The 42655-nt window shown below is 72.5% G+C and carries 46 protein-coding genes; 20 read left to right on the top strand and 26 right to left on the bottom strand.

The window, feature by feature from the left end:
• Both K4G64_RS16110 and K4G64_RS16105 read right to left on the bottom strand, forming a co-directional pair.
• The coding region (locus K4G64_RS16110; RefSeq protein ID WP_374206413.1) for an RNA polymerase sigma factor at positions 1 to 802 on the bottom strand (802 nt) is incomplete at its 3' end.
• A 373-nt stretch (positions 803 to 1175) separates the two neighbouring features.
• Positions 1176 to 2027 carry a helix-turn-helix domain-containing protein gene (locus K4G64_RS16105; RefSeq protein ID WP_308122393.1) on the bottom strand — a complete coding sequence of 284 codons (852 nt, stop codon included), beginning with the start codon at positions 2025 to 2027 and terminating at the stop codon, positions 1176 to 1178.
• Between the two features lie 213 nt (positions 2028 to 2240).
• Here K4G64_RS16105 and K4G64_RS16100 point away from each other — a divergent pair, with 213 nt between their 5' ends.
• Positions 2241 to 3083: a phytanoyl-CoA dioxygenase family protein gene (locus K4G64_RS16100; protein ID WP_221756724.1), complete on the top strand. Its 843-nt coding sequence runs from the start codon at positions 2241 to 2243 to the stop codon at positions 3081 to 3083.
• Between the two features lie 16 nt (positions 3084 to 3099).
• Here the strand turns inward: K4G64_RS16100 and K4G64_RS16095 are convergent, their stop codons facing one another.
• The 3 genes from K4G64_RS16095 to K4G64_RS16085 form a co-directional block, all read right to left on the bottom strand.
• Positions 3100 to 4068, bottom strand: a complete 969-nt coding sequence (locus tag K4G64_RS16095; RefSeq protein ID WP_221756723.1) for an aldo/keto reductase — start codon at positions 4066 to 4068, stop codon at positions 3100 to 3102.
• A 119-nt stretch (positions 4069 to 4187) separates the two neighbouring features.
• Positions 4188 to 4724 carry a flavoprotein gene (locus K4G64_RS16090; RefSeq protein ID WP_221756722.1) on the bottom strand — a complete coding sequence of 179 codons (537 nt, stop codon included), beginning with the start codon at positions 4722 to 4724 and terminating at the stop codon, positions 4188 to 4190.
• 28 nt (positions 4725 to 4752) lie between these two features.
• Complete coding sequence (locus tag K4G64_RS16085) at positions 4753 to 5211, bottom strand: nuclear transport factor 2 family protein (protein WP_221756721.1); 459 nt, start codon at positions 5209 to 5211, stop codon at positions 4753 to 4755.
• 91 nt (positions 5212 to 5302) lie between these two features.
• On the opposite strand from K4G64_RS16085, the gene K4G64_RS16080 reads away from it, so the two are divergent.
• Complete coding sequence (locus K4G64_RS16080) at positions 5303 to 5854, top strand: TetR/AcrR family transcriptional regulator (protein WP_221756720.1); 552 nt, start codon at positions 5303 to 5305, stop codon at positions 5852 to 5854.
• A 9-nt stretch (positions 5855 to 5863) separates the two neighbouring features.
• On the opposite strand, the gene K4G64_RS16075 is transcribed toward K4G64_RS16080, so the two are convergent.
• On the bottom strand, positions 5864 to 6061 hold the full coding sequence (locus tag K4G64_RS16075) for a ferredoxin (protein ID WP_221756719.1): 198 nt from the start codon (positions 6059 to 6061) through the stop codon (positions 5864 to 5866).
• Between the two features lie 13 nt (positions 6062 to 6074).
• A complete protein-coding gene (locus K4G64_RS16070; protein ID WP_221756718.1) occupies positions 6075 to 7271 on the bottom strand; it encodes a cytochrome P450 in 1197 nt (398 codons plus the stop codon).
• A 349-nt stretch (positions 7272 to 7620) separates the two neighbouring features.
• Here K4G64_RS16070 and K4G64_RS16065 point away from each other — a divergent pair, with 349 nt between their 5' ends.
• Together K4G64_RS16065 and K4G64_RS16060 are read left to right on the top strand one after the other, a co-directional pair.
• Positions 7621 to 8247, top strand: a complete 627-nt coding sequence (locus K4G64_RS16065) for a LysE/ArgO family amino acid transporter (protein ID WP_221756717.1) — start codon at positions 7621 to 7623, stop codon at positions 8245 to 8247.
• 105 nt (positions 8248 to 8352) lie between these two features.
• Positions 8353 to 8802 (top strand): nitroreductase family deazaflavin-dependent oxidoreductase, encoded by a 450-nt coding sequence (locus tag K4G64_RS16060; RefSeq protein ID WP_221756716.1) that lies wholly within the window; start codon positions 8353 to 8355, stop codon positions 8800 to 8802.
• An 89-nt stretch (positions 8803 to 8891) separates the two neighbouring features.
• Here the strand turns inward: K4G64_RS16060 and K4G64_RS16055 are convergent, their stop codons facing one another.
• The gene (locus tag K4G64_RS16055) at positions 8892 to 9812 is read right to left on the bottom strand and encodes a cation diffusion facilitator family transporter (protein WP_221756729.1); all 921 of its coding nucleotides are present in this window, start codon (positions 9810 to 9812) and stop codon (positions 8892 to 8894) included.
• A gap of 139 nt (positions 9813 to 9951) precedes the next feature.
• On the opposite strand from K4G64_RS16055, the gene K4G64_RS16050 reads away from it, so the two are divergent.
• Positions 9952 to 10977 carry a glutathione S-transferase family protein gene (locus K4G64_RS16050; RefSeq protein WP_221756715.1) on the top strand — a complete coding sequence of 342 codons (1026 nt, stop codon included), beginning with the start codon at positions 9952 to 9954 and terminating at the stop codon, positions 10975 to 10977.
• 36 nt (positions 10978 to 11013) lie between these two features.
• On the top strand, positions 11014 to 11310 hold the full coding sequence (locus K4G64_RS16045) for a DUF4235 domain-containing protein (protein WP_031108703.1): 297 nt from the start codon (positions 11014 to 11016) through the stop codon (positions 11308 to 11310).
• A 141-nt stretch (positions 11311 to 11451) separates the two neighbouring features.
• Here the strand turns inward: K4G64_RS16045 and K4G64_RS16040 are convergent, their stop codons facing one another.
• Together K4G64_RS16040 and K4G64_RS16035 are read right to left on the bottom strand one after the other, a co-directional pair.
• Entirely contained in the window at positions 11452 to 11844 is a 393-nt protein-coding gene (locus K4G64_RS16040; protein WP_031110999.1) for a VOC family protein, read from the bottom strand.
• A gap of 79 nt (positions 11845 to 11923) precedes the next feature.
• A complete protein-coding gene (locus K4G64_RS16035) occupies positions 11924 to 12388 on the bottom strand; it encodes a pyridoxamine 5'-phosphate oxidase family protein (RefSeq protein ID WP_221756714.1) in 465 nt (154 codons plus the stop codon).
• Positions 12389 to 12697: 309 nt separating this feature from the next.
• On the opposite strand from K4G64_RS16035, the gene K4G64_RS16030 reads away from it, so the two are divergent.
• Positions 12698 to 14428, top strand: a complete 1731-nt coding sequence (locus K4G64_RS16030) for a hypothetical protein (protein ID WP_308122390.1) — start codon at positions 12698 to 12700, stop codon at positions 14426 to 14428.
• Positions 14429 to 14475: 47 nt separating this feature from the next.
• On the opposite strand, the gene K4G64_RS16025 is transcribed toward K4G64_RS16030, so the two are convergent.
• The 6 genes from K4G64_RS16025 to K4G64_RS16000 all read right to left on the bottom strand — a co-directional run bounded on the left by K4G64_RS16025 (position 14476) and on the right by K4G64_RS16000 (position 20074).
• Positions 14476 to 15720 (bottom strand): cytochrome P450, encoded by a 1245-nt coding sequence (locus K4G64_RS16025; protein WP_221756713.1) that lies wholly within the window; start codon positions 15718 to 15720, stop codon positions 14476 to 14478.
• The gene (locus tag K4G64_RS16020; protein WP_175436364.1) at positions 15717 to 16319 is read right to left on the bottom strand and encodes an ATP/GTP-binding protein; all 603 of its coding nucleotides are present in this window, start codon (positions 16317 to 16319) and stop codon (positions 15717 to 15719) included. The genes K4G64_RS16025 and K4G64_RS16020 overlap by 4 nt, the downstream gene beginning before the upstream one ends.
• Positions 16300 to 16671 (bottom strand): DUF742 domain-containing protein, encoded by a 372-nt coding sequence (locus K4G64_RS16015; RefSeq protein ID WP_221756712.1) that lies wholly within the window; start codon positions 16669 to 16671, stop codon positions 16300 to 16302. The genes K4G64_RS16020 and K4G64_RS16015 overlap by 20 nt, the downstream gene beginning before the upstream one ends.
• Positions 16668 to 17078 (bottom strand): roadblock/LC7 domain-containing protein, encoded by a 411-nt coding sequence (locus K4G64_RS16010; protein WP_003994857.1) that lies wholly within the window; start codon positions 17076 to 17078, stop codon positions 16668 to 16670. The genes K4G64_RS16015 and K4G64_RS16010 overlap by 4 nt, the downstream gene beginning before the upstream one ends.
• 4 nt (positions 17079 to 17082) lie before the next feature.
• Positions 17083 to 18843 (bottom strand): ATP-binding protein, encoded by a 1761-nt coding sequence (locus tag K4G64_RS16005; protein ID WP_221756711.1) that lies wholly within the window; start codon positions 18841 to 18843, stop codon positions 17083 to 17085.
• A 286-nt stretch (positions 18844 to 19129) separates the two neighbouring features.
• Positions 19130 to 20074, bottom strand: a complete 945-nt coding sequence (locus tag K4G64_RS16000) for a GlxA family transcriptional regulator (RefSeq protein WP_221756710.1) — start codon at positions 20072 to 20074, stop codon at positions 19130 to 19132.
• Positions 20075 to 20145: 71 nt separating this feature from the next.
• Here K4G64_RS16000 and K4G64_RS15995 point away from each other — a divergent pair, with 71 nt between their 5' ends.
• Complete coding sequence (locus tag K4G64_RS15995; protein ID WP_221756709.1) at positions 20146 to 21096, top strand: NADP-dependent oxidoreductase; 951 nt, start codon at positions 20146 to 20148, stop codon at positions 21094 to 21096.
• A gap of 22 nt (positions 21097 to 21118) precedes the next feature.
• Here the strand turns inward: K4G64_RS15995 and K4G64_RS15990 are convergent, their stop codons facing one another.
• Together K4G64_RS15990 and K4G64_RS15985 are read right to left on the bottom strand one after the other, a co-directional pair.
• Positions 21119 to 22225 carry an NAD(P)-dependent alcohol dehydrogenase gene (locus K4G64_RS15990; protein WP_221756708.1) on the bottom strand — a complete coding sequence of 369 codons (1107 nt, stop codon included), beginning with the start codon at positions 22223 to 22225 and terminating at the stop codon, positions 21119 to 21121.
• Positions 22226 to 22248: 23 nt separating this feature from the next.
• Positions 22249 to 23703, bottom strand: coding sequence for an aldehyde dehydrogenase (locus K4G64_RS15985; RefSeq protein ID WP_221756707.1), 1455 nt, complete (start codon positions 23701 to 23703; stop codon positions 22249 to 22251).
• Between the two features lie 103 nt (positions 23704 to 23806).
• Between K4G64_RS15985 and K4G64_RS15980 the strand changes: the two genes are divergently transcribed.
• From K4G64_RS15980 to K4G64_RS15970, 3 genes are all read left to right on the top strand, one after another.
• Positions 23807 to 24244: a MarR family winged helix-turn-helix transcriptional regulator gene (locus K4G64_RS15980; RefSeq protein ID WP_221756706.1), complete on the top strand. Its 438-nt coding sequence runs from the start codon at positions 23807 to 23809 to the stop codon at positions 24242 to 24244.
• 204 nt (positions 24245 to 24448) lie between these two features.
• Positions 24449 to 24826, top strand: a complete 378-nt coding sequence (locus tag K4G64_RS15975; protein WP_221756705.1) for an anti-sigma factor antagonist — start codon at positions 24449 to 24451, stop codon at positions 24824 to 24826.
• A 106-nt stretch (positions 24827 to 24932) separates the two neighbouring features.
• Positions 24933 to 25595, top strand: a complete 663-nt coding sequence (locus tag K4G64_RS15970; RefSeq protein WP_221756704.1) for a DUF4230 domain-containing protein — start codon at positions 24933 to 24935, stop codon at positions 25593 to 25595.
• Here K4G64_RS15970 and K4G64_RS15965 read toward each other — a convergent pair.
• Complete coding sequence (locus K4G64_RS15965; protein WP_308122388.1) at positions 25564 to 25977, bottom strand: MrpF/PhaF family protein; 414 nt, start codon at positions 25975 to 25977, stop codon at positions 25564 to 25566. The genes K4G64_RS15970 and K4G64_RS15965 overlap by 32 nt on opposite strands.
• The gene (locus K4G64_RS15960) at positions 25974 to 26108 is read right to left on the bottom strand and encodes a hypothetical protein (RefSeq protein ID WP_260460518.1); all 135 of its coding nucleotides are present in this window, start codon (positions 26106 to 26108) and stop codon (positions 25974 to 25976) included. The genes K4G64_RS15965 and K4G64_RS15960 overlap by 4 nt, the downstream gene beginning before the upstream one ends.
• A gap of 297 nt (positions 26109 to 26405) precedes the next feature.
• On the opposite strand from K4G64_RS15960, the gene K4G64_RS15955 reads away from it, so the two are divergent.
• Positions 26406 to 26969 carry a VanZ family protein gene (locus K4G64_RS15955; protein WP_221756703.1) on the top strand — a complete coding sequence of 188 codons (564 nt, stop codon included), beginning with the start codon at positions 26406 to 26408 and terminating at the stop codon, positions 26967 to 26969.
• Positions 26970 to 26981: 12 nt separating this feature from the next.
• Here K4G64_RS15955 and K4G64_RS15950 read toward each other — a convergent pair whose 3' ends face one another.
• Together K4G64_RS15950 and K4G64_RS15945 are read right to left on the bottom strand one after the other, a co-directional pair.
• Positions 26982 to 27218 carry a hypothetical protein gene (locus K4G64_RS15950; RefSeq protein ID WP_221756702.1) on the bottom strand — a complete coding sequence of 79 codons (237 nt, stop codon included), beginning with the start codon at positions 27216 to 27218 and terminating at the stop codon, positions 26982 to 26984.
• A gap of 65 nt (positions 27219 to 27283) precedes the next feature.
• A complete protein-coding gene (locus K4G64_RS15945) occupies positions 27284 to 28093 on the bottom strand; it encodes an SDR family oxidoreductase (protein ID WP_221756701.1) in 810 nt (269 codons plus the stop codon).
• 124 nt (positions 28094 to 28217) lie between these two features.
• On the opposite strand from K4G64_RS15945, the gene K4G64_RS15940 reads away from it, so the two are divergent.
• From K4G64_RS15940 to K4G64_RS15925, 4 genes are all read left to right on the top strand, one after another.
• Positions 28218 to 29258 (top strand): PHP domain-containing protein, encoded by a 1041-nt coding sequence (locus K4G64_RS15940; protein WP_221756700.1) that lies wholly within the window; start codon positions 28218 to 28220, stop codon positions 29256 to 29258.
• A gap of 39 nt (positions 29259 to 29297) precedes the next feature.
• Positions 29298 to 29963 carry an HAD family hydrolase gene (locus K4G64_RS15935; protein ID WP_221756699.1) on the top strand — a complete coding sequence of 222 codons (666 nt, stop codon included), beginning with the start codon at positions 29298 to 29300 and terminating at the stop codon, positions 29961 to 29963.
• 205 nt (positions 29964 to 30168) lie between these two features.
• Positions 30169 to 31311 carry an aromatic acid exporter family protein gene (locus K4G64_RS15930; protein ID WP_221756727.1) on the top strand — a complete coding sequence of 381 codons (1143 nt, stop codon included), beginning with the start codon at positions 30169 to 30171 and terminating at the stop codon, positions 31309 to 31311.
• 209 nt (positions 31312 to 31520) lie between these two features.
• The gene (locus K4G64_RS15925) at positions 31521 to 32549 is read left to right on the top strand and encodes an SDR family oxidoreductase (RefSeq protein WP_221756698.1); all 1029 of its coding nucleotides are present in this window, start codon (positions 31521 to 31523) and stop codon (positions 32547 to 32549) included.
• 128 nt (positions 32550 to 32677) lie between these two features.
• On the opposite strand, the gene K4G64_RS15920 is transcribed toward K4G64_RS15925, so the two are convergent.
• From K4G64_RS15920 to K4G64_RS15905, 4 genes are all read right to left on the bottom strand, one after another.
• Positions 32678 to 32953: a hypothetical protein gene (locus tag K4G64_RS15920; protein WP_221756697.1), complete on the bottom strand. Its 276-nt coding sequence runs from the start codon at positions 32951 to 32953 to the stop codon at positions 32678 to 32680.
• A gap of 61 nt (positions 32954 to 33014) precedes the next feature.
• Entirely contained in the window at positions 33015 to 34304 is a 1290-nt protein-coding gene (locus K4G64_RS15915) for an ROK family transcriptional regulator (protein WP_221756696.1), read from the bottom strand.
• A gap of 118 nt (positions 34305 to 34422) precedes the next feature.
• Entirely contained in the window at positions 34423 to 35385 is a 963-nt protein-coding gene (locus K4G64_RS15910) for a phosphotransferase family protein (RefSeq protein WP_221756695.1), read from the bottom strand.
• A gap of 30 nt (positions 35386 to 35415) precedes the next feature.
• Positions 35416 to 38607, bottom strand: a complete 3192-nt coding sequence (locus tag K4G64_RS15905) for a cytochrome P450 (RefSeq protein WP_221756694.1) — start codon at positions 38605 to 38607, stop codon at positions 35416 to 35418.
• Between the two features lie 152 nt (positions 38608 to 38759).
• Here K4G64_RS15905 and K4G64_RS15900 point away from each other — a divergent pair, with 152 nt between their 5' ends.
• The 4 genes from K4G64_RS15900 (at position 38760) to K4G64_RS15885 (ending at position 42633) form a co-directional block, all read left to right on the top strand.
• Positions 38760 to 39434: a PAS domain S-box protein gene (locus tag K4G64_RS15900; RefSeq protein ID WP_221756726.1), complete on the top strand. Its 675-nt coding sequence runs from the start codon at positions 38760 to 38762 to the stop codon at positions 39432 to 39434.
• 131 nt (positions 39435 to 39565) lie between these two features.
• On the top strand, positions 39566 to 40060 hold the full coding sequence (locus K4G64_RS15895) for an FBP domain-containing protein (protein ID WP_221756693.1): 495 nt from the start codon (positions 39566 to 39568) through the stop codon (positions 40058 to 40060).
• A gap of 109 nt (positions 40061 to 40169) precedes the next feature.
• The gene (locus tag K4G64_RS15890) at positions 40170 to 41423 is read left to right on the top strand and encodes an FUSC family protein (RefSeq protein WP_221756692.1); all 1254 of its coding nucleotides are present in this window, start codon (positions 40170 to 40172) and stop codon (positions 41421 to 41423) included.
• A 46-nt stretch (positions 41424 to 41469) separates the two neighbouring features.
• Entirely contained in the window at positions 41470 to 42633 is a 1164-nt protein-coding gene (locus K4G64_RS15885) for a hypothetical protein (RefSeq protein WP_221756691.1), read from the top strand.
• The last annotated feature ends 22 nt before the right edge of the window (positions 42634 to 42655 follow it).

The following is a 42655-nucleotide window of genomic DNA, read 5'->3' as shown; positions in this document are numbered from 1 at the left end:
GCCCGCCCCAGCCCAGCACCGCCTCCGACAGGGCGACACCGAGGTCGTGGTTGAACTGGTCGAGCTGGTCGGCGGCGGCGCCGCAGTGCCCGCAGCCCTCGATGTGCGCGCGTAGATCCGGGTCGATGTCGAGACCCCCGCGCCGGTACGTCACGTCGAGCAGGCGCAGATAGCGCCGGCACTCCTCGTCGGGGGCGAGTTCGCGGTGCAGCTGGAGGGACTCCTCGCGCAGCCGGTCCCGGGCCCGGCCCAGTTCGACGCGCGCGCCCTCCTCGTCCAGGCCGAGCAACGCGGCCGGGGAGACGAGCGGTTCGGCCTCGACCTCGACGTGCCACAGCAGACAGCGCGCGGACTGGGGCAGCCGCTGGAAGGCCCCGGACAGCAGGCGCCGGCGCGGCGAGGGCAGCAGCCGGGAGGCGGGCCGGTCCCCGTCGCCGGTCCCGGCGAGCAGGTCCGGGTGGAGCGTGTCGCACCGGTGGTCGCCGGCCCACTCGGCCGCGATGCGCCGCACGGTGAGGAGCAGGTGGGGCCGCCACGCGGAGGTCGGGCCGTTCTGCCGGAGCGTTTCGCCGAAGAGGCGGGTGAAAGCCGCAGTCGTGAGCATTCCCGCGGAGCGCGGGCCGTCGGTGCACAGCCGGGCGTAGGCGAAGGCCGCCTCCCAGTGCCGGTCCAGCAGTTCGCCGACGGGGTGAAGTGCAGGCGTCGCCCCGGTCCACTTCCTGAGCTCCGCGCTCAGTTGCTCGTCCGTCGCACCGAACCCGCGGGCCGAGGCCGGGGAATTCGACGGGCCTGCGTCTTTCAAGGCTGCATTCCTCTCAAGGACATACGGAATAAGGTCCGTACCAAGGGGTATGCCGGCCCGGCGGCCTCGCGCATACGAAAGAACGGCGTGTTGTGGACACGCCGACAGGGCACACCTTTGCACAGCTCAGCGACAGGGAACAAGTGATCCTGCGGTTTCAGGCATTGTGCTCCCGGCCAGCGCCTTTTGACAAAATGTCAACCAGGTGAGCGAAAGGCATTTCCATACCGCCCGCCCCCTTTAGCTGCCCGCATTCGACTCCCTGCGGCACCGGCCCGGAACCATTGAGTCACCGCCCGAACAGCAGCTCACGCCGTCGTCCGCCTTCTCCGCGTCGGCCTTTCCCGCCCGGCCGCGGAACCAATGGCGCCACTCAGCCGGACACGCCGCCGTGCGTCGTGCGGTACGCCCCGGGCGGCTCCCCGTAGCGCTGGCGAAAGGCGCGGTTGAAGTGGAACGGGCTGACGAATCCCGAGGCGGCGGCGACGCGCTCCACGGGCAGGTCGGTGCTCTCCAGCAGCCGGGCGGCATGGCGCAGCCGCGCCTCGCGCAGGGCGCGCATGGGCGACTGGCCCAGCTGACGGCTGAACAGATGGGCGAAGCGCGACGGTGACAGCGCGACGCCCTCGGCGAGCGAGCGAACGGTGTGCGGGGCTCCCGGGTCGGCGTCGATCAGCTCCCGGGCACGGCGGATCCGTGCGTCGAGGCCGGGCCGGGGCGCCGTGGGCCGGGCGCCGGCGGTGGTGAGGAGGACGACCTCCTCCAGTGCGCACAGGGCCAGTTCGCGGGCCGCGCTGCCGTGCGCCGCGGCGACCTGCGAGTTCCGTGGTGATGCGTCGGGCGGGGCCTCGGTGCCGGTCCAGCGGGCGTCGGCGTGCATCCGCCGGAACGCCGTCCCGACGCGGCCGTGCACCCCGGCGGGGGCGGAGGTGACCGCGTACATCCCGTCGCCAGTGCCGTACGGCCGCAACCACGTGGCCCAGGACGGGCGGGCCTGGCAGTGCACCCACCAGAACTGCCAGTGCCGGGCGCCGGGCTCGACGGCGTAGCCGTGCGGGACGCCGGGGGCCAGCACGACGAGGTCGCCCGCGCCGGCCGTGGTCCGCGCACCGCCTTGCCACAACCGGCCCCGGCCCGCGGTGGTCCAGGTGAAGAGCCAGCTCGCGGATCCGTGCGGCCGGTTGACGCCGTAGCCGGGCGGCTGGTCGAAGTGACCGAGCACCACCAGCCCGGGGGGCGGGGCGGGATCCCCGCCGTCCCCAGTGTTCCCCGCGCTCCCCGCGTTCCCGGTGTTCCCGGTGTTCCCGGTGTTCTCGCCGCGCCTGCTGTCCGGGTGCGCAGCAGTGTGGGGCAATCCGTCAGCATGCACGGGCATCCTCCTCGACCGTCGGGCGGCCTAGCGTTTCCTACCGAGAACACCTGACCGAGGAGTGCGTTCATGACAGTCACGGGCAACGGCGCCGTCGGCGCTTCCATGCTGGACCCCGCCGGGCTCCGGCGGTACCGGGAGGGGTTCGAGGAGGAAGGTTTCACAGTGGTGCGCGGGCTCTTCGGGTCCGACGAGATCGATCGGCTGTGCGGCGAGTTCACGGCGCTGCGGGCGGCCGGTCCGGTGCCCGGGCACTTCGAGCCGCGCGCCGGGGCCGGGCCGGGCACCGACCCGCTGCACGTCTGGCCGCGGGTGATGCATCCGCACGAGATCAACGGCCTCGCACGCGAGGTCCTGCTGGACCCCCGGCTGCGGACGGTGCTGGAGGCCCTCCTCGTGGAGGAGGTGCTGGCCGCGCAGAGCATGTTCTACTTCAAGCCGCCCGGGGCCCGGGGGCAGGCGCTGCACCAGGACAACTTCTACCTGCGCGTGGAGCCGGGCACGTGTGTGGCCGCGTGGGTGGCCTGCGACCTGATCGACCGGGTGAACGGCGGACTGGAGGTCGTGCCGGGCACGCACCGCATGGACGTGTTCTGCCCGGAGCCGGCCGACTCGGACGTGTCCTTCGCCCGGGAGTACGTTCCGCCGCCGCCGGGCCTTGCGCCGGTGCCGGTGGACATGGCGCCGGGGGACGTCCTGTTCTTCAACGGGAGCCTGGTGCACGGTTCGCAGCCGAACCGGGCGGCCGAGCGGTTCCGCCGGTCGTTCATCGGGCACTACGTGGGGCGGTCGGCGGAGCGGATCGGGCGCTTCTACCGGACGCTGGCGATGAGCGGGGCGCGGGTGGAACTGGCGGAGAGCGAGGGGGCGGGCCCCTGCGGAACGGAGTTCGAACCGCAGGGCCCGCACTGAGCCTCGAGTGATCCGGTCAGTGCCCGGCGATGGGGTGGGGACCGTACGGGCGCTGCAGTTCCTCCAGTTCCTTGTCGCTCAGCTCGATCTCCACGGCGGCCACCGCGTCCTCAAGGTGCCCGGGCCTGGACGCGCCGACGATCGGGGCGGTCACCGTGGGCTGGTGGAGCAGCCAGGCGAGGGCGATCCGCGCGCGGGGGACGCCCCGCTCCCCGGCGATGCGGGTGACCGCCTCGACGATGGTGCGGTCGCCCTCCTGGTACAGGTTGCTGCCGAAGGTGTCGGTGGCGCTGCGCTCGGTGGTGGTGTCCCAGTCGCGGGTGAGCCGGCCGCGGGCGAGCGGGCTCCAGGGCAGGACGCCCACGCCCTGGTCCGCGCACAGGGGCAGCATCTCGCGCTCCTCCTCGCGGTAGATCAGGTTGTAGTGGTTCTGCATGGAGACGAAGCGGGTCCAGCCGTTCAGCCGCGCGGTGTACTGCATCTTGGAGAACTGCCAGGCGTACATCGAACTCGCCCCGATGTAACGGACCTTGCCCGCCTTGACGACGTCGTGCAGGGCCTCCATCGTCTCCTCGACCGGGGTGTGCGGGTCGAAACGGTGGATCTGGTAGAGGTCGACGTAGTCGGTGCCGAGGCGGGTCAGGCTCTGGTCGAGCTCGGTCATGATCGCCTTGCGGGACAGCCCGCCGCCGTTCGGGCCGGGCCGCATCCGGCCGTGCACCTTCGTCGCGAGGACGATCTCGTCGCGGCGCGCGAAGTCGCGCAGGGCCCGGCCGACAATCTCCTCGCTGGTGCCGTCGGAGTAGACGTTCGCCGTGTCGAAGAAGGTGATTCCCGCCTCGACCGCCTGCCGGATCAGCGGGCGCGAGGCCTCCTCGTCGAGGGTCCACTCGTGGGTGCCGCGGTCGGGCAGCCCGTAGGTCATGCATCCCAGACAGATCCGCGAGACGTCCAGGCCCGTCGAACCGAGCTTCACGTACTGCATCGATGCTGCTCCTGCCTTCGGAGGGTTTCCAGGGGGAGCGTACGTGTTCGATCGCACTCGAAGTCGCGGCCGACGGGGGTTCCTGACGGACCGTCACCGTCGTCGACGGCGTCCGGCCGTCAGTCGCTTCCGACCAGGTCCAGGGCCCGTACCCACCCGAACTCCGGCCGGCCGCCGTCCTGCCCCGGCTCTCCCGTGTACGGCTCGCCGAACCGCACGCCCATGCCCCGCAGCCGTTCGACGCTGTCGCGGTAGGCGGGGTGGGCGGCCAGCGCGTCGGCCACGCACGGCAGGACGGCGATCGGCACCCCGAGCCCCGCCACCTCGCACAGGGTGCCGAGGGCCAGGGTGTCGGCGATGCCGGCCGCCCATTTGTTGACGGTGTTGAAGGTGGCGGGGGCGACGATCACGGCGTCCGGTGCCGGGAAGGGACGTGGCTCGCCGGGAGTGCGCCAGGCGGAGCGGATCGGGCGGCCGGTTCGGGTCTCGACGGCGGCGGTGTCGAAGAAGCCGTTCATCGCGACGGGTGTCGCGATGACGCCCACCTCCCAGTTCCGTTCCTGCGCGGCGGTGATCAGCTTGCCGACGTCCGCGGCGACGCCGGCGGCGCAGACGACGACGTAGAGGAAGGGCGTGCGGGCGGCCTGTTCGGTCATCCGGGAAACCCTAGCGACGTGCCCGGACTCACCGGAGGGGGAAGGTGTCCGCGCGTTCCGACTCCGGCCGGGGGCCGTGGATCCGGCGCTCCTTCTCCTCGATGCGCACGTCGTTGATGCTCGCCTCGCGGCGGGCCATCAGGCCGTGCTCGTCGAACTCCCACAGTTCGTTGCCGTAGGAGCGCCACCACTGCCCGTCGGCGTCCCGGGACTCGTACTGGAAGCGGACGGCGATGCGGTTGCCGTCGAAGGCCCACAGGTCCTTGCGCAGCGCGTACTCCCGCTCGCGCTCCCACTTGCGGGTCAGGAACTCGGCGATCTCGGTGCGTCCGGTGACGAAGGTGCCGCGGTTGCGCCAGACGGAGTCGGGCGAGTAGGCGAGGGAGACCTTGTGCGGGTCGCGGGTGTTCCAGGCGTCCTCGGCGGCCTGGACCTTCTGTGCGGCGGTCTCTCGGGTGAAGGGCGGCAGGGGCGGGCGGTCGGTCATGAATTCTCCCTGACAGCAGGGGAGAACGAGCGTTCTCCGCGTGGCTGCTACCGTAGGAGAACGCTCGTTCTCGCGTCAAGGAGGGTCGTACATGGACAGCGCGCTGGCCCGGGAGCGGGCGCTGGACGCCGCCGAGGAGCTGTTCTACGGGCGGGGGGTGCAGTCCGTCGGCATGGACGACGTCCGCGGCACCTCCGGGGTCTCGCTGAAGCGGCTCTACCAGTTGTTCCCGGCGAAGGAGCTGCTGGTGGAGGCATATCTGGAGCGGCGCGACGCACGCTGGCGCGGGCAGCTGGCCGAGTACGCCGAGCGCCGGGTCGGGCCGGAGGAGCGGATCCTGGCCGTGTTCGACTGGCTCGGGACGTGGTTCGCCGAGCCGGGCTTCCGCGGCTGCGCGTGGCTCAACGCCTACGGCGAGCTGGGCGCCACCTCCGAGCGCGTGGCCGGCCAGGTACGCGCGCACAAGCGGGCGTTCCGGGAGTACCTCGGGGCGCTCGTGGCGGCGGCGGGACGGCCCGACGCGCTGGCCGGACAGCTGTTCCTGCTGGCCGAGGGTGCCATGGTCACAGCGGGCGTCACCAGGAGCGCCGAGCCCGCGGCCGAGGCGCGCGAGGCGGCCCGGCGGCTCCTGGAGGCAGGGTGAGGTCCCGGGTCAGCCAACCGTCTCGGACACGCTGATGGCGCCGACCGGGCAGGCGCGGGCCGCTTCCCGCAGCAGCGGGCTGCCGCTGTCCTTCGCGCCGGGCAGCAGGGTGCTGTAGCCGTCGTCGTCCTGGGTGAAGACGTCCGACGCGGTCAGGGCGCACTGGCCGGCGCCGATGCAGACGTCCAGGTCGATGTCGATGTGCATGGGCGGAAGCCTCTTACCAGGTCACGGGGAGTTCCAGCATCCCCTGGATGGTGTCGCCGGGCTTGAAGGGGATCTCCTCGGCCGGGGCGGCCAGGCGCAGGGTGGGCAGCCGGTCGAAGAGGCTGTGCAGGGCGATCTCCAGCTCGGCGCGGGCGAGGTTCTGGCCGAGGCACTGGTGGATGCCGAAGCCGAACGCGACGTGGTGCCGGGCCGGGCGGCTCCAGTCGAGGGTGTCCGGCTCGGGGTAAACCGTCTCGTCGCGGTTGATGACGGAGGTCGCGAAGACCACCCCCTCGCCCTCGCGGATCGTCGTCCCGGCCACCTCGATGTCCTCGACGGCGAGGCGCAGCATGCCGTCGGCGATCGAGAGCATCCGCATCAGCTCCTCGACGGCCCCCGGCAGCAGCCGCGGGTCCGCGCGCAGCTCGGCGAGCCGCTCGGGGTGCTGGAGCAGGGTGAAGGTGCCGAGCGAGATCATGTTGGCGGTCGTCTCGTGGCCTGCGACCAGCAGGATGAGGGCCATGGCGATCAGGCCCTCGCGGTCGAGGTCGCCCTCGCGCAGCTGCCGGTGGACGAGGTCGTCGAGGAGGCCGGTGCCGGGGTCCTGCTGCTTGCGGTCGATCAGCTCGCCGAAGTACGTCTCCAACCGGTCGCGGGCGTCGAGCACATCGGCGGTCTCGGGGCCGCGCAGCAGCCGTCGCGACTGGGCCTCGAAGAAGTCGTGGTCGGAGTACGGGACGCCCAGCAGGGCGCAGATCACCATGGACGGCACGGGCAGCGCGAAGGCGCTCACCAGGTCGGCGACCGGGCCGGCGGCGATCATCGCGTCGAGCCGTTCGTCCACGATCTGCTGGATCCGTGGCCGGAGTTCGACGGCCCGCTTGAGAGTGAAGTCCCCGACGACCATCCGCCGCTGGGCACGGTGCTCGGGGTCGTCGACACCGAGCAGGGCCGTTCTGCGGTTGCGGATCCCCGCGAAGCGTTTGTTGGGGGCGGGGAAGCCGGGCCGGTCGCGATTGGACGACAGGCGCGGGTCGGCCAGCAGCGCGCGAGCGGTGGCGTGCCCGCTCACGAGCCACGCCTCGCGTCCGTCGAAGAGGGTGATGCGGGTCAGGGGGCGTTCGGTGCGCAGCGCGTCGTAGGCGGCGGGCGGGTGGTAGGGGCAGGTCCGGCTCTGAGGGAAGGCGACGGGTGCGGTCGTGTCCGTCATGAAGACCTCGCAGACGAGTAGTGCGTCGTACCGATCGTCATTAGATGCCCAAGGCACCTATAGGGCGACGCGAAGTTCGGCCAGATCGCCGGTGGCGGCAACATGGCCGGGGAACGCCGCCTGCCCGTTCGAACGCCCGGGGCAGGGGCGCGAGTTGCGGGTTCACCATCCTTGCCGGGGCGCGGGTGCGGCGGCGCCGATTCGAAAACCGGTTGTCGACGCGGCCGGGCGGGCCTCAGGATCCGGCCATGCCTACGTTCATCGCTCTCCTGCCGTTGCCCGCCGCCGCCGCTGCCGCGGGCCGACAGCAGCAGTCCGGCCGCCGGGGAGGACCGACGCCACCGCGGTCATGACGGCCGCGCTCGTCGCCGGGCTGCTCGCCGGGTACGGCATCGCCGTCCCCGTGGGTGCCGTCGGGACCTACCTCGTCTCCCTCACCGCCCGCACCACTGTGCGCACCGGTGTCTGCGCCGCGCTCGGCGTCGCCACCGCCGACGGGCTCTACGCCCTCGCGGCCACCCTCGGGGGCACCGCTCTGGCGTCCGTACTGCGACCGGTGCTCGGGCCGCTGCGCTGGGTGTGCGTGCTGGTGCTGCTGGCCCTGGCGGCGCGAGGCGCCGTCACCGCACTGCGGGAGTACCGCGACCACCGGCTCGCGACCCGTACGGCCCCCGCTCCCCCAGGCCCCGCCCGGGCCTATCTGGGTCTGCTGGGCATCACCCTGCTGAACCCCACCACCGTCGTCTACTTCGCGGCCCTCGTGCTCGGTTCCCAGGCCACCGGCCCGGCCGGGCCGGTGGAGCAGGGCGTGTTCGTGCTGGCCGCGTTCGCCGCCTCCGCGAGCTGGCAGGTGCTGCTGGCCGGGAGCGGTGCCCTGCTGGGCCGTGCACTGACCGGCCACCGGGGGCGGCTGGCGACGGCACTGGTCGCGAGCGGCGTGATGACGGCTCTGGCCGTGCGGATGGCGCCGGGGTGAGGGGCGTTTTACGGCCTGATCCGGCCCGGTACGGATGATTCCCGGGGGCACGAGTGTTCATGACGGGTGGCGATCAGCCGCGGACGCGACGATGGGACGGATGCCATGCCTCTCGAAGGCGAGTACGAACCCAGCCCGACACAGTGGGTGCGCAAGCAGGTCGAGCTGTACGAGAGCTCCGGCGGCACGGAGGGGACGACGCTCCAGGGCTCGAAGATGCCGGTCGTCATCCTCACCTCACGCGGGGCGCGGAGCGGGAAGCTGCGCAAGACGCCGGTGATGCGGGTGGAGCACGAGGGGCGCTACGCCGCGGTGGCTTCCCTCGGCGGGTCGCCCAAGCATCCCGTCTGGTACTTCAACCTCCTGGCCGATCCGCACGTGGAACTCCAGGACGGGCCGGTGAAGCAGGACATGACCGCCCGTGAGGTCACGGGCGAGGAGAAGGCGGCCTGGTGGGAGCGGGCCGTCGCGGCCTACCCGGCCTACGCCGACTACCAGAAGAAGACGGACCGGGAGATTCCGGTGTTCGTCCTGGAGCCGACCCAGGCCGGCTGAGTACGGGACCGGCTGCCCGGTGCGGGCAGCCGGCGGAAAGATTCTTGCTCCCCGGGTGTGTGAACCCGCGCCGAGGGGGCACGCGAGGTTCAGGCCCCGCCGCGTTCCCCCGTCGCGGCGGGGCTCTCTGCTGCCTCGCGGGCGAACCGGTCCGTCACGTCGAGGAATATCTGGTCCGCCTCGGGCACGGTCCGCGCGATGGACCGCTTGATCCGGACGGCGACCTCCTCGACGCGCTCACTGTCCAGGCCGGGCACGAGGTCCACGCGGGCGGCCACGAGGGCCGTGTCCAGTCCGGTCTTCATCGTGAACAGCGCCTCGACACTGTCGATCTCCGGCTGGGCCCGCAGCAGCGACTCGATCCGCCCGCTCGACTCCGGGTCCGCGGCCTCGCCGATCAGCTGGTCGCGGGCGTCACGGCCCAGCCGGAAGGCCACGTAGACCAGCAGCGCGCCGATCGCGAGCGAGGCGGACGCCTCCCACACCACCTGGCCGGTGACCATGTGCAGCGCCATGCCGACGATGGCGAGGGTGACGCCGAGCACCGCGGTGCCGTCCTCGGCGACGACCGTGCGCAGGGCCGGGTCGCGCATGCCGGCACCGGCGCCGCCCTGCTTGCGCACCTGGTAGAGCGCCCGCAGCAGCGAACCGCCCTCCGCGAGGAGGGCGATCCCGAGGACGATCAGGCCGGCCACATAGCCGCCGAGTTCCTCCTCCGCACCGCTCGCCAGGGCCTCGAAGCCCTGGAAGAAGGAGAAACAGCCGCCCATGACGAAGATCCCGACGGCCGCGAGGAGCGACCAGAAGAACCGCTCCTTGCCGTAGCCGAAGGGATGACGCCGGTCGGCGGGGCGGCGGCTGCGGCGCAGTGCCGCGAGCAGAAACACCTCGTTCAGGCTGTCGGCCACCGAGTGGGCCGCCTCGGACAGCAAGGCGGGCGACCCCGCCGCCAGGCCGCCGACGGCCTTGGCCACCGCGATCACCAGATTGGCCGCGAGCGCCACCAGCACGGTGACGCGAGTCCTGCGATCACTTCCTTCATCAGTCACCCACGCCGATTGCCCCGGTCGGCGGTGCTCACACCGTGCCGTCGGCGGAAAACGGGGAACGCGTTCACCAGGGTCCACGTACGGCAAGGAGGTCACACCCATGAGCCGCGACGACGGCGACGACGGCAACACCGGCTACGGAAGGAGGAGGTTCAAACGGTCCAAGGCGCATTTCGCGGACCGCATCACCGCGGACGGCCGGGACGGCTGGCCGGTCGAGGCCGGCCGCTACCGTCTGGTCGTCAGCCGCGCCTGCCCGTGGGCGAGCCGGTCGCTGGTCTCACGGCGGCTGCTCGGCCTGGAGGACGCCCTGTCCCTGGCCGTCGCCGACCCGATCCAGGACGACCGCAGCTGGCGCTTCACCCTCGACGAGGACGGCCGGGACCCGGTCCTCGGCATCCGCTATCTCAGCGAGGCCTACGACCGGCGCGAGAGCGACTACCCCGGCGGGGTCAGTGTGCCGGCGATCGTGGACGTGCCCAGCGGCCGGCTGGTGACCAACGACTACCAGCAGCTCACCCTCGACCTCGCGACCGAGTGGACGGCCCTGCACCGGGACGGCGCGCCCGACCTGTACCCGGACAAGCTGCGCGACGAGATCGACGAGGTGATGGCGGGCGTCTACGAGGACGTCAACAACGGCGTCTACAAGGCAGGTTTCGCCACCGGGCAGGAGGAGTACGAGGCCGCCTGTGCCGGGGTGTTCCGCCGGCTGGAACTGCTCGCGGACCGCCTGGAGCGGCAGCGGTACCTCGTCGGCGACACGATCACCGAGGCGGACATCCGGCTGTTCACCACGCTGGTGCGCTTCGACGCGGTCTACCACGGTCACTTCAAGTGCAACCGCTGGAAACTGGCGGAGCACGAGGTGCTGTGGGCGTACGCCCGCGACCTCTACCAGACACCCGGGTTCGGCGACACCGTCGACTTCGACCACATCAAGCGCCACTACTACCAGGTGCACACGGGCATCAACCCGACCCGCGTCGTGCCGCTCGGCCCGGACCTGTCCGGCTGGCTGGCCCCGCACCACCGCGAGGAGCTGGGCGGCCGCCCGTTCGGTGACGGCACACCGCCCGGGCCGGTCCGCGCCGAGGAGCGGATCCCGGCGGCGCACACCCCCTGACCCCCTTCAACCCCCTACAGCTACCAAGGAGTTCCCGTGGCAAAGAAGAAGAAGATGTCCCTCGCGTACCAGCCCCTCGGGTTCGTGCTCGGCTGGTCGGGCGGCTGGCTGGCCGGGCTCGCCTTCCGCAAGACGTGGATGGCGATCCGGCACGAGGAGGACGCGCCCGACGCGCTGGACAAGGACCGCGGCTGGGGCGAAGTGCTGCTGGCCGCGGCGATCCAGGGCGCCATCTTCGCGGTGGTGCGCAGCGCCGTGGACCGTGCGGGCGCCAAGGCGATCGAGCGTTCGACCGGAACCTGGCCGGTCGGTGAGAAGGGCGGCCGGGACTGACACCGGCGCGGCCCCGCCCGGCACCGTACCGGGCGGGGCCGCGCCGTGCGCCCGGCCATTCCTCCGGATCGTCTTCGTGGGGGCGGGACTCGGGACGCAGGGCGACGGCCAGGGCCTGCCGGCGCCGGGCGCTCGCCGGGCTCAGCCCTGCTTGGGTGCCGTCGGGGCGGTGCGGCGCAAGGTGAAGGAGTGGCCTGCCGGGTCGGCGTAGCCGCGCTCCTCCAGGGGGCCCGAGGGTTCCTTGGCCTCCAGGGGGCGGCCGCCCAGGCCGATGACGCGGCGTTCGACCGCGTCGAGGTCGTCGACCACGAACTCCAGGTGGGCCTGGAGGGAGTTCTCGGGGCGCGGCCAGCTGGGCGGGGTCGCGTTGACGTCCCGGCGCAGTGCGATCCGGAAGCCGTCGGCGCTCTTGATCTCCACCCGGTTGGCGGTGGCGTCCGACTCCTCCCCCTCCAGCAGTTCCTTGTAGAACGCGGCGAGCTTCTCGGGCTCGGCGCAGTCGAGCACGAGGACCCCCGCTTTCACCAGTGCCATGTCTCCTCCGCAGGATTCCGGTCGCGGGGCGGTCGTGCCCCGCGGACCCGTACCTTGCGGATATCCCGGAGCGGCGGATTCAGTCGGCCTTCAACCACCGCCCGTCGCGCATGAGTTCACGCCCGTCGAGCTCGTCGGCCTCCCGCCAGGCCTGCACCCGCCGCGGCACGACACGGAAGTAGAGGTACGGCGTGGCGAGCCGGCGGGGATCGAACCCGGTCTTGGCGGCGAAGAGTTCGGCGTCCTCCTCGGCCAGCTCGCCGGGCTGGACCGTCTCGACGGTGCCCTCGACGAGGACGACGTCACGGGTCGGCCCGATGCCCACCCGGGCCCGGCCGGAGGCGGCCAGGTTCCGACCGGTGGTGCTGGAGGCGGGCGTGGCGAACAGCAGATACGAGCCGTTCCAGAGGAACGACAGCGGGACGAGGTACGGCGTCCCCGACGCGCCGTCGGCCGTGGCGACCCAGGCGTCCACGTCGTGTTCCAGGCGGTGCAGGGTGTCCTTCTTGCGCTGGTCGGCGCTGCGTACGGGTGTGGGCGTCATCGTCGGTGTGCCTCCTGAGGAGTCGTGGGACAGACCGAGTCCAGTGTGCCGCCGGGCGGCCGCGGAGGCCCGGCGGACGCGACACGCCGAGTGAGGGACGAGGGAGTATACGCAGCTCAGGAGCCTTGAGCAGTAACGGACGTCACGGTCCGGTCACGCGTAGATCAATTACGTGTTGGGCAGATTGGCTCCGCTTCAACTTTCGTGCCACGAACCCCGGTTCGAGCGGATGTGCGCTCACCCTGACCGCCCACCCGCACAGGCGGGGTGATTCGTGCTGCCGTGACCACAGCTTGAAGGGAGACCCGTGTGAAACCTCGAGTCGTAGGCGGTGGTCCGGAGATTTCCACCGACACCTTCCTCCCGGCCCGTCCGAGCGCCCGGCTCCAGTCCGCGGAGGCCGGGGACGCCCTGGCCCGCCTCTTCGCGCACCACACAAAACGGTGCACGGACGAGTTCCGCGCTTCCCAGAACGCCGCTCGGCAGCGGCTGGACACACTCGGATCCCCTCACTCCGGGACCACGTTGCATGTCGAGGGAGCCCTCCGCCTGGCGCCACGCGCCTTCCTCCCGCCCGATGAGCAGGGCTCCGCCAGGTTGCGGCGGCTCGACGCCGGCCTGCGTGTGATCGAAGCGGCCTTTCCCCAGGTCAGCACCGATATCGAGCTGTGCAGACTGACCTGCGCGATGCTGGAAGGGGCGTGGAGGAGCCGAGCACTCGCCGCGCCGCGCGAGGAGGATCAGACCGCCGAATGCGACTGCTCGCTGTGCGGTCGGCTGCCCACGCCCCCCGACCGCACACCGGCCGACTACGGTTGGCGGCAGAGCGCCGGCCGTCCCCTCACCGTCAAGACCTGGCCCTACCACCGGGAACTCGACAGCGTCCTGACCGGTGGATGGGTCCTGGCCCGGATGCTGAACGACTTCGAACGAGACCTCGGCTACCGCCACCGCTTCGAGGACGACATCCTGCTCTTCCACGAGTACAAGCGCGTGATCGACACCATAGACACCACGCACCTCACCCAGGTCATCGAAACCCGCCTGGCCGAGAATTTCAGCACCAACACCGCACGGGCCCTGGTCTGCGGCCTCTACGCGGCCCACAAACGATCGGCGGACGAGTACTGGCTCCAGCAGCACCACGCGGGCAGCGTCGTACTCCCCCAGACCAACCCGCTCAGCCAGAGCGCCTACTCCGTCCTGCAGATGATGGACTGCCTGTTCTGGCACGTCTCACCCGACACAGAGCTCTGGCAGGAGGAACACCTCGCCTCCCTGCTGTTGTGCCGCGTCGTCGACGACATGGTCGACGTACGAGCCGACGCCCTCACCGGCGAGATCAGCAACTTCTGGCTCGCCGACATGCCCTCCCACGTCAAGGTCCTCTACGCTGCCGCCGCCATCGCCCTCATCAAGTACGGCTGCATGCCCGAGGCGCATTCCCCGATGTGGAACACCTGGCTGATGCCCAGCACCATCGTGTGGCTGGGGCTCACGGGACGCCACGCCCTGTGGTTCGACGGCATCACCCAGGGACTCCCCCCGGCCGAGGGGTGCCCGTTGTGCGACCTTCAGCCCGACGCATGCACCGGTGTCCTCACCCACGGCACGACCCTCACCATCGCCCCGCGGCCCACCGCACCGACTCTGGGCACCCACGCCGCCGAGCTGTCCGCCCGCTGCCGGGCCCGGTACCCCAAGGCATGGCCCCTCTTCGACGCCGAGCTGCGTGCCTTCGAAGCACTGCACGGTCCCTGGCACGGCAGCATCGACAGCACCTGGGAGGTCCTGCGCCGCACGTACATCACCGCTGTGGAGGCGGCCGGCGCCGCACCGTCCACGGCCCGCGCTCGTGAGATCCAACAGGACTCCGGCGCAGTCGGAGCCGAGTACTTCCACACCCTGCAAGACCCTCGGACCGGGAGGGAGGACATCGCCCTGCTCGCCTACATGTTCGGCTGCGCCCACCCGCATTTCCTCTGGAGCGCCACGGGATACCGGCCCTCGGACCTCACAGGCGACTGGCTCGACGGCTGACGCCGCTGCCCGGCCGGCAGTGCCGGCCGGGCAGCGGCGTTCCGGGCCTATACGTCGAACTCGACCGGCAGGGTGTCCAGCAGGGACATCCATGTGGACGCGGTCGAGGTGAGCTCCCCCGACGGCACGGCCAGGCGCAGGCCCGGCAGACGGTGCAGCAGGACGTCCACCGCGATCTCGATGACGGCCATCCCGATGCTCTGCCCCGGGCACTCGTGCGGACCCGCACCGAACGCCAGGTGCGCCTGGTTGCCGTGCACCGAGACACCCAATTCCGGCCGGATCTCGGGGTCGAGGTTGCCCGGGGCGAGACCGATGACGAGCAGGTCGCCCTCCTTGACGTGGTGCCCGCCCAGCTCCACGTCGCCGACGGCGAAGCGCCCCGGCAGGACGGCCAGCGGCGGCGAGTCCCACATGGCCTCCTCCACCACCGCCGAGATGTTCAGCTGACCACTGATCAGGCCGGAGAGCCGGGAGTCGTCGGTCAGGACCAGCGCCAGCACCCGGGCCAGCAGGTTGGTCGTCACATGCGCGGCGATCAGCACCGCGCGCAGGTGGGAGACAACCTCGTCGTGGTCGAGCCCCGCGTGATGCTCCAGCAGGCCGGTGGCGAGGTCGGAGCCGGGTTCCGACCGCCTGCGTTCGGCGAGTTCACCGAGGATCTCCTTGATCACGCCGTCGTGCAGGACGGCGTCCTCGCCGCCCCGCATCACCTGGGCGCAGGACTCGACCAGGCGGCGTCCCTCGGCCTCGGCGAGCCCCAGCACACGCGCCACCACGACCATCGGCAGACAGTCGGCGTAGTCCGCCACCAGATCGGCGCGGCCGGAGTCCGCGAACGTGTCGATCTGCTTGTTGGCGAAGCGCATGGCGTGGCGGCGGACACCGCGGCCGGCGGCGGACTGCAGCGCGTCGTTGACGGCTCGGCGCAGTCGGCGGTGCGCCTCGCCGTCCTGGGACACGCAGTCGGGACGCCAGGCCAGCATCGGAACGAGCGGAGAGTCGTCCGCGATCCGGCCCTCCCGCAGGTCACGCCATGTCCGCGCGTCCCGGGCGAACTGGAGGGGATTCTCGAGCACTCGCCGGCTGTCCCGATAGCCCAGTACCAGCCAGGCGGGGATGTCGCCCTCCAGCAGCACCGGTGCGACCGAGCCGTGTTCCTTGCGCAGCCGCTCGTAGATGCCCCCGGGGTCGGTCGCGGCCTCCGGCCCGTACAGCCGGGTGAGGTCGCCGCCGTGATGGGCCACGGGGCAGCCGCGGCCCTGGAGGGAGTGTTCGGTCGAGTCGTTCATCGGGGCTCCAGGGCCACGGCCGAGCGTTCCTTCAGATGGTGGATCAGGGCGACGAGGACGTCCCGGCTGGAGGCCCGGTCGCGGGCGTCGAAGGCCACGACCGGGGTGTGCTCGGGGATGTCCAGGGCGTCCCTGATCTCCTCCGCGGGGTAGTTCCGGGAGTCGGGGAAGACGTTCAGCGCGACGACGAAGGGGACCTCCTGCCGCTCCATCTCCTCGATCGCCCGGAAACTGGACTCCAGACGGCGGGTGTCCACCAGGACGATCGCGCCGAGCGCACCCTTGAACAGCCCGTTCCACAGGAACCAGAACCGTTCCTGCCCGGGCGTGCCGAACAGGTACAGCACCAGACTCTCGTTGATGCCGATCTTGCCGAAGTCCAGGCTGACGGTGGTCTGCGTCTTGTCGGCGACGCCGATGAGATGGTCGACGTCGGCACTGGCCTGGGTGAGGGTCTCCTCGGTGGTGAGCGGCTTGATGTCGCTGACCGACCGGACCATGGTGGTCTTCCCGGTGCCGAACCCGCCGGCGATCATCACCTTCACCGAGCGGGTGTCCCCGGCCGAGCCTCCGGGTTGGTCAAAGCCTTTCAAGTCCACTGAGTACCTCCTCAAGGAGCGCGAGGTCGGGCCCGCGGCCGGCGTCGTGCGCCGGGATGGGGTTACGGGCTTCGACGCGACCTGCGTCCAGCAGGTCCGACAGCAGCACCGCGAGAATGTTGAAGGGGAGCCCGAGGTGAGCGCCGAGCTCGGCGACCGAGAGCGGGTCGCGGCAGCGCCGGAGGATCTCCTCGTGCTCGTGCTGCATGCCCGTCAAGGGGGCGGCACGGGAGATGACGAGGGTCGCCACGTCGAGGCTCGACGCCGAACCGCCCGGTCCGCTGCGCCCGCCGGTGAGGACGTAGTAGCGCTCGAGACCGGACGGGTCCGACGGTCTGCGGGGAGCACTCATCCAGAGTGCTCCTCCAGGCGCGGAGTGGTGCCGAGGAGCTCACCCATCCTGCGAGCCAGGTCCCTCATCTGGTGGCCGAGCAGGCCCTGGTCGAGGCCTTCCCTGGCGAGCACGCCGAGGTACGTCTCCACACCCGCGCGCACGACGAAGAGGTGCCCGCCGTCCACCTCGATCATCGCGAGGCGCAGCTGCCCGGCGTACTTGGGGAACTGCTCGGCGACCGGCTGGGCCAGGGCCTGCAGGCCGGCCACCACGGCGGCGAAGCGGTCGACGTCGTCGGGGTCTTCGGCGCCGTAGGAGGTGATGGCCTTGCCGTCGCTGGAGGCCACGAGGGCGAAGCGGATCTCCTGGATGCTCTCGACGAGATCGCGGAGCGCCCAGCTCACATCTGTTCCTTGCTGCGTCATGGGACTAGTCGCTCTCTTCGGTGCGGTGCTCGGTGTACTCGCGGCCGGCGAGGGGGTCGCGTTCGCCGGCCGCCTCGGAGGCCTCCGCCGCGTCGCGGCCGGCGGTGGCGAAGGCGGCGAGACCCGAGAAGGACGCGTCCGGCGGGACGGCGGCCACCGTGCCGCGGTCGGTCCGTTCGGCCGGTTTGGGCGCCTCCGTCTCGTTGCGCTTGCTGCGGCGCCGGGGCAGTCCGCCGGGCGTGGTCTCCCCGGACTCGGTTGGCGTGGCCCGTGATTCGGGTTCGGCAACCGTCTCGCGGACCGGTGCGGCCGCGGCGGTGCGGACCTCCGGCGCGGGCGCGGCCGGTGCGGTCGCGGCCGTCGGCAGGGGGCTGAAGTACTTGTGCGGCACCACGACCACCACGGAGGTTCCAAGCCAGGGCGAGTCCGCGAAGGTGACGCGGATGCCGTAGCGGCGGGCGAGGGCTCCGACGACACGCAGGCCGATGTTGGCGTCCTCGGTGATGCCGCCGAGGCCCGCGCCGGGCGCGGTGCCCGCGAGGGCGTGCTCGGCCTCGCGCTTCTTCTCCTCGCTCAGGCCCTTGCCGGAGTCCTGGATCTCGATGCCGACGCCGTTGGGGACCTCCTTGCCGGAGATGAGCACCGGCTCGGTGGGCGGCGAGTAGCGGGCCGCGTTGTCCAGGAGGTGGGCCAGGATCAGCGTGAGGTGGTCGACGAGGCCGCCGTCGACGCCGAGTTCGGGCAGGTGGCGCACCTGGATCCGGTGGAAGTCCTTGATCCGGCCGATGCCGCCGCGCACCACGCTCAGCAGCCGCTGCGGTTCCTGCCACTGTCGGCCGGGCCGGTCGGAGCCGCCGAGCACACCGATGCTCGCGGCCAGCGAGTCGGCGGGGCCGAGCTCCTGGTCGAGCTCCATCAGGCCCCGGGCGACGGCCGGCAGCCGGCCGTGCTCGCCCTGCATCTCGTGCAGCCGGCCGCGGAGCTTGCTGGTCAGGACGTGGATGCGGTTGCCGATGCTGATCACGGCCTGCTCGGCGGAGGTGGAGCGGTCGAACTCCGCCTCGAGACCGATCAGGGAGGTGCGCAGCAGCTTGCGCAGTTCGGTCTGGAGTTCCGAGCTGACCTTGGCGCACTGGTTGACCGTGGGCAGCAGGTCGTCGATGGCGTCGCCGGAGCGCAGCTTCTCCATCGCGTCGGGCAGCTGCTCGTCGGCGAGCCGGGCGACCGCGGCGAGCTGGTGGGAGAGCTGCTCCTGCCAGACCGCGGCCTGGTCGGCGAGCTGGGCCTCGTACGACGTGGCCTGCTCGGTCAGCCGTTCCTCATAGGCCCGGGACCGCTCGGCGAGCTGCGACTCGTACGTCGCGGTCCGGTCGGCGAGCTGCGACTCGTAGGCGGCGCTCTGGTCGGCCAGGCGCCGCTCGTAGGTCGCGTTCTGCTCGTTGAGCTGGGATTCCAGGCCGGCGCGATCGGCGGCGAACTTGCGTTCAAGTCCCGCCACATGCTGCTGCCACTGCTGGTTGTGCTCGGCCTGCGTGGTGCGGAAGGAGCCCTCCGCGCGGTGCAGTTGGGCCCGGGTGCGCAGCAGCAGGCGTACGCACACGGCGCCGGCAGCCGTCGCCGCTATGCCGGCGACGGCCACGGTTATTCGCTCCGAGCTCATGAACGTGGCGGCAACGGTCCCGCCTCCCAAGCCCAGCGGCATCAACCACCAGCTGTACCAGGCGACAGGGGCCCGCGCCGCCGGTGGCGGAGTGGCGAGTTCCATCTGCATCCTTCGAAGCAACACGAACGAACAGGGGGGGGTGGACCGCACTCATGAGTACGCACTGCGGGTCGACTGGACGCGATCGCGTCAACTCGCAGCGCCGATCGGAACCTTATCGGGTTTGGACCCCAAAGGATCAACCGCGGCCACCTGCTGGACGTGAGGGTTCCGTCACGCTCCGAAAGAAGGGAACAGGTCGACAAATGGCTTTGCCGTCAGGGAACTTGATTGTGCGTCAGAGCGCATGACGCCTCGCGCACCGTGCCGTGCGCCGGGGCCGCTGAGGTCAGCGGGCGGTCTGGAACGTGCGGCGGTAGGCCTGCGGAGAGACGCCGATCGCCGCGTTCAGGTGCTGGCGCAGGGACGCGCCCGTCGCGAAGCCGACCCGGCCGGCGATCTGGTCCACCGTCAGATCACTGGTTTCGAGCAGATGCCGGGCCCGGACCACGCGCTGCTGGATCAGCCAGCGGCCGGGGCTGAGGCCCACCTCGTCGTGGAAGCGGCGGGCGAAGGTGCGCTGGCTCATCCGGGCGTGGCCGGAGAGATCGGCGAGGGTGAGCGGTTCGTCGAGGCGTTCCAGGGCCCAGGCGCGGGTGGCGGCGGTGCTCGCGGCGCCCTGCTCGGGAACGGGCTGCTCGATGTACTGGGCCTGTCCGCCGTCCCGGAAGGGCGGGACGACGCAGCGGCGAGCGACGCTGTTGGCCAGCCGGCTGCCGTGGTCCTTGCGGACGAGGTGCAGGCAGATGTCCACGCCGGAGGCGGCCCCGGCGGAGGTGAGGAACGGGTGGTCGTCGACGAACAGCACGTCCGGGTCGAGATCGACGCGCGGGAACATGCGCCGGAACCGGTCGGCGACCTGCCAGTGAGTGGTCGCCCGGCGCCCGTCGAGGAGGCCGGCGGCGGCGAGGACGAAGGCGCCGGTGCAGATCGAGACGATGCGGGTGCCGGGGCGGATGAGCGCGAGCGCGGCGAGGACGTCGTCGGACACCTCGTCGGCCAGGTGGGAGGGCGCCACGGGCGCGATCACCACCGTGCCTGCCGTCGCCAGGGCTTCGGGGCCGTGCTCCACGGTCACGCCGAAGTCCGCATTGGTACGCACCGGACGGCCGTCGACCGAGCAGGTGATGACCTCGTAGCGGCCGTCGGCCGCGCCGAGGATCCGGCTGGGGATGCCCAACTCGAAGGGGTACACCCCGTCCAGGGCCAGAACCACCACTCGCTCACGTCGCATGGCACGATCCTATCGAAGGTTGGCAATCTTGCCATTGGCGGGGTGCGTGCGGACCGGCAGGCTGGTTGACCATGAGCCCACAGAACACGATGCGAGCCATCAGCCAGGACGTCCTCGGCGGTCCCGAGGTCTTGAAGGAAGTGCGGATCGAACGCCCGGCACCGAAGCCGAACCAGGTGCTGGTCCGGATGCGCGCCGCCGGGGTCAACCCGACCGACTGGAAGCACCGCGCGACCGGCGGGTTCCTGGGCGAGCCGCCCTTCGTCCTGGGCTGGGACGTCTCCGGGGTGGTGGAGGCGGTCGGCATCGGCGTCGTGGCCTTCGCGCCCGGTGACGAGGTGTTCGGCATGCTGCCCTACCCGTACGGGCACGGCTCGCACGCCGAGTACGTCATCGCGCCCGTCCGCGCCCTGACCCGGAAACCGGCCGGGGTCGACCACACCCAGGCCGGCGCGCTGCCACTGGTCTCGCTCACCGCCTGGCAGGCGCTGACCGAGCACGCGGACCTCCAGCCGGGGCAGCGGGTGCTGATCCACGCCGCGGCCGGCGGCGTGGGGCATGTGGCGGTGCAGATCGCCAAGGCCCGCGGCGCGTACGTGATCGGCACGGCGAGCGCGGGCAAGCACGAGTTCCTGCGCTCGATCGGCGTCGACGAGACGATCGACTACCGCGAGAGGGACGTCACCGAGGCCGTGAAGGACGTCGACGTCGTGCTGGACACGATCGGCGGCGACAACTCCCTGCACTCACTGCGCGTGCTGCGTCCCGGCGGTGTCCTGGTGTCGATCCTCCCCGTCGGCTCGGACGACCTCTACGAGGAGGCCGAGCGGCTCGGTGTACGGGCCCTGCGGATGCTGGTGGACGCCGACCGCAGCGGCATGGAGGCGATCGCGGACCTGGTGGAGACGGGCAAGCTGCGCGCCACGATCGCCGGCACCTTCCCCCTGGCCGAGGCCGCCGAGGCACACGCCCTCGGCGACACGGGCCGCACGACGGGGAAGCTGGTGCTGCTGAACGACTGAGCCGGCACCGCGGCGGGCGGTTTCAGAACGTCAGGACCGGCTTGATCGTCTTGCCGGACTTCATGTCCTGGACCGCCCGGTCGATGTCCTCGAAGGGATAGGTGCCGATCAGGCGGTGCAGGGGAAGCCGGCCGTGCTTCACCAGGTGGACCAGGGCCGGGATCATGGTCCGGGTCTCGCTGTCGCCGAGGGTGAGGCCGACGATCCGCTTGCCGCCGAGGAGGCCGTTGACGTCCAGGGCGACCTCGGTGCCGAAGGGCGGGGCGCCGACGACGACCAGGGTGCCGCGGGCGGCGAGCGCGTCGACGCCCTGGCGCAGAACCCCGACGTGGCCCGTGGTCTCCACGACACCGTCCGCGCCCTGGCCGCCCGTGATGCCGGTGAGGGCCTCGGCCAGATCGTCCCGGCTCGTGTCGACGGTGTGCGTGGCGCCCAGTTCCGACGCCAGACGGAGGCGTTCGGCGACCCGGTCGACGGCGACGATCCGCGTGGCCGGGGTGAGCGCCGCCGCCATCACCGCCGACAGGCCGACCGCACCGGCGCCGAGCACGACGACCGAGCCTCCGGTCTGAGGCTTCAGGACGTTCCACACGGCCCCGACTCCGGTCTGCACGCCGCAGCCCAGCGGGGCGATCGACTCAAGCGGCACGTCGGGGTCGACCCTGACCAGGCTGCGCTCGTCGGCCAACGCCCGCTCCGCGAACGAGGATTGGCCGAAGAAGTGGCCGCCCAGCGTCTCGCCGCCCCGGCTGATGGTGTGCGACCCGTCGGGCCGGCTGCCGCCGACCAGGTTCAGCGGCAGCCAGGTGGCGCAGTACGCGGGATGCCCGCCTCGGCAGTTGCGGCAGTCGCCGCAGGAGGTGAAGGAGAGCAGGACGTGGTCGCCCGGCGCGACGCCGGTGACGGCGGGGCCGACGGCCTCGACGACGCCCGCGCCCTCGTGGCCGAGCACCCCGGGCAGCGGGAAGGGCAGTCCGCCGCTCGCCACCCCCAGGTCGGTGTGGCACAGGCCGGTGGCGACCATGCGGACCAGCGCCTCGTGGGGGCCGGGTTCGTCGAGGACGACGTCGGAGAGGGTGAAGGGCGCGCCGCCGGACTCGACGACCGCGGCACGGGTGGTGGTGGGCATCGCAAGAGCTCCTTGACGGTGTCTCAGTCGAGCGAGACGACGACGGACTTGACCTTGGTGTAACCGGCGAGGGCCTCGGGCCCGTACTCGCGGCCGTGGCCGGAGTCCTTCACCCCGCCGAAGGGCACCGCGGGGTCGAGCATCGCCCAGTCGTTGATCCAGACGATGCCGGCCTGGAGCCGGCCCGCGACCCGGTGGGCGCGGGCGAGGTGGCTGGTCTGCACGCCCGAGGCCAGGCCGTACGGCGTGGAGTTGGCGAGGGCGACGGCCTCGTCCTCGTCGTCGAAGGGCTGCACGGTGAGGACCGGCCCGAAGATCTCCTCCTGGATCACCCGGGAGTCGTTCGCCAGGTCGGCGATGACCGTTGGCTTGTAGTAGTAGCCGCCGTCGAGGTCGAGCCGCTCGCCGCCGCAGACGACGCGGGCGCCCTCCATGCGGGCCAGGGCGACGTACTCCTCGACCTTCTTCAGGTGCTTCTCGGCGGCCATCGGGCCGATGACCGTGGCGGGGTCACGGGGGTCGCCGACCGGCACACCGGGCACCGCCTCGGCGAGGATCCCGAGCAGGGTCGGGTACACCGAGCGGGCCACCAGCAGACGCGGGCCGCCCATGCAGAACTGGCCGGTGTTGAAGACGAATCCCTTGATGACCGCGCCGACCGCCTTCTCCAGGTCGGCGTCCTCGAAGACGATGTGGGCGGCGTTCCCGCCGAGTTCCATGGTGACGGGCTTCAGCGCCCCTCCGGCGACGCTCGCCACGTGCCGGCCGATCGCTGTGGAGCCGGTGAAGGCGACCTTGTCGACACCCCGGTGCCGCAGCAGCGCCTCCCCCGCCACCGGGCCGGTGCCGGTCACGACGTTGACGACGCCGTCGGGGACGCCGGCCTCCTGGAGCAGCCGGGCCATGTACAGGGCGCTGAGCGGTGTCTCGTCGGCCGGCTTGTGGACGACCGTGTTCCCGGCCGCCAGCGCCGGGGCGAGCTTCGAACCGGCCAGGATCAGGGGGAAGTTGAACGGGGTGATCGCGGCGACCACGCCCAGGGGCTCGCGCTTGGTGTAGGCGAGGGCGTTGATGGGGAGGTCCCGCAGCGCGCCGTCCTGGCTCTGGGCGAGATGGGCGTAGTACTCGTAGTCGTTGGCCGCGTTGGTGACGTCGACCGCGCCGCACAGGGTGATCGGCTTGCCGACGTCGAGGCTCTCCAGGGCGGCGAGTTCGTCGGCGTTCTCCCGGATCAGCTGGGCGACGCGCCCCAGCACCCGGCCGCGCTCGCGGCCGCTCAGGCCGGACCACGCGCCGTCGTCGAAGGCCTCGCGAGCGGCGTGTACGACCGCGTCGACGTCGGCGGGGCCGGCTTCGGCGACGGTGGTGACGATCGTGCCCCGGGAGGGGTCGATCACCTCGGTGCGCGCCCCGTCGGCGGCCTCGCGCCATCGGCCCGCGATGAACAGGTGCCCGGGTGTGCTCTCGAAGGTGGTCATCGCCACTCCTCAGCGTTGTGCCCAAGTTTTCAACAAACAGGATTCCTGTCTGTGCGCAGTCTCTTTACGGACAGGAATCCTGTCAATGGTCTAGCCTGCCTCCATGCTCGACACACAGGTGACCAAAGCGCCCCCGTCCCTGCTCTACATGGTCAAGCAGGTGGAGCTCGTGGTGCGCTCCCACCTGGACGAGCTGGTCAGACCCTCGGGGATCACCGCGCTGCAGTACACGGCGCTGACCGTGCTGGAGCGGCACGACGGACTGTCCGCGGCCCAGCTGGCGCGCGACTCCTTCGTCACCGCCCAGTCGATCTCGGACCTGGTCCGCTCCCTGGAGGGCCGCGGACTCGTGCGCCGGGAGCGCAACCCGCGCAACCGCCGGGAGCTGCTGATCCTGCTCACCGACTCGGGCCGCGAGCTGCTGGCCCGGCACGCCGGGCCCGTCCGGGAGCTGGAGGAGCGGATGGTGCGTGACCTCACCGCGCACCAGACCGAGCAGTTCCGTCAGGCACTCACCAAGGCCTGGCACGCCCTGTCGTGATCCGGCCGGGCCTGAGCGACGCGCCCCGGAATCACGCCCGCGCACGCCCCGGCGTGAACCTCGGCCAACTCGGCCGGAATTCAAAGACATATGTCAATCGAACATGCTCAAATTCACTCGTTGGAGGGTAACTTGCACAGCGGGGAACGGTGTTGAGGCCGTCGCCCCTCCCCACGCACGGAGCAGGCTGGAGGCGATCTCGTCGTGCGGCAGGAACCTGCACCGCTCACCCGGCATCTGCGCGTCCGCCAGGAACGGGGACACACGGTGCTGGAGTTCCGCGGCGAGATCGACCTCGCAGCGGCCTCGGAGATCGCCCCGCATCTGGACCGGGAGACCGCCCGCCCCGCCGCCCGCATCGTGATCGACCTCAGCGGGATAGACTTCTTCGACTGCTCCGGACTGCGGCTGCTGTACCGGGCCCGCAGCCGGGTGCTCGACCGGCGGGGCCAGGTGCTGCTCGTCTGCGAGCACCCGCTGACGCTGCGCGTCCTGCGGATCACCGGCCTGTCCCGGCTGCTGCCTCCGCAGCCGACGCTGGACGCCGCCCTGGAGCAGCCCGAGGCGACGTCCCGCCCCTGACGGATGTGCGCCCCGCGTGCTTCCGCCGGAGTCGTTCCCTCTTTCAACTCGGCGGTCTGGCAGGGAGTCTGGCGGGCATCCGGACAGTAGGAAGGAGGGCCGTCGCATGACGACTCCCGTCAAGCGCCTCCCCAGGCGCATGCCCGGCTGGGCGAAGGTGGTGGCCGCGCTCGTGCTGGTGCTGGTCGTGTTCTTCGCCGGGCTCCGGCTGAGCGTGCTCCCGGGCCTGAAGGACCTGTTCGGCACCGAGACGCACGACCGGTCCGGTCCCGCGCTTCTGAAGTCCGTCCAGGACATCAGCCGCTACGACGCGGCCTCCGGCAACTTCCAGGTCGTCGTGGACCTGGAGAAGGACGCCAAGCTCCTGCCCGACGCGATCCGCGGCACCCGCACCCTGTACGTCGGTGCCGGCACCGTCGACGCCTACGTCGACCTGGGCAAGGTCGGCGAGAGGGACGTGAAGGTCAACGGCGACCGCACGTCCGCCACACTCCGGCTGCCCCACGCGCAACTGGGCAAGCCCGCCCTCGACCCCGACCGCTCCTACGCGGTCTCCAAACAGCGCGGTCTCTTCGACCGCCTGGGTGACCTCTTCTCTGACAACCCCAACGGTGAGCAGGCCGTGCAGAAGCTCGCGGTGCGGCACATCGGCGACGCGGCGAAGGAGAGCGAGCTCACCGCGCGCGCCGAGTCCAACACCACCGACATGCTCGAAGGCCTGCTGCGCTCCCTGGGCTTCAAGGAGGTGCGAGTCTCGTACGGGAGCTGATCGGTTCCCGAGGACCCCGGGCAGGGCGAGTGCCCCCAGCAGCGAGATGCCCACCAGGAGACGGCCTCGGCCGCGAGGGCGAGCGCCGGCGCGGCCGAGCAGGATCCCGAGCGGGGTCCAGTGCACGAGTTTCCCGGGCGAGGAGCCGGGCGAAGACGAGCGTGCCGACCGGGCCGAGCAGGGCCGGGACCAGGGCGGGATCGACGTAGAAGGTGCGGCGGCCGTACCTCTGGGCGAGGAGCAGCAGGCCGGGGCAGGCGACCGCGGTGGAGTGGTGCTGCGCGACGACCCGGCGCCGCAGCGGGCCGGTGGCGATGCCCCGCATCGCCGCGTCCGGACCGGCGCCCAGGGTCGGCGTGGCGGTGAGGATCCAGCCGTTCACCGGCGGGCCACGGCCCGTCGCGCGGCCCGGGCCGCGAGCGCTCCGAGGAAGGCGGCGCCCGCGCCGACGGCGAGTTCGAGCGGGGCGGCGGTGCTGACGAACACCAGCCACAGTGCGGTGAGCGCGGCCACACCACAGCGGCACCTCGGCCACGGCGCGGAGCGTCCCAGGCCTGTTCACACGCCGCCTCCGCGGTCATGCGTCGATGTGGCGGTCATCCAAGCGCCGCCCTGGCCGCGGGACGCGGCGGCGCGCGGCGGCTCCCCGCCGGGAGTGCTCCCGCGATTCGCGGGCAAACCGTGGGTGGGCACGGTCCCCGGCGACACCGCCGGGGACCGTGGCCGGGAATCACCCCCTTACGGCATCGTCGGCATGCCGGGGGGTAACCGCCCTGTCACGCAGGGATGTTGACGACTGGAGGACCCCCCATGGCCAGTGCAGCCTCACGCCCCCGGACCACCGGGTCCGGGAGCGAGCGACGCCCGCTCCCGTTGCCCGTCCGGCTGCTGGCGATGCTGTGCGCGTTCACGTTCATGGTGGCCTTCGCCGTGGTGCTGGCCCGGCTGACCCTGCAGCCCTCACCCGCCTCGGAGGCGCTGACCCACAGCAATCTCCAGCCGGGCAGCTCCCTGAAGGCCTACCTCGACCAGCCCGAACTGCGGGACGCCGTCAAGCAGATCGGCGGCAACATCCTGCTGGGCATTCCCTTCGGCGTCCTCGTGCCCGTGGTCGCCCCCCGTACCCGCGGCATACTGCGCGTGCTGCTCCTGACCGCGATCGTGATGCTCCTGGTGGAGTTCGCCCAGGGCGCCCTGGTCACCGGCCGCACCTTCGACATCGACGACGTCATCCTCAACACGACCGGCGCACTCATCGGTTACCTGCTCCTCGGGCGTCGTCTCAGCAGGGCCGTGCACGCGCGGAGGCCGCGCCCGGGCCGGGCGGCGGAGAAGCCGCCGGCGGAGAAGAAGCCGTCGGCGGGCAAGGCCTAGGCCCGGCAGGCCCTAGTGGACGGTCCAGGTGTACTTGTCGCCGCCCACCCAGCGGACCACGTCCGGGTCGTCCATGTCGTGCACGGGGATCCCGTACGCGGCCGCGGCCGCCAGCACGTCGGTGACGGACCGGGCCTCCCCGACCACCTGGCCGTCGATCTGCACGATCCGGAACGGCGGGTTGCCCGGCTGTACCCCGAGCACCTGGATCCGCGGGTGGGATATGTACGGGCTCGCGCTTTCGGTCATGCATCGAGCGTAGAACGCAACCGGCGGCGGCGCGGGTCCAGGACGCCCGCCGGGGCGTCCGCCGCTCAGGGGCGGCGCCAGTCGTGACCGGTCAGATGTGAACCGGCCTGCGGGCCCATCCGGAGCATGCCGCCGTCGACGCTCCAGGACGCACCGGTGACGTACGAGGCGTCCGGGCCGGCGAGGAAGGCGATGACGGCGGCGACCTCGCGGGCGTCGCCGGGCCGGCCGAGCGGGATGCCCGGGCGGCTCTCGGTGTGCGGGTCGGTGTCCTCCTGCCCGGTCATGGGCGTGGAGATCTCCCCCGGGGCGACGGCGTTGACGGTGATGCGGTGCTCGGCCAGTTCGAGCGCCATGACCTGGGTGAGCTGCCCGAGCCCGCCCTTGGCGGCGCAGTAGGGCGCGGCGCCCACCCGCGGCTCGTGCTCGTGGACGGACGTGACGTTGATGATCCGGCCGCCCTCGCCGTGCCCGATCATGTGCCGGGCCGCCTTCTGCCCGCACAGGAACGGCCCCACGAGGTCGACGTCGAGGACCTCGCGCACGTCGGACAGCTCCAGGTCGAGGAAGGGCGTCACGGTGCCGGTCCCGGCGTTGTTGACCAGCACGTCGATGCGGCCGAGCCGTTCACACAGGTCGTCGACGGTGTCGGCGGCGTCGGGCAGCCGGGTGAGGTCCATCCGGGCGACCTCGGCCCGCTGCCCGTGCGAGCGCACTTCGTCTGCCGTCTCCTGCGCGCCCTCGCGATCGCTGTGATAGGTGATGCCGACGTTCATGCCAGCCTGCGCCAGGCGTACGGCGGTGGCGCGGCCGATGCCGGAGTCGGCTCCGGTGATCACGGCGACCTTGCTGGGTGACGCGCTGGGGGCGGACATGACGAGCCTCCTCGTCGACGGGGCCGGGACGAGGCATCGCAGTACCCGGGGGGACACCGGGCAAACCGCGCCCCCCGTCGTGCGGCCCCCCGGGTGCTGGGGAACTCTTGAGGGGGAGGTGGCGATGGACCCCGTCGAAGCGCTGGACCGGATCGCCTTCCTGCTGGAGCGGTCCCTGGCACCGACCTACCGCGTGCGCGCCTTCCGCACGGCGGCACGCGTGCTGAAGGACCTGGGCGGCGAAGAGGTGCGCCGGCGGGCTGCGGACGGATCGCTGGAGAAGCTCAAGGGGGTCGGACCGAAGACGGCGCAAGTGGTGCGGGAGGCCCTGGCAGGCCAGGTGCCCGGCTATCTGTCGAAACTGGAGGGCGAGGCGCACGAACAGCCGGCCGTGCGGGGCGGGGAGAACCTGCGGGCGCTGCTGCGCGGGGACTGCCATCTGCACTCCGACTGGTCGGACGGCGGCAGCCCGATCGAGGAGATGGGCCGGGCCGCCGCTGAGCTGGGCCACGAGTGGGCGGCGCTGACCGACCACTCGCCGCGGCTGACGGTGGCCCGCGGCCTGTCACCCGAACGGCTGCGGGAGCAACTGGACGTGGTGGCCGAGCTGAACGAAACCTGGGCGCCGTTCCGGCTGCTGACCGGCATCGAGTGCGACATCCTCGAGGACGGCACCCTCGACCAGGAACCGGAGCTGCTGGACCGGCTCGACGTGGTGGTGGTGTCGGTGCACTCCAAGCTGCGCATGGACGCCCGGTCGATGACCCGGCGGATGGTGGCCGCCGTGCGCGATCCGCACTCGGACGTGCTCGGGCACTGCACGGGCCGGCTGGTCACCGGGCGGGGGCGGCCGGAGTCGGAGTTCGACGCGGACGAGGTGTTCGCCGCCCTCGCCGAGACGGGCACGGCCCTGGAGATCAACAGCAGGCCGGAGCGGCTGGACCCGCCGCGGCGGCTGCTGCGCCGGGCCGTGGACGCGGGGGTGCTGTTCTCCGTCGACACCGACGCGCACGCGCCGGGGCAGCTGGACTGGCAGATCAACGGGTGTGCGCGGGCGGAGGAGTGCGGGGTGCCGCCGGAGCGGGTGGTGACCACGTGGTCCCTCGACGAGCTCCGGGCCTGGACCCGTGAGCGGCGGGTGCCGTCCGGCGTGACGGGCGGCTGACGTGGTACCCGCGCGGCCGGAGAGGAAGGGACTGCACCTATGACAAGCGCGGGACGGGCAGCCGTGTTCGACGTCGACGGCACGCTGGTCGACACCAATCATCTGCATGTCGTGGCCTGGTGGGAGGCCTTCCGGCAGGCGGGTCACGACGTGCCGATGCACGCCATTCACCGGGCCGTGGGCCTGCCGTCGACCGACCTGGTCGCCCATCTGCTGGGCGAGGACCGGGACACGGACCAGGACGCCGACATCAGCGCCGGGCACAAGGCGCTGTACGGGCAGTACTTCGACCGGCTGCCCGCACTGCCGGGGGCGGGGGACCTGCTCCGGCGGCTGCACCGGGACGGCTGGACGGTGGTACTGGCCACCTCGGCGGGCGGTGCGGAGCTCGGCGCGCTGCGCCGCGCCATCGACGCGGACGAGGCCATCGCCGCCACGGCCAGCGCCGACGACGTCGCCGAGGGCAAGCCGTCCCCCGAGCCGGTCGAGCACGCCCTGGAGCTCGCCGGGGTCCCGGCGGAGCGCGCGGTGTTCGTCGGCGACACCGTGTGGGACATGCGCGCGGGCACCAGGGCCGGGGTGCGCTGCCTGGGCGTCCTGTGCGGCGGCATCCCGCGCGCCGATCTGGAGGACGCCGGCGCGGACGCGGTGTACGCCGACCCCGCGGACCTGCTGTCGGCCCTCGACGACGGCCTCATGGCATGAACCGACGTGAAACCCCCGGTCACGGGGATACCCGCAGCGCATGACGCGTGTGACGAGTGCCGTACAGCGGGCGGCGGGAGCCTTCCGCGGACGGAGGAACGACGAAAGAGACACCGGGGCCGCCTCGAACGGACGGCCCCGAGGAGCACCGACTGCACAGGGGCGGATGCGCGACCTGCAACAGGGGGCGCGTGGCGTACGGCCGATGGAGGCCGTACGGCGCGACACACGGGGCGCCTGGAACGCCGCGCGAGCGGCATGGCGCGGGCCGGGTCGGGAACGGGACCTGGTCGTCCAGTCGCTGAAGGCGGCCGGGGCGGCGGTGCTCGCCTGGTTGATCGGCGGTGTCTGGATGGGCGACCCGCTGGCGCTGATGGCGCCCTGGGTGGCGCTGGTGCTGGTGCAGGCCACGGTCTTCAGTTCCCTGGTGCAGGGGGCGCGGCAGTTCGGCGCGATCTGCGTCGGCACGCTGGTGGCCTCGGGGGCGCAGGCGGTCACCGACGACACGACGGGCGCGCTCGCCCTGTCCATACCGGTGCTGATGCTGCTCGCGAACTGGCCCCGCTTCGGCGACCAGGGCATCTACGCGGCGACCACGGCCCTGTTCACCATCTCCTCGGGCATGGTCAGCCTGTCCGCCGTCGGGCACCGGGTGGGGCAGGCCGCGATCGGCGCGGTCGTCGGCGTGGCCGTCAACGCGCTCGTGCTGCCGCCGATCCATCTGCGGGACGTGCGGGAGAACCTGGCGGCGCTCGCCCGGGAGGCCGGGGAGGTTCTGCACACGATCGCCGGCGATCTGCGCGAGGGCGACTGGGACGCCCAGACCGCAGCCGGCTGGGTCAGCGCCGCGAACCGGCTGGACCACCGTCTGAAGGCGCTGCGCTCGGCGCGCCGGTGGAGCCAGGAGAGTCTGCGCCTGACCTACGCCCCGCTGCGCGCCCTGCACCGCGTGCCGCACCAGGGGGTCCTGCCCGCGGTGGACGAGGACGAGCGGCTCAGCCGCGTGACCGGGCACGTCGCCACGCTGACCCGGGCCCTCGCGGTGTCCGTGGACGACACCCGCACGCCCGCCCCGCCCGAGGGCCCCGCCCTGCGCTCGTACGCGCGTCTGCTGGAGCTGATCGGGGACGCCCTGTGCGCGGAGGCGGACAGTCTGCAGCAGGGCAGTGTGGTCGCCCGGCCGGACGAGGAGACCGAGAAGGCGATGCAGGAGCTGCACGGGGAGTTGCAGGAAGGGCTGCGCCGGCATGCCGGGGAGGGGGCCGCCCACACCGCCGTACTGGGCACCCTGCTGCTCCAGGCGGAGAACCTCTGGGCCGAGACCGTCCCCGGCGACGAGGAGCAGTGACACACCTCACCGGGTGGGAGCGCCGCACACGGAACACCCCAAGGTGATTGCCCGTTGAACGAGATGCGGGTTCGGACAGGACCCGCACCGAAGCCGCCCCGGCCGTGATTCCCCCGTCCGGCCGGGGCTTCCCTCTGTCCACGTGCAAGACGCGCCACCCGGGTACTCGGTCACCTCTCGCGGAACCACGCGGCCGAGAGGAGCGCAAGGTGAGCAGCGCAAGGGGCATGCGGGTCGTCGTCACGGGGGCCACCGGCAACGTCGGCACGAGCGTGGTGCGCGCCCTGTCGGAGGATCCGGAGGTCGCCTCCGTGCTGGGCCTGGCCCGGCGGATCCCCGACTGGTCGCCCCCGAAGACGGACTGGGCCGCCGTCGACCTGGCCTCCGAGCGGTCCGATCTGGTGGAACGGTTCACGGACGCCGACGCGGTGATCCATCTCGCCTGGGCGTTCCAGCCGACACACGATCCGGCCGCGACCTGGCGCACGAACGTGCTCGGCAGCATGCGCGTCCTCGAGGCGGTCGCCGCCGCGGGCGTGCCGGTGCTGGTGCACGCCTCGTCGGTCGGCGCGTACTCCCCCGGCCCGAAGGACGACGCCGTCGACGAGTCGTGGCCGACGCACGGCTGGCCCGATGCCGCGTACTGCCGGGAGAAGGCCTATCTGGAGCGGGCGCTGGACACGTTCGAGCGCGATCGGCCCGAGACACGGGTGGTGCGGATGCGGCCCGCCTTCCTCTTCCGGCGGGAATCGGCGAGCGAGCAGCGCCGCATCTTCGGCGGCCGCCTCCTTCCCGGGCCGCTGGCCCGCCCGGAACTGCTGCCCTTCCTGCCCGACATCCCCGGGCTGCGGGTGCAGGCGCTGCACACGGACGACGCGGCGAACGCGTACCGGCTGGCGCTGCGCTCCGACGTCCGGGGCGCCTTCAACCTGGCGGCCGACCCGCCGGTCGACGCGCGGCTGCTGGGCGAGATGTTCGACGCGCGTCCGGTGCGACTGCCCCGCACCGCGGCCCGGTCGGCGATCGCCGCCGCGTGGGGCCTGCATCTGCTGCCCGCCTCCCCACACCTGTTCGACGCGGTGCTGCGGCTGCCGCTGATGGACTGCACGCGGGCGCGCACGGAACTCGGCTGGCGGCCGGAGCACACGGCGCCCGAGGTGCTGGAGGAGTTCCTGCTGGGCCTGAAGGAGGGAGCGGGGGCGCGCACGGAGCCGATGCGGGGACGCAAGGTGGGCTGATCCGGGCAGCGACCGGCGGATTCCCTGCCGACGAGGGCGGCCGGGGGGTTCCTGCTGGATGTCAAGACATGTCCGAGGGCCGCAGCCGACCCCCACAGCCGGCTGCGGCCCTCGGTGGGATGCCCTCCTCAGGCGGAGGGCTCGTCAGGCACCGGGTGCTCGGTCTGCTCCGTTCCCGAGCGCGGTGCTCCTTGCCGGCCCGTCCCCGCTTCGTCCGTGTCGGGGACGTCGTCGGCGGGCTCGTCGGTCTCCTCGTCGCTCTTCCGCGTGTCGTTGCCGCCGGTGCCCGAGAAGCGCGGGGCGACCTCCCACGGGTCCTCGCCGTCGTCGGCCTGCTGGTCCGGCATGTCCCGCGGGATGGGGTCACCGTTCTCGCCGGGTCCTTCGAGGCGGTGGTCGGTCACGGCGTGCTCCCTTCTGTGGTCCGGGCGCCACGCGAGTACCTCCGCGGTGATCGGCGAAACCTCAGCGCGGCGTCCGCTCCCGAAGTGCCGTGCGCCAGGCCGGGACCGGGTACTCCGGTGCCGGGTCGGGACGCCGTCCGCCGCGGGCGAAGAAGTCGGCGAGCGGCAGGATCGCGGCGCCGACCGTCACCGCGTCGGGCCCGAGGCGGCCGAGGTCGACGGTCACCTTCCCGGCGGGGTGGCGCAGCGCGTACGACATGGCGTGCCTGCGTACGGCGGGCAGGAAGCGCGAGCCGAGCGCCAGACCGGCCCAGCCGCCGATGAGGATGCGCTCCGGCTGGAAGAGGTTGATCAGGTCGGACAGGCCCGCCCCCAGGTACTCGGCGGTCTCCTCCAGGACGGCCAGCGCGACGGGGTCGGCGGCGGCGCCCTCGGACGGGTAGGCCGCGGCGAGCATCGTGGTCAGAGCGGTCTCCTCGTCGGTGCCGTCCGGCACGCGGCCGCCCTCCTCACGCCAGCGGGCGAGCAGCGACTCGGCACCCGCGTACGCCTCCAGACAGCCGAGCGCCCCGCACCGGCAGCGGCGTCCCCGCACCCGTACGGTCAGATGCCCCCACTCGACGGCGCGGCCCTGCTCAACGTCGGGGGTGACGAGGCTGGCGCCGACGCCGGAGCCGAACAGCACCACGACGGCGTTGCGGGCGCCGCGTCCGGCGCCGAACCACATCTCGGCCTGGCCCAGCGTCTTGGCGCCGTTGTCGATGAAGTACGGGACGGTGTCCGGCAGCGGGGAGCCGGCGCGCAGCAGCGCCTCCAGCGGGACGGCATCCCAGCCGATGGTCTGTCCGTGCACGAGTGCGCCGCGGTCCGCGGTGCGTTCGACGATGCCGGGGACGCCGATGCCGACGCCGAGGAGCCGCTCGGGCGCGAGGCCGGCGGTGTCCAGGACCTCTGCGATGCCGTGGCGGATGTGGTCGACGATGGCCTCGACCTCGTACCCCTGCGGCGACAGCGGGCGCTCGACGCGGGCGAGTTCGGTGAGGGTGAGGTCGAACAGCTCGACGCGCACCCGGGTCTCGCCGACGTCGACGCCGATCATGTGGCCGCTGCCGGGCGCGACCCGCAGCAGGGTGCGCGGGCGGCCGCCGTCGGAGTCGACGCTGCCGGCCTCCTCGACCAGCCCGTCGGTGACCAGGTCCGCGACGACGTTGCTGACGGAACCGGAGCTCAGGCCGGTCGCCGGGCCGAGTTCGAAGCGGCTGAGCGGGCCGTCGAAGTAGAGCCTCTGCAGCACGGCCGTACGGTTGGCCCGCCTGAGATCGCGTACCGTGCGCCCGTTCCGCACCGCCATGTGACTCCCCTCGCATCCCCTGTCCGACCTGCAACATACCGTCGGGGCCGGGCTCGGCGCGACATTCCTCCAACCCTTATTTCACGATGTGAGCTAACAGGCGGCCGACCCGGGCGGATCAGGCGGCCTCCGCGATCTCGTCCAGGGCCGCGACGAGCTCCGGGGCGACCCTCTCCTGCACCCAGCGCCGCTGCTCCTCGCCGGCTTCGCGGGGAACCGTCTCGGTGAGCATGATCAGGTACAGGTAGGCGCGGTACAGGGCGAGGCGCGTACGGGCCGCGGTGTCGAAGCGGGCGCGGCCGCCGCCCTCCCGGTAGCCCGTGAGGAACTCCTCGTCCTGCCTGATGTCGCCGAGCAGCGCGAGGGAGACGAAGTCGGCCAAGGGGTCGCCCCAGAACATGCGCTCCCCGTCGATGAGGCCGCCGATCCGGGTCTCTCCACCGGTGCGGTCGACGAGGATGTTGCCCCGCCACAGGTCGAAGTGGACGAGGCAGGGGGCCGTGACCTCGTCGAGGGCGTCGTACGCGGACGTGGCGGCTTCGGCCACCGCGTCGACGGGACGGGGCAGCCGGGCCCCGTAGCGCCGGGCGTCGTCGAGGACGGCGTCGAACATCGTCCTGAACGCGGTGCGCCAGTCGGGGGCGAGCGGGCCGAGGGCGCCGGAGGGGTAGCCGAATCCGGGGCCCGTCACGCGGTGCAGGCGGGCCACCTGGCGTCCCAGTTCCGTGCGCAGGGCCATCTGCTCGGTGTCGGTGAGCGTGCCGTCCCACGGCTCGCCCGGGACGGCCGTCATCAGCAGGAAGTCCTCCCCCGCGGACACCTCGTGCGGTGCGGGGACTCCGGCCCGGGCGGCCGAGCGGTAGAACTCGGCCTCCGAGACGAGCAGCCGCTTCTCGTGCCGCAGACCGGGGACGGCAGCGGCGGGCGGGACCTTCAGCACGTAGCGGCCGCCGTCGGTGAGGCGGAGTTCCTCGACGGTGTTGTACGTGCCGCCGGTCAGCGGGGCGAGGTGGGCGAGGCGGCCGGGGTCCAGGCCCGCCGCCCGAAGGATGTGCCGGGCCCGTTCCCAGGAGTCCACCACCGTGTGCCCACCCCTACCCTGCCGCTTCGGTCAGCCGGCCGCGTACACGTCCTCGACGTAACGCCCGTCCGCGATCAGGCCGTCGAGCCACCGCTCGGCGGCGGCCTCGTCCGTGCCGTCGGCGGCCTGCGTGTGCTTGCGGAACAGCGTACGGAAGGCCTCCCGCACCCCGGGCGCCATTCTGGAACCGTCCCCGCAGACGTACACCCGCGCCCCGGCCTCCAGCAGGGCCCACACCTCTGTCGCCTCGGCGGCGATCCGGTGCTGCACGAACCGCACCTCGCCCTCGGGGGTCTCGCTGAAGGCGGGGCGCAGGGACACGGCACCGGCGGTCTCGGCGGCGCGCAGTTCCTCGGCGTGCAGGAAGTCCGCGTCGGGGGCGTCGCAGCCGAAGTAGCACAGCGCCGGGGCGAGTGCGGTGCCCGCCGCGACGGCCGCCGTGCGGTCGGCGACGACACCGCGGAAGGGCGCGAGGCCGGTGCCGGCCGCGACCATGACGACCGGCGCCGAGTCGGCGGTGACGTCGATGCGGAAGGCGTCCCGGCAGGGCTGCACACGTGCGTACACGATGTCGCCGGGCTCGACGGCGGTGAGGTGGCCGGAGCCGGTGCCCCGGTAGACCCCCCGGCCGGAGCGGGCGGGTGCCTCCAGAAGCGAGACCATCAGGTCCACGTGGCCGGGATCGACGGCCGGCGAGGAGGAGACGGAGTAGTGGCGCGGGCGCAGCGGGGTGAGGAGCTCGAGGAGCCTCGGCCAGTCGAGGGCGCCGCGCAGGGCCGGGTGGTCCTCCAGGATCTCCACGAGGGTGCGGGGGTCGTCGCCGAGGGCGGCCAGGGCGGCGCGCTCCGGCGGGCACGGGTTGGCGGCGGCGAGCGCGGCCTGTTGCCCGGCGTTCGGGCGCTCCTGCAGCTCCACGTGGTGGGTGAACAGCTGCCGTACCGTCACGGGCCGGTCCACGGCGATGCCGTCGCGGCGCGGGCGGGTGGCGCGGATGTCCAGGACCGTGTCGAGGTCGACGCCGAGCGCGGTGGCGGCCCGGGTGACGAGGTCCGGGGCGTTGGCGGGGAGCACGGTGAGGTGGTCGGCCGTGCGGTAGGTGACGCCGTCCGGCAGCGCGACGCGGACGAACCGCTTGCGGCGCGGGTAGCCGGGCGCGGTGAGGTCGCGGGCCTCGGTGACGCGCATGGGGACGAGTCCGTGCCGTTCGGCGAGCGCGTCCAGCGGGCCGCCGGTCACGGTGCGGACCTCGTAGGCGGTGGTGGGCTCGGGTTCCGGGGTGGTGGCCTCCGGGTCGCCGTAGCGCTCCAGGAGGGCGCTGCGCAGGGCGGCCGTGAAGGCGCGGACGGTGCCGGTGAGGTCGCCGGAGGCGTCGGCCGCAGCGCGCTCCAGCAGGCGGCCGGCACCGGACGCGGCGAGCCGCTCGTCGATGCGGGTGGGGACGTGCTGGTAGGTGGCGGCCCAGTTGCGGTCGCCGACGCCGAGGACGGCGTACGTCACGCCGGACAGGTCGTGGCTCTCCTCCAGCCGGGCGGCGAAGGCGGTCGCGTCGTCGGTGGGGCGGCCGTTGTAGGAGGCGGCGGTGATGACGACGGGCCGGTTGGTGGGCAGGCCGGCCGCGTAGGTGTCGAGCGGGGCCACCTCGGTGTCGCAGCCGATGGCGGCGGCCTCCTCGGCGAGCCGGTCCGCGAAGTCGCGGCAGGTGCCGTAGTTGCTGCCGTGCAGGAAGAGCGCGGCCGTGCCGGGGCGGACGCGGGCGGGCAGATCCCGCGGCTCGGCCGATTCCGCGTGCTGGGCCGGGGCGGTGCCGGGCAGTGGCGGGTGGACGCGGTCGGCGGCGGTGCGCGGCGTGAGCGCGAGGGTGAGGCCCTCGGGCTTGAGGGTGAGGGTCTCCTTGACCGTGAGCCGGTAGTCGGCGTGGTCGCTCAGCCGGTAGCGGTGGACGAGCATGGCCAGCAGCATGGTCGCCTCGTGCAGCGCGAACTGCCGTCCGATGCAGGCGCGCTCGCCGGTGCCGAACGGCTTGAAGGCGTGTACCGGGCGCTCCGCCTCGGCCTCGGCCGTGAACCGGGAGGGGTCGAACAGCTCGGGGTTGTCGCCCCACACGGACTGCCGGTGCAGCATCGGGGTGAGGACCAGGGCGGACTGCCCGGCGCGCAGCGGGATGCGCCCGCCGAGCAGGGTGTCCTCGCGGGCCTGCCGGGAGAAGACGGCGGCCGTGGGCCACAGCCGCAGGGCCTCGTTGAGGACCTGGCGGGTGTAGGTCAGCCTGCCGACCTCGTCGTAGGTCGGCTCGGGGTCGGCCGCGTCGCCCCACAGCTCGTCCACCTCGCGCTGCACCAGCTGGAGCGCGGTGGGGTGCTTGGCGAGGTAGTACAGCGCGAAGGACATGGCGCCGGAGGTGGTCTCGTGGCCGGCGATCAGGAACGTGATGACCTGGTTGCGGATGTTGGCGGTGTCGAGGGTGGTGCCGTCGGCCGGGTGCTCGGCGGTGAGCATCAGGCCGAGGAGGTCGTCGGCGTCGCTCTGGTCGGTGCCGGTGCGCGCGGCGATGACGTCGTCCACGACCCGGGCCAGGTAGGCGGAGTCGTCGCGGAAGGCCGCGTCCCGCGCCGTGTAGTCCTGGCCCGGGACGCGCGCCAGGCGGGTCATGCTCCACTCCAGGCAGCGGACCATCGACTCGACGAAGGGGTGCGGCTCGGGCCGTTCGAAGGAGCCGAAGTCGTAGCCGAAACCGGCGAGTCCGATGGTGTCGAGCGTCATGCGGGTCATGTCGTCGGGCACGTTCACCGGTTGCCCGGTGCGGGCGTCGCGGTCCCAGGACGCGATGAGCCGGCGGGCCACCTTCAGCATCACGGGGTGGTAGGTGCGCATCGAGCCCAGCGCGAAGGCGGGCATCAGGATGTCGTGCGCCTTGGCCCAGTTGGGCTCGTCGTTGTACGCGGTGAACAGGCCGTCGGCGGCGAACTCGCGGACGTTCTCCAGGCCCGGCCCGATGTGCTTGGCGAAGCGCTGCTCGTCCGCGAGGTCGGCCACGAGGTCCAGGTCGCCCACGAACAGGGTGTCCCGCCCGTACAGCCGCCGCACGAACACCGGCCCGTGCTCGCGCATCAGGTCCATGGCCTGCTGGATGGGCGCACCGCCGGGTCCGGTGGCGGAGATGTCGGCGACGGGGACGCCGGGGAGGGTGTCGGGGGTCGGGTGAGGCTGTCCGGTGGGGGGCATGACGCGGCAACTGCCTTTCGCGGTACGGAAGTACTGCGTTCCAGCGTGATCGACCGGGCCCGGGAGGCGATGCCGCGGCACTGCATGATTGTGTAGTGCGAGCAGACGCGCCGCTCTTGCGCGGCAGTGGCACGGCGTGGCAGGAGAGGCTCGTGGACCTGGCCCGGCAGGAGGCAGTGACGTGGCGCAACCGCGCCCTGCTGCTGTTCGACCGGGTCGCGATGCCGGTCGCGGTGTGCGACGTGTACGGGGCGGTGATGCTGGCCAATCCGGCGATGGCCGCGGAGTGCGGTACGGCACCGGGGCGGCTGCGCGGCCGTGACGTGCTGGACCTGTTCAGCCCGCGGGAGGCCACGCAGGTGGAGCGCATCGCCGAGGCCCTGCGGCTGCGCCACCGCTCGCGCTACCAGGTGTCGGTGCGCTGGCGGACTCCCGGCGGCGTGGAGCGCTCCGGTGAGCTCACGGCGGATCCGGTAAGCGACACGGTGGAGGACACCCCGGCGCTGCTGGTGATGCTCCGGGTGGACGCCGAACGCGCCCCCTCCCCCGCCGCGCCCACCGGACAGGTCCGGGTCACCCCGATGGAGGCCCGCGTCCTGGCGCTGCTGGCCGCCGGCGCCACCACGGCGCGGGCCGCCCGCGAGACGGCCCTCACCACGGACGGCGTGACGTACCACCTGCGCCGGCTGTCGTCCCGCTGGGGCGCGTCCAACCGCACGGAACTGGTGGCCCGGGCCTACGCGCTCGGGGTGCTCAGGGCCGGGGTCTGGCCGCCGGAGGTCTCGGACGTCCCGCAGGACCGGGACGCGCCGGACGACGAGGTCTGACGGCCTCGGGCCGACCCCCGCGCGGGGCCTGGTGGAAATCCGCTGGCTCCCCGCGTCACGGCTGCCTAACCTGGTCCGGCACCAAAACCTAGGGCCCCTAGGTTTCGCGACGATCACTCTCTGGAGCCCCCGTGCAGCCGCTCACCGAGCAGGACATCCGCGCCTCCTTCATCAACTGCTCCAAGGGCGAGGCCAAGCGCCTGGCCGTGCCCCGGGACCTCGGCGAGCGCCCCTGGGGCGATCTCGACTTCCTCGGGTGGCGGGACCCGGGGGCGCCCGACCGGAGCTATCTGGTGACCGAGCGGGCCGGGCGGCTCGTCGGCGTGTCGATGCGGTTCCAGGCCGCGCAGCGCGGGTTTCTGCACCGCAGCATGTGTTCGCTGTGCCTGACGACGCACCCGCGGGGCGGGGTAGCACTGATGACGGCACGGAAGGCGGGAGCCGCCGGGCGCGAGGGCAACTCCGTCGGGGCGTACATGTGCACCGACCTCGCCTGCTCCCTGTACATCCGCGGGAAGAAGGCGCTGGAGGCCGGGTCCCGGTTCGAGGAGAGCCTCACCGTGGAGGAGCAGATCGAGCGGACCACGGGCCATCTGGCCGCCTTCCTCGACAAGGTGTACGCCTGATCCCCTCGGTCGCCCGCGGTTTGCCCCGGCGCTAACGTCCTTCGTGAACGTCCTTCATGGATGTGTTCACGGATGCGTTCGATGCGCCGGGAAGGGGAACAGCCCCAGGATGCGAGAGGTACGTGAGTGGACGGCGCCCGCCGAGCGGATCGCCAGGAAGCGTCGTGATCCCGTGGTCGTCCAGACGCTGCGGTCCGCGTTCGCGGCGACGATCGCCTACGTCATCGCGCTGCGACTGAGCCCCGAGCCGGCCCCTCTCACCGCCCCCCTGACGGCGCTGCTGGTCGTCCAGGTGACGCTGTACGCCACGATCACCAACGGCTTCCGGCGGGTCAACGCCGTGGTGACCGGCGTCCTCGTCGCCATCGCCTTCAGCCTGCTGGTGGGCCTGACCTGGTGGAGCCTCGCCCTGCTCCTGCTGGCCTCGCTGGTGGTGGGGCGGCTGGTCCGGGTGGAGGAGTACGTCCCCGAGGTCGCGATCAGCGCGATGCTCGTCCTCGGCGTGACCAGCGTCGGGGAGTACGCGTGGGCGCGGGTGGTGGAGACGCTGATCGGCGCGGTCGTCGGGCTCGCCTGCAACCTGCTGCTGGCTCCGCCGGTGTGGGTGGAGGAGGCGGGCGAGTCGATCGACGGCCTGGCGCGCCGCCTGCGGCAGCTGATGCTGCGCATGGGCGAGGAGGCGGCCGGCGGCACGCCCGTGGACCGCGCGGAGATGCAGCTGCACGAGGCGCGCCGGCTGGACCACGACATCATCGAGGTGGACGCGGCCCTGCGGCAGGCCGAGGACAGTCTGCGGCTCAACCCGCGCGTGCAGGACAGCGTGCTGCACCGCGTCGTGTTGCGCACGGGCCTGGACACGCTGGAGATCTGCACGGTCGTCCTGCGGGTGCTCGCCCGGTCCCTCACCGACCTCGCGAAGGCGCGGGCACCCGAGCCGCTGTTCGAGGCCGAGACGGGCGCGGCCCTGGAGCAGGTGCTGTCCGAGATCGCCGACGCCGTGGTGAGCTTCGCGGTGCTGGTCACCACCCACCTCAGCGCGAGCGCGGAGTCGGCGGAGGAGCGTCTCGCCGCGGAACTGCGCACCGCGGCGGGCACCCGCGACAAGCTGGCCCTGCTGCTGCGCGAACAGGCCGAGCGCGACCCCGATCAGTGGCAGCTGCCGGGAGCCGTCCTGACGGAGGTCAACCGCATCCTCGACGAGCTCGACACCGAGCACCGCACCCGGCGCCTGTTCGAGGAGCTGGACCGCGTCTCGCGCGAGCAGCGCGCCCGGATGCCCCGTCTGACGCGGCTGCGGGAGCGGCTGGGCGTCACGGAGCAGCTGTGGCGGAACCGCGCGGGGTTCGGCGGGCGTTCTCGCTGACGGGGACGCCGGCAGGGGGCCGGCCCCGGATGCGAGGAGCGGGCCGATGGCCGACACGACCGTGCGGATCGACGGGAACACACTGAGGCTGCCGGGCGGGGTCGCCGTGCGGTTCATCCGCACCCTGCGCCTGCCGGAGAGCGGCACCCATCCGCTGCCGCCGGGCCTCGGGGAGTTCCCGGTGCGACGGGTCGCGGACTACGCGGACAGGGTCCCCGAGGCGTGGCGGGCGCGTGGCGGTGTGATGCTGCCGGTGTATCTGCGCGAGGCGATGTGGCTGAGTTTCGCGGGCACCTCGGAGCCCGCCGCGCTCCAGGTCGGGGTCGGCAAGGTGTGCGCGGTCTCGGGCCGGCCCTGGAGCGACCGCCCGGCCCGCGACCCGCAGAACTATGTGGTGCTCCCCCGCCAGCCCTGGCTGGACGGCATCAACTCCGGCACGGGCACGGTCCGGCAGTTCGTGGCCGTCCCGCTCGGCCTGGGCGCCACCGTCGAGGGGCAGGTCACGGGCGAGGAGGTGTGGGGCGGCGTGCAACTGCAGTCCTTCGCGCTGAACGACCGGGAGCTGGCACGGTGGCGTGAGGAGGAGCGGCGGCGGCAGGTGCCCCCGGCGCCCGCGCCGCCGGGCGCCTACGGCGGCGCGATGCCCGCCGCGTTCGGCAGCCCTGCCGCCGGTGGTTACGGTGCGCCCGCGGCCGGTGGTTACGACGCCGCGATGCCGATGGCGGCCCCGCCCGCGCCGGGCGCCGCCCCGGCACCGGCCGCGACCGGTGCGGCCCCGCCGGCCCCCGGTGCCGCGCCCGCGGCGCCGGCGAGCGCTCCGCGCGCGGCCGCCGCGATGGGGCTGGGCGTCGGCGGCTCCATGCGGCAGGAGGTCTACCAGGACGACCGGCCGCTGTCGGACTGGTCGCGGCAGCCGGCGGGCCGGGTCTTCGTGCACCTGGTGACGCCGCCGGAGTGGCGCCGCATCACCGGCGAGGCCGCACCGCCGTCGCCGGTGGACCGGGCCGCGTACACGAGGGCGGGCCTGCCCTGGTTCGACTACTACGACGAGGAGGCGCAGGACCTGGCCCCCACGGACACGCTCCAGTCCGTGAAGCCGGTCGGCGACTGGCTCGGCGACGACCACGAGCCCTGGCAGCCGCCCGCGCCGGGGCAGACGCAGCAGCTCAAGGACGCCCCGGGCAAGCCGGTCGAGGACGGGGACTGGTAACCGGCCCGGGGCGGGTCGGGGC

The sequence above is a fragment of the Streptomyces sp. WAC04114 genome (assembly GCF_019733245.1).
In the GTDB taxonomy this organism is placed as follows: Bacteria; Actinomycetota; Actinomycetes; order Streptomycetales; family Streptomycetaceae; genus Streptomyces; species Streptomyces massasporeus_A.
Note: the sequence above shows the minus strand (reverse complement) of the source record. Positions and strands in the feature narration are given on the sequence as shown.

Coding starts and splice junctions, on each gene's coding strand:
- K4G64_RS16100 (WP_221756724.1), top strand. CDS start 2,241: ATGACAGTCACGGGCAACGGCGCCGTCGGCGCTTCCATGCTGGACCCC.
- K4G64_RS16095 (WP_221756723.1), bottom strand. CDS start 4,068: ATGCAGTACGTGAAGCTCGGTTCGACGGGCCTGGACGTCTCGCGGATC.
- K4G64_RS16090 (WP_221756722.1), bottom strand. CDS start 4,724: ATGACCGAACAGGCCGCCCGCACGCCCTTCCTCTACGTCGTCGTCTGC.
- K4G64_RS16085 (WP_221756721.1), bottom strand. CDS start 5,211: ATGACCGACCGCCCGCCCCTGCCGCCCTTCACCCGAGAGACCGCCGCA.
- K4G64_RS16080 (WP_221756720.1), top strand. CDS start 5,303: ATGGACAGCGCGCTGGCCCGGGAGCGGGCGCTGGACGCCGCCGAGGAG.
- K4G64_RS16075 (WP_221756719.1), bottom strand. CDS start 6,061: ATGCACATCGACATCGACCTGGACGTCTGCATCGGCGCCGGCCAGTGC.
- K4G64_RS16070 (WP_221756718.1), bottom strand. CDS start 7,271: ATGACGGACACGACCGCACCCGTCGCCTTCCCTCAGAGCCGGACCTGC.
- K4G64_RS16065 (WP_221756717.1), top strand. CDS start 7,621: ATGACGGCCGCGCTCGTCGCCGGGCTGCTCGCCGGGTACGGCATCGCC.
- K4G64_RS16060 (WP_221756716.1), top strand. CDS start 8,353: ATGCCTCTCGAAGGCGAGTACGAACCCAGCCCGACACAGTGGGTGCGC.
- K4G64_RS16050 (WP_221756715.1), top strand. CDS start 9,952: ATGAGCCGCGACGACGGCGACGACGGCAACACCGGCTACGGAAGGAGG.
- K4G64_RS16040 (WP_031110999.1), bottom strand. CDS start 11,844: ATGGCACTGGTGAAAGCGGGGGTCCTCGTGCTCGACTGCGCCGAGCCC.
- K4G64_RS16035 (WP_221756714.1), bottom strand. CDS start 12,388: ATGACGCCCACACCCGTACGCAGCGCCGACCAGCGCAAGAAGGACACC.
- K4G64_RS16025 (WP_221756713.1), bottom strand. CDS start 15,720: ATGAACGACTCGACCGAACACTCCCTCCAGGGCCGCGGCTGCCCCGTG.
- K4G64_RS16015 (WP_221756712.1), bottom strand. CDS start 16,671: ATGAGTGCTCCCCGCAGACCGTCGGACCCGTCCGGTCTCGAGCGCTAC.
- K4G64_RS16010 (WP_003994857.1), bottom strand. CDS start 17,078: ATGACGCAGCAAGGAACAGATGTGAGCTGGGCGCTCCGCGATCTCGTC.
- K4G64_RS16005 (WP_221756711.1), bottom strand. CDS start 18,843: ATGGAACTCGCCACTCCGCCACCGGCGGCGCGGGCCCCTGTCGCCTGG.
- K4G64_RS16000 (WP_221756710.1), bottom strand. CDS start 20,074: ATGCGACGTGAGCGAGTGGTGGTTCTGGCCCTGGACGGGGTGTACCCC.
- K4G64_RS15995 (WP_221756709.1), top strand. CDS start 20,146: ATGAGCCCACAGAACACGATGCGAGCCATCAGCCAGGACGTCCTCGGC.
- K4G64_RS15990 (WP_221756708.1), bottom strand. CDS start 22,225: ATGCCCACCACCACCCGTGCCGCGGTCGTCGAGTCCGGCGGCGCGCCC.
- K4G64_RS15985 (WP_221756707.1), bottom strand. CDS start 23,703: ATGACCACCTTCGAGAGCACACCCGGGCACCTGTTCATCGCGGGCCGA.
- K4G64_RS15980 (WP_221756706.1), top strand. CDS start 23,807: ATGCTCGACACACAGGTGACCAAAGCGCCCCCGTCCCTGCTCTACATG.
- K4G64_RS15970 (WP_221756704.1), top strand. CDS start 24,933: ATGACGACTCCCGTCAAGCGCCTCCCCAGGCGCATGCCCGGCTGGGCG.
- K4G64_RS15955 (WP_221756703.1), top strand. CDS start 26,406: ATGGCCAGTGCAGCCTCACGCCCCCGGACCACCGGGTCCGGGAGCGAG.
- K4G64_RS15950 (WP_221756702.1), bottom strand. CDS start 27,218: ATGACCGAAAGCGCGAGCCCGTACATATCCCACCCGCGGATCCAGGTG.
- K4G64_RS15945 (WP_221756701.1), bottom strand. CDS start 28,093: ATGTCCGCCCCCAGCGCGTCACCCAGCAAGGTCGCCGTGATCACCGGA.
- K4G64_RS15940 (WP_221756700.1), top strand. CDS start 28,218: ATGGACCCCGTCGAAGCGCTGGACCGGATCGCCTTCCTGCTGGAGCGG.
- K4G64_RS15935 (WP_221756699.1), top strand. CDS start 29,298: ATGACAAGCGCGGGACGGGCAGCCGTGTTCGACGTCGACGGCACGCTG.
- K4G64_RS15930 (WP_221756727.1), top strand. CDS start 30,169: ATGGAGGCCGTACGGCGCGACACACGGGGCGCCTGGAACGCCGCGCGA.
- K4G64_RS15915 (WP_221756696.1), bottom strand. CDS start 34,304: ATGGCGGTGCGGAACGGGCGCACGGTACGCGATCTCAGGCGGGCCAAC.
- K4G64_RS15905 (WP_221756694.1), bottom strand. CDS start 38,607: ATGCCCCCCACCGGACAGCCTCACCCGACCCCCGACACCCTCCCCGGC.
- K4G64_RS15890 (WP_221756692.1), top strand. CDS start 40,170: ATGCGAGAGGTACGTGAGTGGACGGCGCCCGCCGAGCGGATCGCCAGG.
- K4G64_RS15885 (WP_221756691.1), top strand. CDS start 41,470: ATGGCCGACACGACCGTGCGGATCGACGGGAACACACTGAGGCTGCCG.